This window comes from Amycolatopsis sp. H20-H5 (genome assembly GCF_035828755.1).
Classification (GTDB): Bacteria; Actinomycetota; Actinomycetes; order Mycobacteriales; family Pseudonocardiaceae; genus Amycolatopsis.
The window spans coordinates 1-46,567 of sequence record NZ_JAYMZS010000073.1; the positions used below are offsets into that span (position 1 = coordinate 1).

The following is a 46,567-nucleotide window of genomic DNA, read 5'->3' on the forward strand; positions in this document are numbered from 1 at the left end:
GGTTACGAGCGGGACTTGTACTCGCGCAGCAGGCCTCGGCTGATGATCGTCTTCTGGATCTCGCTGGTGCCCTCGCCGATCAGCAGGAACGGGGCCTCGCGCATCAGGCGCTCGATCTCGTACTCCTTCGAGTAGCCGTAGCCGCCGTGGATCCGGAACGAGTCCTGGGTGACCTCGGCGCAGTATTCGCTGGCGATCAGCTTCGCCATCCCGGCCGCGACGTCGTTGCGCTCGCCGGAGTCCTTGAGCCGGGCGGCGTTGACCATCATCAGGTGGGCGGCCTCGACCTTGGTGGCCATCTCGGCGAGTTTGAACGCGATGGCCTGGTGCTCGGCGATCGCCTTGCCGAACGTCTTGCGCTGCTGGGCGTACTCCACGGCCAGCTCGAACGCGCGGATCGCGATGCCGCAGGCGCGGGCCGCGACGTTGACGCGGCCGACCTCGACGCCGTCCATCATGAACGAGAAGCCCTTGCCGGGCGCCTCGCCCAGTACCATGTCCGCGCCGATCCGGTAGCCGTCGAACACCGCCTCGGTGGTGTCGACGCCCTTGTAGCCCATTTTCTCGATCTTGCCGGGGATGGTCAGGCCGGGCGCGACCTCGCCGAAGCCGGTCGGCTTCTCGACCAGGAACGCGGTCAGGTTCTGATGCGCCTTTTCGGCGCCCTCGTCGGTCTTGACCAGGAGCGCGATCAGGTTGGAACTGCCGCCGTTGGTCAGCCACATCTTGGCGCCGTCGATGACGTAACCGTCGTCCGTCTTCTTCGCCCGGGTCTTGATCGCCGCGACGTCGGAGCCGAGGTCCGGCTCCGACATCGAGAAGGAACCGCGGACCTCGCCCGTCGCCATCCGGGGCAGAAAGTGCTTCTTCTGCGCTTCGGTGCCGTGCCGCGAGATCATGTGCGCGACGATGAAGTGGGTGTTGATCACCCCGGACACGCTCATCCAGCCGCGCGCGATCTCCTCGACCACCAGCGCGTAGGTCAGCAGCGACTCGCCGAGGCCGCCGTACTCCTCCGGGATGGTGAGCCCGAACAGGCCCATCTCCTTCATGCCCTCGACGATCTCGGTGGGGTACTCGTCGGCGTGCTCCAGCTCCTGGGCACGCGGGATGACCTCCTTGTCCACGAACGAGCGAACCGTGGACAGAATCTCGGACTGCACGTCCGTCAAGCCGGCGGTCTGGGCGAGGCGGGCCATCAGTGCTCCCTATCGGCGGCGGCACGCCGGCTCCCGGCGCTGGGTTACCGGTGAGTATGCCCCCGAACCCCGGACCCTGCTATGAGGACAGTCACCTACCGGGGCATTACGGTAGGAGACCGAACGCATCGAGGGGGACAAGTCGTGACCTATCCGGAGCCAGGCCAGCACGATCCATATGGGCAGCAGCCGATGCCGCCACAGCAACCGGTGTCGGGGCCGTATCCCCAGCCGAACCAGCTCCAGCCCTACCAGCAGCCGTACCAGCAGCCGTACCAACTCCAGCCGTACCAGCAGCCGCCACCGTACGGCGGCTATCCGTACGGCCCGCCCGTGCAACGCCCGGAGCAGGGCATGGCGGTCACCTCACTGGTCTGCTCGCTGGTCGGCATCATCTTCTGCTTCCCCGCGATCCTCGGCGTCATCTTCGGCCACATCGGTTACAGCAAGGCCAAACGCGGCGAAGCCGGCGGCCAGGGCATGGCGCTGGCCGGGATGATCATCGGGTACGTGATCACCGCGCTGTGGCTGATCCCGCTCGTGCTGTGGATCATCTTCGGCATCGCGCTCGTCGGCGCCTCGCGTTACTGATCGCGAGCCCGGCGGTGACCGTTAGGGTGAAGCATCGTCCGATCCGAGGGGCACCGCCGCGATGACCTACCCACCCATCCCGAACGAACCGCGGCCCGAGGCCGAACCGCCGGCCTACGAGCCGCAGTCCTACGACCCGCCGAAGGTCGCCGAACTGCCGGGTTCCTACGAGCAGCCGCCGATCGAGCCGGTGGCCGAGCAGCCGTCCCCTTACGGACAGGAGGCCTACGGCCCGGCCCCGGCCGCCCCGCAGCAGCAGCCGCAATACGGTCAGCCGCCCTACACGCAGCAGGCGTACGGACAGCCGTACGGACAGCCGCACAACCCCTACAGCCCGTACGCCCCGCAGCAGCGGAACTCGGAGAACGGGCTCGCCATCGGCGCGCTCGTCTGCTCGATCCTCGGCCTGTGCTCGTGCGTCACGGCGTTGCCCGGCCTGATCATGGGCCACATCGCGCTCGCCAAGGCGAACCGCGGTGAGGCAGGCGGGCGCGGGCTCGCGCTCGCGGCCGTCATCGTCGGCTATGTCGTGGTCGCGCTGACCGTCGGCTTCACCACGACCCTGATCATCCTGGGCGCCAACGGACAGCTGGACTAGGGCGCCAGCCCGGCGTCGTCCGAGGTGCGCGGCAGCGGCGCGAGGCCGTTCACCGGCTCGGCCTCCGGAGTAGCCGCGGGCGCTTGGGGTTGCCGGGGGTTGTGCCCGCTCGCGTTCTCCAGGAAGCGGAGCAGCTCGACCGGGAACGGCAGGACCAGCGTCGAGTTCTTCTCGGCGGCCACCTGGACGACCGTCTCCAGCAGCCGCAGCTGCAACGCCGACGGATGCGCCGACATCGTCTCCGCGGCCTGCGCGAGCTTGTGCGAGGCCTGCAGTTCGCCGTCCGCGGAGATGACCCTGGCCCGGCGTTCCCGCTCGGCCTCGGCCTGCCGCGACATCGACCGCTTCATCGCTTCGGGCAGCGCTACGTCCTTGATCTCGACCCGGTCGATGTGGATGCCCCAGTCCAGCGCCGGGCTGTCGATCATCAGCTCGAGGCCCTCGTTGAGCCGCTCGCGATTGGAGAGCAGGTCGTCGAGTTCGCTCTTGCCGATGATGGACCGCAGCGAGGTCTGCGCGACCTGCCCGACGGCGGACCGGTAGTCCTGCACGTTGACCGCCGCGAGCACCGGGTCGACCACCTTGAAGTAGACGACGGCGTCGACCCGCACGGTGACGTTGTCCCTGGTGATGCCGTCCTGGCCGGGAATCGGCAGGGTGATGATCTGCATGTTGACCTTCTGCAGCTTGTCCGCGAACGGGACGAGGTAGACCAGCCCCGCCTCGCGGATCTGCGGCCGCACCCGGCCGAACCGGAACACCAGCCCGCGCTCGTACTGTTTCACCACGCGCATGCTGGCCGTGAGCCACACTCCGCCCACGACGACGACAGCGCTGAGAATCTCCACCACCATGGCAGCTCCCCGGGGTTGGCCCCCTGAATCTTCGATGGTACGCCTGACCGGGGTGGCGGAAGGTGGAATCCTGGGCCGATGGACACGCTGAAGATCCCCGGGGCCTTCGCCCGGCAAGTGCCGGAGGCGTTCGGGCCGGAGGGCGCCGAGTGGCTCGCTTCGCTGCCGGATCTCGCCGCCGCGTACGCCCGGAGGTGGGAGCTGCGGTTTGAGGGTGAGCCGATGCACGGTTACGTCGCGGTCGTGCAGCCCGCGCGGCGCGCGGACGGGACCCCGGTGGTGCTGAAGCTCAGCTGGCAGGACGACGAGTCGCGGGACGAACCGCTGGCACTGTCCACATGGGCCGGTCGAGGAGCGGTGCTGCTGCTGGACAACGCGCCCGCCGACGGGGTTCTGCTGCTGGAGCGGCTGGACGCCTCGCGGATGCTCGACACCGAGCCGCTGGAGTACGCGATCGAGGTCGCCGGTGGGCTGGCGCGACGCCTGGCCGTCCCGGCGCCGCCGGAGCTGAGCCGCGACCTGCGCACCGAGGCCGCCAGGCTGGTCGAAGAGCTGCCCAGCACGTGGCGTTCGCTCGGGGAACCGTTCCCCCGCCACTTCGTGGACGCGGCGGTGTCGGTGTGCCGGGAGCTGGGCCCGTCGGCGGCGCGGCTGCTGGTGAACGAGGACCTGCACTACGAGAACGTACTGGCCGGCAGCCGGGAGCCGTGGCTGGTGATCGACCCGAAGCCGCTGGCCGGGGACCTGGAGTTCGGGGTGATCCCCTTGCTGTGGAACAGATTTGAGGAGTCCACTGTGGATGACCGGATGGCCGCGGTGGTGGCCGCGGCGGGTCTCGACGCGGGCAAGGCGCGCGCGTGGACGCTCGTCCGCGCCGTCGAGAACTGGCTCTGGCTGCTCGACGACTGGGACGACGACTCCCCCGTCGCCGCGGTCCCCGAAATCGCACGCTGGGCGGCCGCGGGCGCCTGAGCCTGGGCGGGCGAGGGCAGAGGGCACCGGATAGGTTGGGCCCATGGCGTCCGTCAACAGGGTTTTCGCAGCTCAGCTTGCGGGTTTGCCGGTGTTCGGTCCGGATGGCGAGTCGATCGGCAAGGTCCGCGATCTGGTCGCCGGGCTCCGCCTCGACCACCAGCCGCCGCGGATCCTCGGCATCGTCGTCGAGCTCGCCACCCGGCGGCGGGTCTTCGTGCCGATGCTGCGCGTCACCTCGATCGAACCCAACGCCGTCGGGCTGGCCACCGGCTCGGTCAACATGCGCCACTTCCACCAGCGGCCCAACGAGGTGCTGGTCGTCGGGCAGCTGTTCGACGCGCACGCGCGCCTCGTGAGCTCGGAAACCCGGATCACCGTGGTCGACGCCGCGATGGAGCCCACCAGGACCCGGGACTGGGTGCTGGCGAAACTGGCGATCCGCGAGCGGTCGGCCGGGCTCGGGCTGGGCAGGCGCCGCGCGGCGATGCAGGTGCTGCCGTGGGCCGAGGTCTCCGGCCTCGGCCTCACCGACCTGTCCGGCCAGCCGCAGGGCGCGGGCCAGCTGCTGATGCTGTTCGACACCATGCGCGCGGTCGACGTCGCGGCCACCCTGCGCGACCTGCCGCTCAAGCGCCGCCACGAGGTCGCCGACGCGATGGACGACGAACGCCTCGCCGACGTCATCGAGGAGCTGCCCGAGGACGACCAGAAGGAACTGCTGTCCTACCTGCCGGAAGAACGTGCGGCGGACGTCCTGGAGGCGATGAACCCGGACGACGCGGCCGACCTGCTCGCCGAACTGGCCCCGGCCGACCAGAGCCGCCTGCTGGAGCTGATGGAGCCCGAGGAGTCGGCGCCGGTCAAGCGACTGCTGGCGTACTCGTCCGACACCGCGGGCGGGCTGATGACCCCGGAGCCGGTGGTGCTCGCGCCGGACGCCACGGTGGCCGAGGCCCTCGCCCGCATCCGCAACGCCGAGCTGCCCGTGGCGCTGGCGACGATGGTGTTCGTCTGCCGCCCGCCGACCGAGACGCCGACCGGCCGGTTCGTCGGCGTCGTGCACTTCCAGCGGCTCCTGCGCGAGCCGCCCGCCGAGCTCGTGGCGAGCGCGGCCGACACCGGGCTGCCCGCGTTGCGCCCGATGGCGACGCTGTCGGAGGTGACGCGTTACTTCGCCGCGTACAACCTCGCGTGCGGCCCGGTCATCGACGCGGAGGGCCACCTGCTCGGCGCGGTCACCGTCGACGACGTCCTGGACCACCTGCTGCCCGAAGACTGGCGTGAAACCGGCCTGCACGACATCCCCGGCGAAGTCTCGGGTGTCGACCGGGAGGAGGCCGATCGTGCCTGAACCGACTTCACGGCGACGGCTGGACCAGCCGCGCCGTCCGCGCCGCTTCGTGATCAACGTCGACCCCGACTCGTTCGGCAAGTTCTCCGAGCGGCTCGCCCGCGGTCTCGGCACCGGCAGTTACCTGTTCTGGCAGACCGTGCTCGTCATCGTGTGGATCATCATCAACATCTTCGCGGTGGCACTGCGGTGGGATCCGTACCCGTTCATCCTGCTCAACCTGGCCTTTTCCACCCAGGCCGCCTACGCCGCGCCGCTGATCCTGCTCGCGCAGAACCGGCAGGACGACCGCGACCGCGTCTCGCTCGACGAGGACCGCAACCGCGCCGCGCAGACGAAGGCGGACACCGAATACCTGGCGCGGGAGATCGCTTCGCTGCGGATCGCGGTCGGCGAAGTGGCGACGAGGGACTACCTGCGCAGCGAACTCGACAAGCTGCGCGAGGACCTCAACACCAAGCCGAGGAAGGGCAAGCAGAGCCGGGGAGAACAGGCCGCGCCTACCGGTACGTAACATGGGGGGCGTGACGAGTACGCAGCAGCTCCCCAGCGTCGAAGATGTCCGCACCGCGCTGAAGGACGTGTACGACCCCGAAATCAAGAAACCGATCACCGACCTCGGCATGGTCAAGGACGTGGTCGTCGGTGAAGACGGCCTCGTGACCGTCGGCATCTACCTGACCGTGGCCGGTTGCCCGCTGAAGGCGACGCTGACCAAGGACACCACCGACGCCGTCTCGAAGCTCGCGGGCGTGCGTGAGGTGAAGGTCGAGCTCGACGTGATGAACGACGAGCAGCGCACCGAACTGCGCAAGTCGTTGCGCGGGGACTCCAAGGACCCGGTCATCCCGTTCGCCCAGCCGGGCTCGCTGACGCGGGTGTACTGCGTCGCGTCCGGCAAGGGCGGCGTCGGCAAGTCGAGCATCACGGTGAACCTCGCGGCCGCGATGGCCCAGCGCGGCCTGTCCGTCGGCGTGGTCGACGCCGACATCTACGGCCACTCGATCCCCCGCATGCTGGGCACGAACGAGAAGCCGACCAAGGTCGACACGATGATCATGCCGCCGCAGTCGCACGGCGTGAAGGTCATCTCGATCGGCATGTTCACCCCGGGCAACGCCCCGGTCGTGTGGCGCGGCCCGATGCTGCACCGCGCGCTGCAGCAGTTCCTGGCGGACGTGTTCTGGGGCGACCTGGACATCCTGCTGCTGGACCTCCCGCCGGGCACCGGCGACATCGCCATCTCGGTGGCCCAGCTCATCCCGAACGCGGAGATCCTGGTGGTCACCACCCCGCAGCAGGCGGCGGCCGAGGTCGCCGAGCGCGCGGGCGCGATCGCGCTGCAGACGCACCAGCGGATCGCCGGCGTGATCGAGAACATGTCCTGGCTGGAGCAGCCGGACGGCTCACGGCTGGAGATCTTCGGCTCCGGCGGCGGCCAGGCGGTGGCGGATTCGCTGACGAAGTCGGTCGGTTCGAAGGTGCCGCTGCTCGGCCAGGTCCCGCTCGACCCGCGCCTGCGCGAGCAGGGCGACTCCGGCACCCCGATCGTGCTGGCCGACCCCGACGCCCCGGCGTCGAAGGTCCTGCTCGACGCGGCCAACAAGCTTTCGGTCCGCGCTCGCGGGCTGGCCGGGATGATGCTGAACGTGACCCCCGCGGGCCGCTGACCCGGCTCTTCTGTGCCTGCCCCCTGGTGGCGTTTGGTCGCGGTGAACGCGCCGAACGCCCCCTGGGGAAGCAAGGGACCTTTACTGCCGTTTTGGCCCGCACGGCACCGCTGACCTGCGGAAACGTGCCCAGCGGGAGCAAGGGACCTTTGCTGTCGTTTCGGCCCCCTCGGTACCGCTGACCTGCGGAAACATGCCCAAGCGATAGCAAAGGACCCTTGCTGTCGCTCCCGTGTGCGGGGAGTCGCTCAGGTGGCGTCTGGGTCGATGGGGGGGCGCTCGCCGGGCTTGAGCGGCTCGGGCTGGGTCTGCGGTGCGGACGTCGCCGGGTAGCCGTTGGGCTTGGCCGCGCCGTTGGAACCGTTGGTGCCGTTGATGTTGCCGAGACCGAGCGGGTCGGCGTCGCCGTCGAACAGGTGCTGGGTCACCACGCGCTTCGGGTCGAAGTTGCGCAGGCCGCGCAGGTCTTCGAGCGGCTTGCGCAGCTGCTCGAACTCGGGGCCCATCTCCTCGCGGAGCTGTTCCTTCGCGCCGGTCGCGAACTCGCGGACCTTGCGCACGCTCTTCGCGGCCCAGGCCGCGGCCTCGGGCAACCGCTCGGGGCCGAGGATGAAGAGACCGGCCACGATGATCACCAGGATCTCGCCCCAGCCGACACTGTCGAACACCCTGGAACCTCCGACTCGGATCTTCTCCAGCTCAGCGTACTCGGGCGGACACCCGGTCCGTCAGTCCGAGCCCAGCGTCACGTCGACCACGAGCAGCGCGCCGTCGCGGACGAGCTGGACGGGCACCACCTCGCCGACGTCGTGACCGCGGACCGCGACCGTCAGCTCGGCCGAGTCGCGCACCGTGCGGCCCGCGATCTTGGTGATCACGTCGCCTTCCTTGATACCGGCCGACGCCGCCGGGCCCGTCGGGGCGACGTTCTTGACCTGCGCGCCCATCGTCGTCGAGCCCATCACCGTCGACGAGGCGTTGATGCCGATGTCCGGGTGGGACACCTTGCCGTCCTTGATCAGGGACTTGGCGATCTTGACCGCGAAATCGCTCGGGATGGCGAACCCGATGCCGATGCTGCCGCCGTCGGCGCCCGAGGAGCGGATCGACGAGTTGATCCCGACCAGCGCACCGGTCGAGTCGACCAGCGCGCCGCCCGAGTTGCCGTGGTTGATCGGGGCGTCGGTCTGGATGGCCTCGTAGGTGACCGGCGGGCCACCGTTGTCGCCGCCGGCGGTGACCGGCCGGTTGATCGCGCTGACGATCCCCGAGGTGACGGAGTTCTGCAGCGCCAGCGGCGAGCCCAGCGCGATGACGGTGTCGCCGACCTGCAGGTTCGCGGACTTGCCGACCTGCAACACGGTCGGGTTGGTGACGTTGACCTTGACCACGGCCAGGTCGGTCTTCTGGTCGGAGCCGACGATCTTGGCCTCGGTCCGGCTGCCGTCGACGAACACGGCGGTGATCTTGGTCTGCGGATCGGCGACCGCCGAACTCACCACATGCTCGTTGGTCAGCACGTAACCCTGCGGGTCGATCATCACGCCGGAGCCCTGCTCGCCCTGCTCCGCGCCGGGCTTGTAGACCTCGAGCGACACCACGGCGGGGGCGACCCGCTTGGCGATCTCGGCGATGGAACCGGCCGGACGCTCCTTGGCGGCTTCGGCCTCGGAGATGGTGGCCTCCCCCGTCAACGCCGTGCCGGTGTCCGCGGCCCACCAGCCGATGAACCCGCCGACGGCGCCGATGAGCAGCGCGACGACGCCGAGCAGCACCAGCGCCTTGGGCTTGACGCGACGTCCGAACAGGACCTCCGGCAGGCTCAGCTGCGCGCCGCGCGGCCGTGCTCCGGCCTTGGGCTCTTCCTCGGTCTGGACCGCGGGGCCCCCGAGCACGGCACCGGCCGCGGGATCACGCCACGGGTCCGAGGAGGACGTCCACAACGGGGACTCGGGATCGTCCTCGGCCGAACCGGACTCTCCGTGGGGACGCTCAAGCAGGACGCCTTCAGCGCCCGGTGGCCGCCGGAACGCCTCGGCCAGGGATTCCGGCGCGGGGGGCGCGAGGTTAATGCCCGGGCTGTGCCCGTTGGTCAAGCCCGGCGTGTAGAGCTTGTCGAACGCGCCGTCGACGCCCTGCGGCCTGCCGAACGTCGCGGCCTGGACATCGTCCACCGCGGGCCGGTTCAGCGGGCGCGGAGTCAGCCGATCGCCGCCCGCCGGGGCACCAGGCTGCTGATGGTTCTCGTTCGGCTGCTCGGTCATCATTCCCCGGGGCTGAGATCAGGTTGCTGGCGTGACGATACGCCAAGGCTCGACTACCGAGTTTGCCGAGACAGCGGTGAAGTGGGCGTTGTGTCGGACGAGTTCAGTGCATGCCCGCGACGGCCGGAACCGTGCTGCTGAGCGGAGACGGCGGGGTGCTCGCGGGAACGACCTGCGGTCCGACACCGATCGGCGCGGGCACGCCGAGCTGCGCGGGCAGCAAAGCGCCCTGCTGCGGGTTCCCGGCCGGGTCGGGCGCGGTGTCCGTACCGTCCGAACCCGTCGCCACCAGCGCAAGCGCGCTCAGCACGATGCCGGACACGACCACACCGGCGCCCTGCGCGGCACGCCGCCGCGCGAGCCCGAAGAAACGTCCGCCGCCGAGCAGATGCGGCGACTGCCCCAGCGGCACAGAGGTGCCGAGCGGGGCGGTGCCGCCGAGGACCCCGGAATCGCGCAGGCCGGCGACCCGGTCGGGCCGCTGGATCGCGACGAGCTGGCCGTCCGCGGTCATCGCCAGGTTGTCCGGGCTGCCGGGCAGGTCGGTGTTCTCGGGGATCGAGCGCAGGCAGGCCAGGAAACCGGCCGACATCGTCGGCGCTTCCGCGCGGCGCACTTCGGCACCGGCCTGGCGCTGCGAAGCGACCTCGGTGGCGCACAAGACGCAACGAGCGACGTGGGAGGCGGCCCTGTCCTGGGCGCCGAGCGAAAGCTCGCCGTCCACGAAGGCGACTACGGCGTCGGGCAGGAGGTGCGACTCGGGCAGGCCCCACCCGCGGGGTGCGGTCATACCGGCACCTTCGCAGACTGGTGGGCCTCCGCGCGGCGCCGCTCCAGCGAAGCGCGCAGCGCCTGACGGCCGCGGTGGATCCGGCTGCGCACAGTGCCCAGCTTGACCCCGAGGGTCGCGCCGATCTCCTCGTACGAGAGGCCCTCGACGTCACACAGCACGACGGCGGCGCGGAACTCGGGCGGCAGCTCGTCGAGCGCGGCCTGCAGGTCCGGGTCGAGGTGGGTGTCGGTCCAGACCTGCTCCGGGCTCGGGTCGTCGCCGACGATCCGGTCGGTGTCGTCGGGCAGGCCTTCCATCCGCACGCGTGAGCGGCGGCGGGCCATGTCGAGGAAGAGGTTCGTCGTGATGCGGTGCAGCCAGCCCTCGAACGTGCCCGGCTTGTAGGACGCCAGCGAGCGGAAGACCCGGATGAAGGTCTCCTGCGTGAGGTCCTCGGCGTCATGCGAGTTACCGGTCAACCGGTAGGCGAGCCGGTACACGCGATCGGCGTGTTCGCGCACGACCTCGTCCCAGGACGGTGGTGTCCAGGCTTGCTCGGCACTGTCGACCGTCACCGGCTCGACCTGCGTCTCCAGCGTCGTGTTCTGCATCGGCGGAGTAGGCACCTCCATCAGGGTCTCTCCTCAACTACTCCACACAACGCGGGCTGTCCGCACGGTGTTCCCGTCTTCCTTGAGATGAGTCTGGACGACTCACCTATGGTTCTAGTGAGACTGCACTGAGAAGAGCCTGAGAAGTCCGCGGGTGCCGTACCAGGGAGTCTTCGCGGATTTATCGACAAGCAACGCTAACCTCCGTGCGTGAGTTCAGGGACGCATGCGGCCTCGTCGGCCGACCTCGACGCCGAATTCGTCGAGGGTTACCTGCCCGACGACGAGGTGCTGGCCACCGCGCGCCGGCGCGCGGCCGATTTCGGCTGCAGCCCGCTCGGGTCGGCGGCAGGCAGCACGCTGCGTTTTCTCGCCGCGACGCTGCGGGCCAGAGCCGTGGTGGAGATCGGGACCGGGGCCGGGGTCAGCGGGCTGCACCTGCTGCGCGGCATGGCCGACGACGGGGTGCTGACCACGATCGACATCGAGCCCGAGTACCACCGCGCGGCCCGCAAGGCGTTCCTCGAAGCCGGGTACCTCCCCGGCCGGATGCGGCTGATCATGGGCCGCGCGCTGGACGTCCTGCCTCGGCTCACCCACGGGGGTTACGACCTGGTGTTCGTCGACTCCGCGCGCGCCGAGTACCCGAGTTGCTACGAAAAGGGCGTCGCGCTGCTGCGGCCGGGCGGGATCCTGGCGTTCCACAACGTCCTGGGCGGCGGGCGCACGGCCGACCCGTCACGCCGCGATCCGGAGACGCTCGCGCTGCGCGAGGTGGCCAGGGCGATCCGCGAGGACGAGCGCCTGGTGCCCGCGATGCTGCCGGTCGGCGGCGGCCTGCTGGTCGCCGCGCTGGCCTGACGGCGTTCAACTGCCCCTGAAGGCCACCTTCACCGCGTAAAACGCCGTGAAGGTGGCCTTCAGGGGCACTCGAGCTCAGCCCGAGCTCAACCGGGAGCAAAGGTCCCTTGCTCCCGCGCCGGGGTGGGAGCGCGTGAGCGGGTGACGGCCAGCACGACGACCATCGCCAGCAGCAGCCAGGCGGCGACGAGCGCGATCAGCCAGCTCCAGCCCGCGTGCCCGTAGAGGTAGCCGCCGATGCCGCCGCCGATGCTGCTCCCGAGGTAGTACGAAAGCGTGTAAATGCCGCCCACCTGGCCGCGGGCGGTCTCCGGGGCCTCGGCCGCGGCCCAGCCGTTGGCCACCGCGTGCGCGGCGAAGAACCCGCCGGTGAGCACGACGAAACCGACCACGAACAGCGGTAACGAGTCCGGGAGCGTCAGCGCGGCCCCACCGGTGGTCACCAGCAGCGCACCGGTCACCGTGCGGGTCCGGCCGAACCGGGCGACCAGCCGACCGGCGGTCGCCGAGGACACCGACCCCATCGCGTAGGCGAGGAAGACCAGCGACGCGATCGCGGGCGAGAGGTCCAGCGGATGGCCGGTCAGCCGGAAACCCGCGGCGTTGTAGAGCGCGACGAACGACCCCATCGCCAGCAGCGCGACGGCGTACTGGGCCAGCAGCACCGGGCGTCGCACGGCCTGCCCGAGACCGGCGAGGACCGAGCGCAGCTGACCGGGCCCCGGGGCGGCAGCAAAGGTCCCTTGCTCCGATTTGGGCAGGGTGAAGACGGTCACCACCGCGCAGACCAGGGAAATCGCGGCGACGGCCGCGAGCGCGCCGTGCAAGCCCAGCGGCCCCGCGGCGAGCCCGGCGGAGAGCCTGCCGAGCATGCCGCCGACGGTGTTGCCCGCGATCATCGCGCCGACCGCCGCCGCGATCCCGGCCTTGCCCAGCCGCTCCGCCAGGTCGGCGGCCGCCACCCCGGGGACCCCGGCGAGCGCGATGCCCTGCAGCGCGCGCAGCACCCGGAACGTGGGGCGATCGGCAGCACGGCGATCGCCAGTGCGCCCGTCGCGACGCTCACCGCGAGCGAGGCGCCACCAGGATCGAGGTGGTACTGGGTCGCGAGCTGCGGCAACACCGGCTGCGGCGCGTACAGCAAGGCGAACGACGAGATGCCCGCCGCGGCCACCGCGATGGTGATCCGGCGAGCTTCGGAAGTAGGCACGAATCGAAGCTAAGCCGCCCTAAACAATACGTCTAATACGTTCATCTGCCAGTATTGATACTGTGGTGGATGAAAAGACCTCTGCTCGCCTGACCGCCCTGCTGGCGCCCAACCTGGTGCTGCTGGCCACGCTGCGCAGAGTCGGCAACGTCACGCGCACGGCCGAGCTCCTGGGTGTGCCGCAGCCCACGATCAGCCGCCGCATCGCCGCGCTCGGCGAGGCCTTGGGCGCCCCGCTGACCGTCCCGGACGGCCGCGGCATCCGCCTGACGCGAGCCGCCGAGCTGCTCGCCGAGGCGGCCGAGCGGGCGGCGGTGTCCGTCGAGACCGGCGTCCGGCGGGCCCTGGAGGAGATCGAGCCCGCCACCGGCCACGTCGTGCTCGGCTTCCTGCACCTGCTGGGCCGCTCGCTGGTGCCGTCCCTGCTGCGCGACCATCGCGCCCAGCACCCGCACGTGCGGTTCACCCTGGTGCAGGGCTCACGCCAAGACATGGTGGACCGCCTGCTGAGCGGCGAACTCGACCTCGCCCTGCTCGCGCCCGTCCCGGACGAGCCGCTGCTGGACTCGGCGGTGCTGACCCAGCAGGAGATCTTCCTGTCGGTCCCGTCCACACACCGCCTCGCGAACCGCCGCAGCGCCCGGATAGCCGAGCTGACCGACGAGGAGTTCGTCCTGCTCGAACCCGGCTACGGCCTGCGCCGCATCACCGACGAGCTGTGCGCGGCCGCGGGTTTCACGCCCAAGGTCGCCTTCGAGGGCCAGGAGTCCGACACCGTCCGCGGCCTGGTCGCCGCCGGTCTGGGCGTCGCCCTGCTCCCCCGCTTCGAGCCGGGCAGCCCGGCCGGGGTGGTGGAGGTGCCCCTGATCCCGCCGATCGGGCGCACGATCGGCCTCGCCTGGCGCGCGGGCGAGCACCTGCCGCCAGCCGTCGACCGCTTCCGCGGCAACGTCCTCGCCACAACGTCCTGACCTGCGGAGACACTCAAAAACGGGAGCAAAGGTCCTTTGCTCCCGCGCTCAAGCGACAGCAACGGTCCTTTGCTGTCTTCCCGCAGGTCAGAGCAACATTCGGGGTCAGGACCCGGCCACGAAGCTTTCGGCCAGGGCCACGAGGGTCCGCGCGGCGAACCCGGTGGCGCCGGGGACGACGTCCGCGTAGGTCTTGTCGGCGCGGGCCGGGCCCGCGATGTCCAGGTGCGCCCATTTGGCTTCCGCGACGAACTCGCGCAGGAACAACGCCGCCGCGATCCCCCCTGGGCCGCCGGGCGTCTGGCGGACGTCGCCGAGTTCGCCGTGGACGTCGGCGGCCATGTCCTCGAGCAGCGGCATCCGCCACCACGCCTCGCCGACCCGCTCGCCCGCCTTGCGGACCCGCTCGGCCAGCGCGTCGTCGGTCGCGAAGAAGCCGCCCGTGCGCACGCCCAGTGAGATCTTCATCGCACCCGTCAGGGTCGCCACGTCGACCACGGCGTCCGGTTTGAAGCGTTTGAGGCCGTAGACCAGCGCGTCGGCGAGGACCATGCGGCCCTCGGCGTCGGTGTTGCTGACCTCGCTGGTCTTGCCGCCGTAGTGCCGGACGATGTCGCCGGGCCGGTAGGCCGAGCCGGACACGTGGTTCTCCGCGGCCGGGACCAGGCCGGTGACGCGCACGGGCAGCTTCAGCGCGGCGATCGCACGGACGGCCGCGATCACGGCACCGCCGCCCGCCATGTCGGTGCGCATCAGGTGCATGCCGTCGGCGGGCTTGATGGACAGGCCGCCGGTGTCGAAGGTGATGCCCTTGCCGACGAACAGCAGGTGCGCGGACGCGCCGCGCGGGCTGTACTCGAGCTCGATCAGCCGGGGCGGGCTCGCCGAGCCGCCACCGACCGCCAGCACTCCGCCGAAGCCCTGCTCGGCGAGCCAGTTCTCGTCCCGGATCGTCACGCTCAGCCCGGCGACGGCACCGGCGACCTTGGCCGCGGTGTTCGCGAGCCAGGCCGGGTCCTTCACGTTGGAGGGGGTGTTCGCGAGGTCGCGCGCGAAGGCGGCGGCCGCGGCAAGCTCACCCACGCGGGTGACCACGTCGGTGTAAGCGGGGACGGCCCGCTCGTGTGGAGTCACCAACCTGACCGAGCGCAGTTCGGGCTTGGCGTCTTCGGCGGTGACGGTGTAGCTGTAGCCGCCGAGCAGCAGGCCGAACGTGAGCTCCTCGATCTGCTCCGCGGTGGCTTCGGCGGGGAGCTCGACCTGGATCGAGCGGGACGGCTTCGCCCCGGACTCGGTCTCCGCGACCAGCGCGGATCCGGCGGCGCGGATCAGCGCCGCGCCGGCCGCGCGGTAGCGAGCGGGCTCGCCGTCGCCGACTCCGACGATCCACTGTGGCTTCCCGCCGGGGACGGTCTGGACGTCGCTCGCCTTGCCGGTGGCACGGACGCCGCCGAATTCGGGCAGCTCGGTGTCGTCCTCGGGTGCCGCGACCAGCACAGCTGTGGGGGCGCCGCGCCGGAACTCCGTCGAGACGTCGACGTCGAGGAGCTTGCTCGGAACGGGGGGTAGCGGATTACGCACGGTGAGCAACCTCCAGGCGCAGATGGCCGCGACCCCGGTTTCCGAGTGGAAACCGGGGTGCGGGTTAAGTGATCTCAGGGGTAGGACCGGCTCAGCCGGTTACCTCCTGCAGTGCGACTCCGAGGTCCTTCGCTTCCTCCGCCGAGAGCTCGACGACGAGGCGCCCACCACCCTCGAGTGGTACGCGCATCACGAGGCCCCGCCCCTCCTTAGTCACTTCGAGGGGACCATCTCCGGTCCGGGGCTTCATGGCCGCCATAGCGTGCTCCCTCCATCTCGACCGGCGCGCCCGGGTCGCGCTCACCAAAGCCAGCCGGGTCTGGTGTCCATTGTCCCTCATCAGCGCGGGAGCGCGAACGCGGACCGATCTTTTGCCGTCGTATCGGTGCTGGTATGCGGCCCGCGAGGCTGAAAGACTCCATGCAGACCCATGTTTTTCCCAGAGGAGATCCTGTGACTTCATCCGACGTCCTGCTGACCGCCGACGCCGACGGGGTGCGCACCCTGACCCTGAACCGGCCGCAGGCGTACAACTCGCTGACCGTCGAGCTCAAGGAGCTGCTGCTGGCGGCCCTGCGTGAGGCGGCGGCCGACGACAACGTCCGCGCGGTGGTGCTGACCGGTTCCGGCAAGGCGTTCTGCGCCGGCCAGGACTTGAAGGAGCACGTCGGGCTCCTTCAGGCGAACGACCCGGCCCCGTTGCACACGGTGAAGGAGCACTACAACCCGATCGTCCACACGATCGTCGAGATGCCGAAGCCGGTGATCGCCGCCATCAACGGCCCGGCGGCGGGTGCGGGCGCGGCGTTCGCCTACGCGAGTGACCTCCGCATAGCCTCGACCTCGGCGAACTTCCTGATGGCCTTCGCCAACGTGGGCCTCGGCCCGGACTCCGGAGCCTCCTGGACCCTCCAGCGGCTGATCGGCCTTGGCCGAGCAGCCGAGCTGATGCTCCTGGCCCGCACGGTGGAACCCACCGAAGCCCTGACCCTCGGCCTGGTGAGCGAGGTAGTGGCCCCAGAAGACCTAGCGGCCCGCACCCAGGCGATAGCGGCCAAACTGGCAGCAGGCCCCACGGTGGCCTACGCGAAAATCAAGAGCGTCCTGGCAACAGCCGCACAGTCCACACTGGAAAAAGCCCTCCAGGCAGAGGACGAAGCCCAGTCCGCCCTAGGCGCGACGGCCGACCACGCGGAAGCGGTAGCAGCGTTCGTAGAGAAGCGCCGCCCCACCTTCCAGGGCAAGTAGCAACCAAAACCGGTGAGATGAACGGACCCTTCAAAGCAAAAAACGCCATAAAAGATCCGTTCATCTCACCCGCACCAAAACCCAGCCACGCCCGCCACCTCCAGACCCCAAGACTTCACGGCGCGCGGAACCACCAAGACTCATCCACACCCGCCACCGCCCACCAAGTATTACCCAGCCCGAACCCCAAGACTTCACAGTGTGCGGAACCACCAAGACTCAGCCGCGCCAGCCACGGTTAATCCAGACTCGCCCCCAACACGCACCACTAAAACCCAGCCACAGCTGTTTGCCAGGACCACAAGGTCTCCGCGAGCTCTGCGAGTGGAGACTTCACCGCCGCGTGCCCTCTTTCAGGGCCGCCAGGCCCTCCCAACTCGCGACGGCAGGTCGCCCCCCTTAAAGACAAAGCCGCACTTACGTACGGTGCCAGGGGCGACCTGGCGGCGCGAGTTTGTGAGCGCGCTGGCCAAAAAACACAGGCTTCTAGCCGCACCTCAGGACTAAACCAAAAAAGCCCGGAAACACCCGCGCACATGGTCATCAACCATCCCGGTGGCCTGCATGAGCGCATAACAGGTGGTGGGCCCCAGAAACCGAAATCCAAGCTTTTTCAACCGCTTGGCCATCGCCGCCGACTCATCGGTAATGGCCGGAACATCCGCCATCCCCCGAGGCCGCCGATGCTTGACCGGCGCAAACCCCCAAAGCAGCTCGTCCAGCGACTCCTCCAGCCCCAGGATCACCCGGGCATTCCCCACGGCGGCATCGATCTTCATCCGGTTCCGAACAATCCCGGCGTCACCCATGAGCCGCAGGACGTCATCCTCCCCGAACCCGGCGACCTCCTCGACGACAAACCCCGCGAAGGCGGCCCGAAAACTCTCCCGCTTCCGCAAAATGGTGATCCAAGAAAGCCCGGCCTGAAAAGCTTCAAGGCAAAGTCGCTCGTAAAGCGCGTCCCGCCCATGCAACGGCACGCCCCACTCGGTGTCATGATATTCCGCGTAATCAGGCGTCGAGTTCCCCCAGGAACACCGTGCGACGCCGTCGGCACCGACCAGGCTCACGAATAAGCCTCCGCATACCGCGCGAACCGCTTCAACGACTGCCGTACTCCAGCGCTGAAGAACGGCCTGGCCACCGGCCAGCCCAGCCTTCCGAAGACTCCGAACGGGAGCTTCAAATGCTCCGCCCACACAAAGGTGGACCGATCGGCCCCCTGCTCGATCACCTGGAACACCCCGGTCCCCTGCACGAACTTGCCGAGGTGCCGCACGACGCAGCGCAGCGGCGGTTCCCAGGTGGTGATCTCCATGGTGTCGGTGAACCCGATCCCGGCGACGCCGGTGAACGCGGCGAGCTTGGAGCCGACGCTGCGGCCGTTGCCCTCGACGACTTCGACCCGGGTGCCGAGCATCCACTCACCTTGGCGGGCCCAGTCGGTCAGCGCGAGCCAGGTGGTGCCCGCCGGTGCCGCGACCTCGACGGAGAGGATGACGTCGGTCACCTGGCGGCCTCGCGCTCGGCCTCCAGCTCGCCGACGCGGGCCTTGAGCTCGTCGATCTCGACGCCCAGCCTGCGCATCACCCAGTCCACTTCGGACATCTTGTAGCCGCGCAGCGCCAGCTGGAAGCGCACGCCGTGCACGTCATCGGCGGTGATGTCCTCGGCGGGCAGCCGGGTGGGCGAGCTGCCGGGCGGCAGTGGGGCCAGCTCTTCGCCGCGGCCGAAGACCACGGCGGCGAGCAGGAACACCACGGCGGCCACCAGCAGCATGACTACGAGGTAGATCAGCGCGGTCGTCACGCGACGATCGTGGCACACGAACCCCAGGATCGTCTCGCGAGCACGGTCGGCCGCACCGTGACGACCACCAAGGCCAGGTCGAGGCCGACGGCCACTAAGCAGCTCCGGGGGAGCCACAAGTCGTCGAACCGAGACCTAAACGCGGGCGGCGAGGACCTCGCGCATGGGCGGGCGGTCGGCGACGAGGACTTCGGTCACGTCCGGTAGCCACTCCCCCGCGACTTGCACGAACTGGGTCAGCCGGGCGGGCTCGGCGGCGGCGACGCCGCAGCGGTCGAGCGCGGTGCCGAGGATCTGGCTGGCCATCACGCCAAGCTGCGGCAGCGAGCGGTTGCGGTGTTTGCGGACACCGAGGTTGACCTGCGCGAGCGCGTCGAGGCCGTGGCGCTCCTCGGCGTCGAGCAGGAGCCCGATCTCGACGCCGTAGCCGGCGGCGAACGGGACCGACTCCAGGAACTCCCTGGTCGCGGCGTACTCCCCGCCGAGGGGCTGCACCAGCACGGACAGTGCGGGACGCAGCGCCGAGAGGACCGGCCGGGCGAGCAGCTCGGTCACCCGGCCGCCGCCGGAGCTCTCCAGGCGCAGCGGCCGCCGGTAGAAGCCCTTGACCAGGTGGACGCCGGTTTCACAGAGCAGCGGCCCGAGCAGCGTGGGCACGAACGCGGGGTCCGGCTCGACCAGGTCGGAGTCGAGGAACACGACCAGATCGCCGCTCGTGGCCGCGAGCGAGCGCCACAGCACCTCGCCCTTTCCGGGCACCGGCGCCAGCTCGGGCAGCACGTCCTCGCGATGCACCACCCGCGCGCCCGCCCGCTCGGCGAGCTCTACCGTGGCGTCGGAAGAGCCGGAGTCGACGACCACCAGTTCGTCGACGACGGAGCCCAGCAGCGGCCGCACGGACGCGACGACGGCACCGACGGTCTCTTCCTCGTCGAGTGCGGGTAGCACGACCGAAACCGTCCGGTCACCCTTGGCGGCGAGGATCTCCTCGAGTGTCCAGGCGGGGTTCTGCCACGTGCGCCGCTCTAGCCAACTCATGAGTAGTGATCGTGCCATGCTGGGATCAGACACCCGTGTTCTGGAGGAACCTTGATACCGCTGTTCGTCCGTTTCGTGCTGGGGCCGCTGGCCCGTGCGCTGTACCGGCCCGAGGTGCTCGGGCTCGGGAACGTGCCCCGTGACGGCGCCCTCATCCTCGCGCCCAACCACCGCGCGGCGCTGGACACCGGCGTGATCACGTTCGTGACGCCGCGGCAGGTCAAGTTCCTCGGCAAGGCGGAGTACTTCGTCGGCAAGGGCGTCAAGGGCCGGTTCATGGCCGGGTTCCTCGGCGGCCTCGGCTACGTCCCGGTCGAGCGCGGCAACGCCCAGGCCGGGCTGGCCGCGCTGGAGGCCGCCCGCAAGGTCCTCGACGCGGAGGGCGCGTTCGCGATCTACCCCGAGGGCACCCGCTCGCTCGACGGCCGCCTGCACCGCGGCCACACCGGCGTCGCGGCCCTCGCGCTGGCGACCGGCGCGAAGGTGGTTCCCGTGGCTTTGACCGGCACCGAGGGCCTGCAGCCCGAGGGCAAGCGGATCCCGCGCCGCGTGAAGATCACCGTCACATTCGGCGAGCCGCTCGACTTCTCCCGCTACGAGGGCCAGGACTCGTCCCCGGCGATCCGCCGCTCGGTCACCGACGAGATCATGTACGCCCTGCTGGAGCTCTCCGGCCAGGAGTACGTCGACCGCTATCACAAGCGACCCGACCAGGACGCCGCCTAAGCCTCACGAGTGTCATGAAAGGGTCTTTCAGGACAAAAATTGCCTGGAAAGACCCTTTCATGACACTTCAGGTGACCCACTTCGGCGTCACCGGCGACACGTACATCGCGAACCCGTCCAGCAGCGCCGCCGGGTCCGCGTCGATGGTCACCAGGTCGCGGTGCTCGGGTTTCAGGAAGCCCTCGCCCACCATGTGGTCGGCGAACTTCAGCAGCGGCCCGTAGTACCCGCCGACGTCGACCAGCCCGATCGGCTTCGAGTGCAGGCCGAGCTGGGCCCAGGTCCAGACCTCGAACAGCTCCTCCAGCGTCCCGGCGCCGCCGGGCAGCGCGAGGAAACCGTCGGAAAGCGCCGCCATCTTGGCCTTGCGCTCGTGCATGTCGGCCGTGACGTGCAGTTCCGTCAGCCCGGCGTGGGAGATCTCCACGCGGCTCAGTGCCTGGGGGATGACGCCGATCACCTCACCGCCCGCGGCCAGCGCGCCGTCCGCCACCGCGCCCATCGTGCCGACGCTCGCGCCGCCGTAGACCAGGCCGATCCCCCTTGAGGCGAGCAGCCCGCCCAGCGCCCGCGCTTGCTCCGCGTAGGCCGGATCGAAGCCCATCGACGAGCCGCAGAACACGCATACCCGCTTGATCAATGCGTGTCCTCCCATGCCTGGTAGGAGTCCTGCACCACGCGGACGGCGTCGTCGATGTCGTCGGTGACGTGCAGGAGCTCGAGGTCCTTCTCGCCGATTTTGCCCTCGGCCAGCAGGGTGCTGGCGATCCAGTCGTACAGCCCGCCCCAGTAGTCACTGCCGAACAGCACCACCGGGAATTTCGTGACCTTCTTGGTCTGCACCAGCGTCAGTGCCTCGAACAGTTCGTCGAGCGTGCCGAAGCCGCCGGGCAGGCAGATGAAGGCCTGCGAGTACTTGATGAACATCGTCTTGCGCGCGAAGAAGTAGCGGAAGTTGACGCCGAGGTCGACCCACGGGTTCAGGCCCTGCTCGAACGGCAGCTCGATGCCGAGGCCCACGGAGAACCCGCCCGCCTCGTTCGCGCCGCGGTTCACCGCCTCCATCGCGCCCGGCCCGCCGCCGGTGATCACCGCGAACCCGGCCTTCGCCAGCGCGCCGCCGATGTCACGGCCCAGCTGGTACTCGGGATGGTCGCGCTTGGTCCGCGCGGACCCGAACACGGTCACCGCGCGCGGCACCTCGGCGAGCGCGCCGAAGCCTTCGACGAACTCGGCCTGGATGCGCAGGACGCGCCAGGGGTCGGTGTGCACCCAGTCGCTCGGCCCGCGCGCGTCCAGCAGCCGCTGGTCGGTGGTGCTGTCGTCCTGGTCACGCTGGTCGCGCCGGAGCACGACAGGGCCCTTGTGCCGCTCCGCCGGTCGCTCGGGGTACTGGCCGTTAGGAAACTCTGCATGATCGCTCACCCGCGCCAGCCTACGACCTCGTGTCCGCCACGTTCGACGTCGCCGCGCACCCTGCTTTACCTTGGGTTCATGACGCCGGGCCCGCCGAAGGCCGAAACCCTGGGCACGCGGATCCGCCGGTTGCGGACCGAGCGCGGCTGGACCCAGCGTGAGCTCGCCGAGCCGCGCTATGACCGCGGATTCCTGGCCAAGGTCGAGACCGGGCAGCGGCCGCCGTCGGACGAGGTGCTCGGGTACCTGGCCGAACGCCTCGGGCGGACGGTCGGCGAGCTCCGGTTCGGCAGGCCGCCGGGAGCCGCCGAAGCGCTGTGGGCCGAGCTCGACCAGGGCTACCGCGCGCTCGGACAAGGCCGGGTGGCGGACGCCGAAGTGGTCTTCGCCGACGCCGGTAAGCGCGCCGCGGACTACCACCTCGCCGACGTCGAGTGTTACGCGAGATTTTGCCTCGCCGAGGTCCGGTGGCAGCGGTTCGACGTCGCCGCCGCGATGTCCGCCTTCGAGCACGCCGGGCTGCTCGCCGCCGCCGCTCCCCCGTGGCTGCGGGCGATGATCGTGCACCGCTGGTCGGGCTGTCAGTTCCTGTCCGGCTTCGCGGGGACGGCGATCGCGAGCGTCGAGACGGCGCTGGCCGAGGTGCGCGCGGCGGAGCCGGTCGACGCCGACGCCGAGCTGTGCCTGCTGACCGCGCTCATCCACCCGCTGGTCGAGATGGGCGGCCTGCGCCGCGCCCGCCGCGCCGCCGAGGAGGGCAGGCTCGCCGCGGCGCTGGCCACCAGACCTGACTTCGTCGCGCGCTACCACCGGCAGGCGTCACAGGTGTGGCAGACGGACGGGCTCGTCGAACGCGCCGAGGCCGATCTCACCGAAGCCGTCCGCCTGTTCGCGTCACTCGGTCACGACCGCGACGCCGCGCGCTGCCGCTGGGCCCGCGGGTACCTGTTCCGGCACACCGGGCGCCTGGACGAGGCGCGCGCGGAGCTCACCATCGCCCGTGACGCGCTCACCGACGTGGGCTCCGAGGAAGGCGTGTTCGGCACGACGATCGAGCTCGCCGAGGTCCGCCGCCGCCAGGGCGCGCCGGACGAGGCCGAGGCGCTGATCGCCGGGATCCGGCCGCTGCTGGACAGCGCCCGTGACGTCGAATCGCTCGGCGAGGTCCATCGGATGCTGGGGCTCATCGCCCAGGAGAGGGGCGACCTTCCCGGCGCGACCCGCCTGCTGCGCGAAGCCGCGGACGACCAGGAGCGCGGCTCACTGCGCGGTGCGCTGGTCACGACCTCGCTGTATCTCGGCGACGTCCTGCGTGCGCGCGGGCTGCTCGGCGAAGCGGTCAGTGCGTACCAGCGGGGCGTGCGGGCTGCCGTCGACACCGATTCCGGCCCACTTGGCTGAAAACCATACGAAAGTCGCTATAGGACGCCTTCGGGGTCGAAAGTCCTTTCGTACCAGCGTCTATATGGTCTAGACCATGATCGGCTCCGGCCACCACTAGTCCATCCGGCCCATTGACGCTGCGAGGACCGGCTCCTTTACTCGAGTGTGTCCCAGGTCATAACTGGAGTTATCGCCTCGGACACATCCCATCACCGTGCGTCTTCGCCCGGCTGCGATGTCCTTTCCGCGCCCTTCGCAGCCGGGCGCACGGTCCTGCCCCAGGGAAGGAACCACCCATGACTGCCCAGCGAGGGCTTCGAACAGGCTTGGCGGCCATCGCCGGCCTTGCCCTGACCATGGCACTGCCGGCGATCCCGGCCAGTGCCACGAACACCGCGGCCCCGGCGAGCCCGGAAGCGCTTGCCGCACTGGCGTCCGACCAGGCCGCGCTCAGCGGCGTCGACCAGTTGGGCAAGGGCGAGAACGAGGCCTTCGTCCGCACCGGCGTCACCCCCGGTGGCGGGGGCCTCTTCTACTCGTCCTACCAGCGCACCTACCGCGGCCTGCCGGTCGTCGGCGGGGACGCCGTCGTCGTCGCCGACGGCGCCGGGCACGTCCTCGGCACCGACGCGGCGAAGACCGCGCCGATCACCGTGGGCACCAAAGCCACCCTCACCCCGGACCGGGCGGCCGCCGTCGCGCGCGGCCGGGTATCCACAGTGGACAGTGTCGCCGCACCCCAGCTCGTCGTGCTGGCCGGGGACTCGCCGAAACTGGCGTACGAGGTCGTCGTCAGCGGGCACAACGCGAAGCTGCCGAGCCACCTGCACGTGTTCGTCGACAGCGTGACCGGCGCCGTCCTCGACACCCGCGAGGACGTCAGAACCCTTGCCGGACCGGCAAAGCAAGGTGCGACGCAGAGCTCACCCGCCGTCGCGGGCACCGGGAACAGCTACTACGCGGGCAACGTCAGCATCGACACCTCCGGCTCCGGCAGCTCGTACTCGATGACCGACCCCGGCCGCAGCGGCATCGCCTGCGGCACCGAGGGCGGCTCGATCTTCACCGGCCCCGACAACGCGTGGGGCAACGGCTCGGGCACCAGCCTGGAGACCGGCTGCGTCGACACCCTGTACTCGGTCCAGACCGAGTGGAAGATGCTCGGCGACTGGCTGGGCCGCAACGGCATCAACGGTTCGGGCGGCGGCTACCGCGCGTCGGTCGGGCTCAACGACGTCAACGCGTACTGGGACGGCTCGTCGACGCACTTCGGGCACTCGCAGGACAACCAGCGCCAGGCGACCCCGATGGACGTCGTCGGCCACGAGTTCGGCCACGCGATCTTCCAGACCACCCCGGGCGGCGCGGGTTCGGGCAACGAGAACGGCGGCCTGAACGAGTCCACCGGCGACATCTTCGGCGCGCTCACCGAGCACTATGCGAACAACCCCAAGGACACCCCGGACTACAGCGTCGGCGAGGGCGTCAACCTCGTCGGCCAGGGCCCGATCCGCTACATGAACAACCCCTCACAGGTCGGCGACCCGAACTGCTACTCCTCCTCGATCCCGAGCACCGAGGTGCACGCGGCGGCCGGCCCGCAGAACCACTGGTTCTACCTGGTCGCCGAAGGCAGCGGCTCGCAGAGCCCGACCTGCGACAACAGCACGGTCACCGGGATCGGCATCCAGAAGGCGGGCAAGATCTTCTACAACGCCCTGCTGAAGAAGACGTCTTCCTGGAATCACAAGGCGGCCCGCAAGGCGTCGCTGGAAGCCGCGATCGCCCTCTACCCTGGCAGCTGCACCGAATACAACACCGTCAAGGCGGCCTGGGACGCGGTCAGCGTCACGGCGGCGTCCGGCGAGCCCGCCACCTGCACCGGCACCCCGCCGGCGGGCAACGACTACTCGCTGACGCTGAACCCGACCTCGGCCTCTGTCCAAGCGGGACAGTCGGCGACCACCACGGTGACCACGAAGATCACGGCGGGCAACGCACAGGCGGTCAACCTGACCGCGACCGGCCTGCCCGCGGGCGCCACCGCCACGTTCAGCCCGGCGACCGTCCAGTCCGGCGCGAACGCGACGCTGACCATCGCCACCACGGCGGCCACCCCGAACGGCACCAGTCAGGTCACCATCACCGGGGACGGGCCGGACGCCGACCACACCGCGCAGTTCACCCTCTCGGTCGGCACCGTCACGCCGCCGACCGGCTGCACCGGGGTCCCCGCCTGGGACTCCGCCAAGGCGTACGTCCCCGGTGACGTCGCCTCGTACAACAGCCACAAGTGGAACTCCATCTGGTATTCCACCGGCGCGCAGCCCGGAGCCCCCGGCTCCTGGGCGGTCTGGACCGACGCCGGAGCCTGCTGATCCACCGTGCACACGAGAAAGAGATTCGCCGCCGGACTGGCCGCAGCGGTCGCCCTGAGCCTCGGCGTGGTGGTCCCGGCCGGGTCGGCCACGGTGTCCACGGTGGCCGCGGCACCGGACATCTCGCTGGCCAACGTGCGGGCCCATCTGAGTCAGCTCACCACGATCGCGCAGCAGAACGGCGGCACCAGGGCGCCCGGCAGCGGTTACAACGCTTCCGTGTCCTATGTGGAGGGCAAGCTTCGTGCCGCCGGGTACACCGTGTCGAAGCAGACCTGCACGAACTGTCTCGGACAGAGCCAGAACCTCATCGCGGAGTGGCCACAGGGCGACGCGAGCCAGGTCATCATGCTCGGGTCCCATTTGGACAGTGTCTCCGCCGGACCAGGCATCAACGACAACGGCTCCGGCAGCGCCGCGATCCTCGAAGTAGCACTCACACTCGCCCAGACCAACCCGGCCATGGCCAAACGCGTCCGGTTCGGCTGGTGGGCCGACGAGGAATCCGGACTGAAAGGCTCCAAGTTCTACGTCAACAGCCTTTCCTCCGCCGAGCGCACGAAAATCAAGACCTACCTCAACTTCGACATGATCGCCTCGAGCAACTGGGGCAACTTCGTCTACGACGACGTCGCCTCGATCAAGGCCGTGTTCGACGAGTACTTCCAGTCCATCGGTGTGCCCACCGAGGGCGACTCGGAGGGCGACGGCCGGTCCGACCACGCCTCGTTCAAGAGCGCGGGCATCCCCGTCGGCGGCCTCGCCACCGGCGCCGGGGACGTCAAGTCCGCCGCACAGGCACAGAAATGGGGCGGCACCGCGGGCTCGGCCTTCGACAACTGCTACCACCGCGCCTGTGACACCCTGGCCAACCTCAAGGACGTGCCCCTCGACCGCGACAGCGACGCCATCGCGTACGCGGTCTGGAAGCTCGCCGTCGGCGCCACCCCGCCGACGGGCAACGACTACTCGCTCAGCTTGAACCCGACCTCAGCCACTGTCCAACCAGGACAGTCCACTCAGGTCACCGTCGGCACCGCCGTCACCCAGGGCTCGGCCCAGTCGGTCACCCTCGGCGCGTCCGGCCTGCCGACGGGCGCGACGGCGACGTTCAGCCCGGCGACCGTCCAAGCGGGCGCTTCCTCGACACTCACCATCGCCACGTCGGCGGGCACGCCCACCGGAACGAGCCAGCTCACCATCACCGGCGACGGCGTGAACACCGACCACACCGCCCAGTTCGCGCTGACCGTCGGCACCGTCACGCCGCCCACCGGCTGCACCGGCGTCCCCGCCTGGGACACCGCCAAGGCCTACGCCCCGGGCGACGCCGCTTCCTACAACAGCCACAAATGGAACTCCACCTGGTATTCCACCGGCGCGCAGCCCGGAGCCCCGGGCTCCTGGGCCGTCTGGAGCGACGCCGGAGCCTGCTGAACCCGCCTCCCCTTCCGGCCCGGCCCCACCGTTTACGCTGGGGGTCCGGGCCGGAAAGGCGGTGCACACCGATGGCGAAGTCCGCACGGGAAACCGTCGGCGCCCGGCTCCGCCGGTTGCGCCAGGCACGCGGGTTGACCCAAAGCGAGCTCGCGAAGCCGCGGTACACCGCCGCTTTCGTGTCCTCCGTGGAGACCGGCACGCGCACCCCTTCGGGTGACGCCCTGCGGTACTTCGCCGACCGCCTCGGCGCCGGCGCCGACGAACTGCTCGGTGGCAGCTCACCTCGCGAGTTCGTCCAGCTGGACCTCGAACTCGTCGAGATCGCGGAGGAGTTCCTGGCCGGAAACACCCCGAGCGCCGCCCCGGCGATGCTGAAACTCGCCCGGCGGGCCGAACGGCTGGACCGCCAGCGCCAGGCCGGGATCGCCTGGCTGTGGCTGGCCGGGTACGCCGAAGGCGACGCCAGGACGAAGTACGTCGCGGCCGCCGAAAACGCGCTGGCCGGGGACGCTCCGCCGTACCGCGCGATGGTCGTCCCGCTGCGCACGAGCGTGCTGATCGCCTGGGGCGAGACCCAGTACGCGCTGCACCTGCTCGAAACCTGCCACGACGAACTGCTGCGCGAGGGCTACCCCCAGCCGTCGATCCTGCTGACGCTGCGTGCCTGCCTGGCCGAGGGCCACCTCCGGCAGGGTGACCTCGCCCGCGCCGGCGGCTACGCGGACGAAGCACTCCGGCTCTCGCGTGGCGACGGCGAACTCCTCGCGGAGCTCACCCGCGGCCACGTCCAGGTGTGCCGCACGTATCTGGCGGCCGAACGGTTCGCCGACGCGGCGGCCTCGATCTCGGCCGCGCAGGACCTCATGCAGGAACGGGCGCTGCACCCGGCCATCGCCCAATGCCTGCTGGCGCGGGCCAGGCTCCGCGGCCACGCGGACGACCGCGAGGGCGCGCTGGCCGACCTGGTGGCGGCCAGGGACGCCACCGCTCCGGGTGACACCCGGGCTCTCACGATCGAGCTGGCCGGGGCGTTCCGCGCACTCGGGAAGCTGGTCGAAGCGGAGGAACTGCTCGCGGAAGTCGGCCCCGAGATCCCGGGCGACGACCCCCTCTCCGCCGCGGTCCGCTTCGAACTCGGCTGCTTGGCACTGGCCCGCGGAGAGCGGGAAACCGCGGTCGGGCAGTTGACGGCGGCGGCGGAACTCGCCACCGGCCTCGGCGCGCGAAGCGTCCTGGCCCGCTCACTGGAACAGGTGAGCGTCCTGCTCGGGGCTTCGGGCCGCCAGGAGGAAGCCGCAGACCTGCTGCGGGCCGGTCTCCGCACGCTCGGCGCCGAAACCGGCTGACCGGCGTCGTTCGGCCGATCTTCGCCGAAATCCATACGAAAGTCGCTATATGTCCCCGCCGCGGACGAATCGCCTGCTGGTAAAGGGTTTTGCCGATTTTGGTAAGTAGCAGGTAAGGCACCACTAGTCCATTCAGCGCATTGACGCTCCGGGGGCCAGATCCTTTACTCAGTCGTGTCCGGGGCCACACCCACTGTTACCCCCTCGGGCACATCTGGTCCCCGCACACCGTGAATCCCCGTCCGGTCCCGTTGGCCTCCACCTGAATTCGTCGTGCCGGGCGCACGGTCCTGCCATCATGGAAGGAAACCGCATGACTCCCCAGCGAGGGCTCAAAACGGGCCTGGCGGCTATCGCCGGTCTGGCCCTGACCATGGCGCTCCCGGCGATCCCGGCCGCCGCGGCCGTCACCGCCCGGCCCGCCGCACCCGAGGCGATCGCCGCGAGCGCGGCCGACCAGGCCGCGGCCGGCGGTGTCGGCCAGCTCAGCAAGGGCGCGAACGAGGCGTTCGTGCGCACCGGCGTCACCCCCGGTGGCGGCGGCCTGTTCTACGCCTCCTACGAGCGGACCTACCGCGGCCTGCCGGTCGTCGGCGGGGACGCCGTCGTCGTGGCGGACGGCGCCGGACAGGTCCGTGGCACGAGTGCCGCGGCCACCGCGCCGATCAGCGTGGACACCCAGGCGAAGCTCAGCCCGGACAAGGCGGCGCAGGTGGCCCGCACCCGTATGTCCACAGTGGACAGCGTGACGGCGCCGAAGCTCGTGGTGCTGGGTGGAGACTCCCCGAAGCTCGCCTACGAGGTGATCGTCAGCGGCCACAACGCGAAGCTGCCGAGCAACCTGCACGTGTTCGTCGACAGCGTCACCGGCGCGGTCCTCGACCAGCGCGACGACGTCAAGGCCGACGCCCCCGCCGCTTCCGGCCAAGGCACGCGGCAGGGCACCAGCACCCTCGCGGGCGCCGGGAACAGCTTCTACGTCGGCAACGTCACGATCGACACCACCAACGCCAGCGGCACCTACTCGATGAAGGACCCGACCCGCACCGGGCTCAGCTGTGGCCGTGAAGGCGGCGCGGTGTTCTCCGGCCCCGACGACAACTGGGGCAGCGGCTCGGGCACCGACCTCGAGACCGCCTGCGTCGACACGCTCTACTCCGTGCAGCAGGAGTGGGACATGCTGCGCGTGTGGCTCGGCCGCAACGGCATCAACGGCAACGGCGGCGGCTTCCCCGCGTCCGTCGGCCTCAGCGACGTCAACGCGTACTGGGACGGCTCGTCCACCCACTTCGGGCACTCGCAGGACAACAAGCGCCAGGCCACCTCGATGGACGTCGTCGGCCACGAGTTCGGCCACGGCATCTTCCAGAACACCCCGGGCGGCTCGGGTTCGGGCAACGAGACCGGCGGCCTGAACGAGTCGACCGGTGACATCTTCGGCGCGCTGACCGAGGCCTACGTCAACAACCCGAAGGACACCCCGGACTACGAGGTCGGCGAGGGCGTCAACCTGGTCGGCCAGGGCCCGATCCGCTACATGTACGACCCGTCGAAGGTCGGCGACCCGAACTGCTACTCGTCGTCCATCCCGAACACCGAGGTGCACGCCGCCGCCGGCCCGCAGAACCACTGGTTCTACCTGCTCGCCGAGGGCACCGCGCCCAGCGGCAAGCCGGCCAGCCCGACCTGCAACAACACCTCGATCACCGGCATCGGCATCCAGAAGGCTGGCCAGATCTTCTACAACGGCCTGCTGAAGAAGACCTCTTCCTGGAAGCACAGCACCGCCCGCAAGGCGACGCTGGAAGCCTCCATCGCGCTCTTCCCGAACAGCTGTGTCGAGTACAACGCGGTCAAGGCCGCGTGGAACGGCGTCAGCGTCCCAGCCGTCAGCGGCGAGCCGACCTGCACCGGCCAGCCCGGCACGAACGACTTCTCGGTCTCGGCCAGCCCAGCCTCGGGCACGGTGACCGCGGGTCAGTCCGCCACGACGACGATCGGCACCACCACCACGCAGGGTTCGGCCCAGGCCATCACCCTCAGCGCGTCCGGCCTGCCGACGGGCGCGACCGCGTCGTTCAGCCCGGCCTCCATCCAGTCGGGCGGCTCGTCGACCCTCACCATCGCGACGTCGGCCTCCACCCCGAACGGGACCAGCCAGGTCACGGTCACCGCTGACGGCGCCGGCGTCGACCACACCACGACGTACGCCCTGACCGTCGGCACGTCCGGCGGCCGGACCTACACCAACGCGACCGACTTCGCGATCAACGACTTCGGCACCGTCCGCAGCCCGATCTCCTCGACCGCCTCGGGCAACGCGGTCTCCCCGGTGAAGGTCGCCATCACCGCCGCACACACCTGCGCCGAAGACCTGCGGATCTCCTTGCTGGCGCCGGACGGCACCAGCTACTCCGTCAAGGCCACCGGCTCGACCGCCTGCACCTCGTTCGGCACCCGCAACTACTCGGTGCCGGTCACGAACGAGGCCGCCAGCGGCACCTGGACGCTCGTGATCTACGACGCGTACTCGCAGGACACCGGCAAGCTCGACAGCTGGACCATCACCGTCTAGTCCCCGCTCCACGGCAGGGGAAGGCCGCGTCGAAGGACACCTTCGGCGCGGCCTTCTCTCGCTGCGAACCCAGGAAGGAACACGGAAGATGAAGTGGGCCAACAAGTTCAAGGCGGCGAGCGTCGCCGGGCTGGTGCTGGCGCTGGGCATCGCCACCGCGCCGGTGACGGCCGCGACGACGGCAACCGCGACAGCGGCCGCGCCGGACATCTCGCTGGCGAACGTGCGCGCGCACCTGACCCAGCTGGAGAACATCGCCAAACAGAACGGCGGCAACCGCGCGGCGTCGGGTGGCGGCTACGCGGCCTCGGTGTCCTATGTGGAGGGTAAGTTGCGCGACGCGGGCTACACCGTGTCGAAGCAGACCTGCACGAGCTGCGCCGGGCAGAGCCAGAACCTCATCGCGGAGTGGCCACAGGGCGACGCGAGCCAGGTCATCATGCTCGGGTCCCATTTGGACAGTGTCTCCGCCGGACCAGGCATCAACGACAACGGCTCCGGCAGCGCCGCGATCCTCGAAGTAGCACTCACACTCGCCCAGACCAACCCGGCCATGGCCAAACGCGTCCGGTTCGGCTGGTGGGCCGACGAGGAATCCGGACTGAAAGGCTCCAAGTTCTACGTCAACAGCCTTTCCTCCGCCGAGCGCACGAAAATCAAGACCTACCTCAACTTCGACATGATCGCCTCGAGCAACTGGGGCAACTTCGTCTACGACGACGTCGCCTCGATCAAGGCCGTGTTCGACGAGTACTTCCAGTCCATCGGTGTGCCCACCGAGGGCGACTCGGAGGGCGACGGCCGGTCCGACCACGCCTCGTTCAAGAGCGCGGGCATCCCCGTCGGCGGCCTCGCCACCGGCGCCGGGGACGTCAAGTCCGCCGCACAGGCACAGAAATGGGGCGGCACCGCGGGCTCGGCCTTCGACAACTGCTACCACCGCGCGTGCGACACGCTGTCGAACCTCAAGGACGTCCCGATGGACCGCAACAGCGACGCCATCGCGTACGCGCTGTGGAAGCTCGCCGTGACGACGACCACGGGCAACGACTACTCACTCAGCCTGAGCCCGACCTCCTCCACCGTCCAATCAGGACAGTCCACTCAGGTCACCGTCGGCACCACCGTCACCCAGGGCTCGGCCCAGTCCGTCACCCTCAGCGCGTCCGGCCTGCCAGCGGGCGCGACGGCGACGTTCAGCCCGGCGACCGTCCAAGCGGGCGCGTCCTCGACGTTGACCGTCGCGACGTCCGCGTCCACCCCGAACGGCACCAGCCAGCTCACGATCGCGGCTGACGCCGCCAACACCGACCACACGGCTCAGTTCGCCCTGACCGTCGGAGCCTCCGGCGGCCGGACGTACACGAACGACACCGACTTCGCGATCAACGACTTCGGCACCGTCCGCAGCCCGGTCTCCTCGACCGCCTCGGGCAACGCCGTCTCGCCAGTGAAGGTCACCATCACCGCCGCGCACACCTGCGCCGAGGACCTACGCATCTCGCTGCTAGCACCGGACGGCACCAGCTACCCGGTCAAGGCCACCGGCTCGACCGCCTGCACCTCGTTCGGCACCCGCAACTACTCCGTACCCGTCACCAACGAAGCCGCCAGCGGCACCTGGACCCTCGTGCTCTACGACGCGTACTCGCAGGACACGGGCACCCTCTCCAGCTGGACGCTCACGGTCTGACCCCACTTGCCCCTGAAGGCCACCTTCACGGCGTTTTACGCCGTGAAGGTGGCCTTCAGGGGCATTCCCGCGGAGTGCGCGACTCCGTTCATGGCGTCCGGGTCAAGGGGTCAGGAAGGTTCGCAGGATCCGCGCCACCTGGCGGATCTCACCCGCGCGGACGTGCTCCTGGCGGGTGTGCGCCAGTGTCGGGTCGCCGGGGCCGAAGTTGACGGCGGGCATCCCGAGCGCGGCGAAGCGGGCGACGTCGGTCCAGCCGAGCTTGGCCGCCGCCTGGCCACCGGCCGCCGCGACGAGCTCGGCCGCCGCGGGTACGGAGAGGCCGGGCAGGGCGCCGCCGGAAAGGTCGACGACGGACACGTCGTAACCGTCGAAGACCTCGCGAAGATGCTTCTCGGCTTCCTCGGCACTGCGGTCCGGCGCGAAGCGGTGGTTGATCGTCAGCACGGCCTCGTCCGGCACGACGTTCCCGGCGACGCCGCCGCCGACCTTCGTGGCCTGCAGACCCTCGCGGTAGATCAGCCCGTCGATGTCGACCACCCGCGCCTCGTATCCGGCCAGGCGCCGCAGGGGCTCGGCCAGCGCGTGGATGGCGTTCTCCCCCATCCACGCGCGCGCGGTGTGCGCCCGCTTGCCCGCGCACCGCAGCTCGATCCGCATGGTGCCCTGGCAGCCCGCCTCGATCACGGCGTTGGACGGCTCGCCCACGACCGCCAGGTCGCCCCGCAGCCACTCGGGCAGCTCGCGCTCGATCCGGCCGAGCCCGTTGCGGACGGCCTCGACCTCTTCGTTGTCGTAGAAGATGAAGGTGAGGTCGTGCTTGGGCTCGACCACCGTCGCGGCCAGGTGGAGGAAGACGGCGTCGCCGCCCTTCATGTCCACCGTGCCGAGACCGTGCAGGATCTCGTCGTCACCGGTCCCCTCGCGCCGCGACGGCAGGTTCTCGTTGACCGGCACGGTGTCCAGGTGCCCGGCGAGGATCACCCGCGACGGACGGCCGAGGTTGGTCCTGGCCAGCACGGCGTCGGCGTTGCGCACGACCTCGAGGTGGGTGGCCTGCGATTCCAGCGCGGCCTGCACCACCTCGGCGATGGCGCCCTCCTCGCCGGAGACACTGAAGATGTCCACCAGCGCGGCGGTGAGGTCGACGGGGTCGGCGTGCAGATCCAGCGCGGTCATTCCCCGCACGGTACCCGGGCCTGCGTGCCGAGAGCGCGGGACTACCGTGGGGTCGTGCGCACGCGAAGGAGTCTGGTCGCCCTCGGCGGCGCCCTCATACTGGTGTTGAGCGGCTGCGGCGGGAACGAGGCCGGTCCGAAGCCCAAGCAGGGCGGCGAACCCGGCCCGGACGCGCTGCCGATCAAGCTCACCGCGCTGACGGCGGACGAGTGCTACCTCAGCCCCGCCCAGCAGCTGCCCAAGGGCTGCGAGAAGTACGTCACCGAGCTGAGCAACACCGCGGGCCAGGTGCGCAAGCGAGCCGGTGACACCGATCCGCGGCTGAGCGCCCAGGCCGACGCGCTGACGCGGGGCGTCTCGGCGTTCCGCTCGGCGTCCTGCACCACCCAGGCGGCGCCCGGCGGTGCCTGCACCCAGGCGCTGACGGACCTCTCCTCGACGCTGACGGCGATCCAGAATCTGGTGAAGAAGCAGGCCACGACGGGTTGAGCCGCGCCACTCGGCTACCGTTCGAAGCGTGAGTGAGCAGACGACGAACCCCGAAACCACCGGCGCCAGCGGCGTCGGGCTGGCCACCGTGACCACCGGCGGAACGGTGCTGGACACCTGGTTCCCGCAGCCCAAGCTGATCGAGGGCGGCGTCGCCGGGACAGAGCGGCTCTCCCGCGAGCAGGCCGTCGAGGCGCTCGGTGAAGCCGCCGCCGCGCTGCTCGGCCCGGACGTCGAACGCGGGGTCGAGGTCGTCGCCGTGCGCACGTCCATCGCGCGCCTTGCCGACACCCCCGCCGACACCCACGACGTCTACCTGCGCCTGCACCTGCTTTCGCACCGGCTGGTCCAGCCGCACGGCCAGAACCTGGACGGTCTGTTCGGCCTGCTGGCCAACGTCGTGTGGACCAACCACGGCCCCTGCCCGGTCGAGGGCTTCGAGGCCACCCGCCTGCGCCTGCGCGGCCGCGGGCACGTCACCGTGTACTCGGTCGACAAGTTCCCCCGGATGGTCGACTACGTCACGCCCACCGGCGTCCGCATCGCCGACGCCGACCGCGCCCGCCTCGGCGCGCACCTGGCCAGCGGCACCACCGTCATGCACGAGGGCTTCGTCAACTTCAACGCCGGCACGCTCGGCGCGTCCATGGTCGAGGGCCGGATCTCAGCCGGGGTCGTGGTCGGCGACGGCAGCGACGTCGGCGGCGGCGCGTCGATCATGGGCACCCTGTCCGGCGGCGGCAAGGAGACGATCTCGATCGGCGAGCGCTGCTTGATCGGCGCCAACGGCGGCGTCGGCATCTCGCTGGGCGACGACTCCGTGGTCGAGGCCGGGCTCTACCTCACCGCGGGCACGAAGGTGGTCGTCGACGGCAAGACCGTCAAGGCCAGAGAGCTCTCCGGCATCTCGGGCGCGGTGTTCCGGCGCAACTCGGGCACCGGCGCGGTCGAGGTCGTCGCGCGCACCGGCGTCGGCATCGAGCTGAACGCCGCCCTGCACGCCAACGACTGACCCTCCCCTCCTCGAAAAGCAGCAGCGGGGGACCTTTGCTATCGCCCGGCGACAGCAAAGGTCCCCCGCTGCTTTTCGGCCTGATCCGGCTCCTGCTGGCCTCGCAAAAGTGGGAGCAAAGGTCCCTTGCTCCCACTTCGGACGCTGGTACCTGTTCCGCATTCACCTAGTATTCATCTGGTGACCGCCGAAACGTTGTCCCGGAAGCCTGCCCGTCATGCCCCCTCGACGACCCCCGCCCAGCTCGGCCTTGGTGAGGAACCGGCGAAGGCGGGCTCCGGCGATCCGGCCGCGACCCACGTCCGGGCCAAACTTGACCGGGAGATCCGCGCCCTGCTCGCGCACGAAGCCGGGACACGTTCGGGCGTCGACCCCGAAGACCTGCACCAGCTGCGCGTCGCGCTGCGCCGCATGCGCAGTGTGCTGAAACTGTCCGGCGGCTTGCTCGGCCCCGGCGCCGAACCGGTGCGCGCGGAGCTCGGCTGGTTCGGGCAGTCGCTCGGCGAGGTTCGCGACTACGACGTGCTGATCGGGCACGTGCGTGAGGTCGTCGCCGAGTTCGAGGTCCGCGACCAGCCCGCGTGCCGGGCGCTCGTGGCCAAGTTCGTCGCCGAACGCGGGGTCGCGAAGCGGCGGCTCACCCGCGCCATGGCGAGCCCGCGCTACGCGGCCATGCTGGTCAACCTCGGCCAGCTCGCCCGGCAGCCCGACCAGGAGACGGCCGCCCCTGACGAGTCCACTGTGGACGTCCAGACTGCCGCGGACCTCGTCGCCGGGCTGGCCAAACCGCACCGCAAGCTCGCCAAGGCCGTGCGGGCGCTGCCCGCCGACCCGCCCGACGACCAGCTGCACGAGCTGCGCATCCACGGCAAGAAGCTGCGGTACGCCGCCGAAATGGCCAAGCCCGCGGCGAAGAAGAAGCAGGCGGCGAAGATCAAACTGCTGATCAAGGCCACGCAGGACCTGCAGACCGTGCTCGGCGAGCATCAGGACGCGGTCGTCGCCGCGGACCGGATGCGCGGGGTGCTGGCGAGCGTCGACGGGCCGGTCGGGTTCGTCGCGGGCCGGATCGCCGAGCGCGAGCTGCTCCGCCGGGCTCAGGCGCGGGCCGACTGGCCGGGGATCTGGGCGGACATCGACCAGGCCGCGGCCGCCGTCCACGAGTTCAAGCAGGACTGATCGCGCGGAGGTAGCCGTCCGGCCGCACCAGGACCCGAGTCCCCTCGGCCGCCTCGTACGCGGCGTAGGCGTGGCCCCCCGCGTCGACGAAATCCTCGCCGGTCGCTTCGGCACCGGCGGGCAGGATGCGATGCACGTGCGTCCCCTCGGACGGCTCGACTACAGCGTCAGCGTCTTCGGCAATGTCATCGTCAATGTCACCGAAGATCAGCAACGTCGCGTGCGGGCCGCTGAACAGCTCGAACAGCCGGACCTGCTTGCCGTTGGCGTCGACGAGCGGGCTGTCCGGCGCGCGGTCGCCGGGACGCACGCCGCCGTCCGCCGCGGGCGCGAGCGGGCCGCCGCGATAGCCGACGTCGAGCTGCTGGGTCTCTTCGCCGCGCTCGTGCGCGGTCTCGTCGCCCTCGACGTACTTGCGCATCAGCTCGGTGCTCACCTCGATCACCCGGACCGCGACCGCGCGCCGCTCGGCCTCGTAGCTGTCGAGCAGCTCGGGCGAGCCGTCGGCCAGTTTCCAGCCGAGGTTGTACCCGTCCTGGATGCCGGTGTTCAGGCCCTGCCCGCCGGTCGGCGGGTGGGCGTGGGCGGCGTCCCCTGCGAGGAAGACCCGGCCCTGCCGGAACCGCTCGGCCAGACGGACATTCGGGCGCCACACTGTCGACCAGGCCAGGTCGTGCAGGCGGACGTCGGCGCCCCCGAAGCCGTCGAGCTTGGCTTGCAAGGTGGGCAACGACGCTTCGGCATCCCCGTCGCCGAGCGGTGCGCCGAACTGGAAGTGCGGGGTCCCGGCCAGCGGCACGAGCACGATGCCGGCCGCCGGATCGCTCGGCTCCCCGAACCAGTGCGAGTAGGCGTGGTCGAGTCCGTCGGCCCGCACATCGCCGAGCAGCACCCGGATCGACTCGTCGGTGGTCCCCTCGAAAGCGATCCCGAGGGACTTGCGGACGAAGCTGCGGCCACCGTCGGCGCCGACCAGGTAGGCCACGCGCACGGTCTCACGCTCCTCGCCGCGCGCCAGTGTCGCGGTCACGGAGTCGGCGTCCTGGTCGAGGCCGACGAGCTCGGTGCCGAGTTCGACGCGCACGCCGAGGTCCGCGAGCCGGTCACGGAGGATCCCCTCGGTGCGTGACTGGCCCAGGAACCAGGCGTTCGGGTACGGCACGGCGGGCGTCGGCTCGACGTGTTCCCGCATCCGCCGCTCGCCCACGATCCGGCCGCCGACGTGGATCTTGGTCACGTACTCGGGCGAGCCCGCCGCGAGCACGGCGTCCAGCACGCCCAGATCCTCGAAGACCTCCAGCGTGCGCGGCTGCAAGCCGTCGCCGCGCGAACCGGCGAAGTAGGTCTCCGCCTTGTCGACGACCCGGACGCCGACGCCCCGCCGGGCGAGTTCGATGGCCAGCGTCAGCCCGGTCGGGCCCGCTCCCGCTACCAGCACCGGGGTATCCATGACTCCTCCTAGTGAATATTAATTCAGTGAATGTAAATTCATCATGACCGCTGCTAGCGTTCCGTGTCAAGGAGGTGCCTCATGACGGCGACGAGCCGCAAGGAAAAGGCCGCGGAGACCGAGACGGCGCTCAAGGAAGCGGCGAAGCGCGTTTTCGCCGCGCGGGGGTACCTGAACACGAAGATCACCGACATCACCACCGAGGCAGGCCGCGCCGCGGGGTCGTTCTACAACCACTTCGCGAGCAAGGAAGAGCTACTCGAGGGCCTGCTGGCCGACCTCTCGGCGACCGGCGACGAAACCGCGGAGGAGCAAGGCCACCTCTCGGACTTCACCGACCCCGAAGCGGTCCGGTGGCACGTCCGCGCGTACTGGTCGTTCTACCGCGAGAACGCGGCGACCATGCTCGCGATCCGGCAGGCCGCGATGGTCAACGACGAGTTCGCCCGCAAACTGGCGCGCTTCGGCGCCGCCGAGCAGGCGGACCTGGGCGGCCACCTGGAACACATCACCCGCGCGGGCCTGCGGCTGCCCGCCACGCCCCCGCTCTCGATAGTGATGATGTATGAGCTCGTCGACAGCTTCGCGCGGATGTGGCTGGTGGGCGACCGGCCCGAGGGCTGGACCCCGCCGACGGACGACGAGGCCATCGAAGCCCTGACCAGGTTCGTCTACCGCGGCTTCACCGGCCTCGACTACTAACCGGACCGACTGTCCCTGAAGGCCACCATGACGGCGTATTACGCCGTCATGGTGGCCTTCAGGGCACACTGCAATCGGGCAAGCACCTGGGTGACCCTTCGCTTGAGTCAGGGCTTGCGGCCGACCCCGCCGAGCAGCAGCTCGTTCAACGGGCCGGCCGATTCGGCGGCCGGGCCGTCGGGCCACCAGTCCACGATCGGCACCAGGCCGGGCGGCCCCAGCTCGAGACCCGCGAAGAACGGCTCGATCTGCTCACGGGTGCGCGCGTACCCGGACCCGGTGGCCCCACCGGCGAACAGCGCGTGCACCCGCTTGGCCAGCGCGCTCGCCTCTTCGTTCGCCTCGCTCGGGTCGTGCAGGTGGGTCACCGCGACATAGGAGCCGGACGGCAGCGCGTCGACGTAGCGGTCCATGATCTCGTACGGCTTCTGCTCGTCGGAAACATGGTGCAGCGCGAGGCAGAAGATCAGCGCCACTGGCCGGGAGAAGTCCAGGTGCGCGGTGACCAGCGGATCGTGCAGGACCGAGTCCGGGTCGGTGAAGTCCGCCGCCAGGAACCGGGACACCACGTCGTCCTCGAGCAGCGCGCGGCCGTACGCCGCGACCACCGGGTCCTTGTCGACGTAGACCACCTGGACGTCGAAGTTCGCGCGCCGCGCGATCTCGTGGGTGTTGTCCGCCGCCGGCATGCCCGAGCCGAGGTCGAGGAACTGGTCGATCCCGGCGTTCCCGGCCAGGAAACGCACCACGCGGCCGAGCCAGGCCCGGTTCGCGCGTGCCATCACCGGGGCCTGCGGCGAGATCGCGTAAAGCTTCTCGACCTCCGCGCGGTCGACCGCGAAATTGTCCTTGCCGCCGAGAATGGCGTCGTACATCCGCGCGACGCTCGGCCTGGTGGAATCGATCGCCGACGAGGGCACTTCCCCCCGCGCGGACAGTGCACGTTCGGTCACCCAGCGAGCTTAGCGCCGACGCCGATCAGCCTGCCAAGCGCTCCGCGGCGGCCTCGATGCGCTCGTCCGTCCCGGTGAGCGCGACCCGCACGTGGTGACTGCCGGTGGGGCCGTAGAACGTGCCGGGCGCGACAAGGATGCCGCGTTCGGCGAGCCATTCGACAGTCGTGAAGGCCTCTTCGCCACGGGTGGCCCACAGATACAGGCCAGCCTCGGAATGCGAGATTTCGAACCCGTTGTCCTGCAACGCCTTCCGCAGGATCAGCCGGCGCCTGAGGTACCGCTCGCGCTGGGCGGTGAGCGCCTCGTCGTCGGTGAGCGCGGCGACCATGGCCTCCTGGACCGGCCGCGGCACGATCATGCCCGCCTGCTTGCGCACCTCGAGCAGCTCGGCCACCAGCTTGGGGTCACCGGTCACGAAACCCGCGCGGTAGCTGGCGAGGTTCGCCGACTTCGACAGCGAGTGCACCGCGAGCAGGCCGTCCGTCCGTCCACCGTGGACGGACGGATGCAGGATCGACAGCGGCTCGCTCTCCCAGCCGAGCGCGAGGTAGCACTCGTCCGAGACGACGACCACGTCGCGTTCCCGCGCCCACTCGACCACCTTGCGCAGGTGCTCGACCCCGAGCACCCGGCCCGTCGGGTTGGACGGCGAGTTGATCCAGATCATCGCCGGGCGCTGCGGCCCGAGTGCGGTGAGCCCGTCGGCACGCAGGATCGACGCGCCCGCGAGCAGCGCGCCGACCTCGTACGTCGGGTAAGCCAGCTCGGGGATGACGACCAGGTCGCCGGGGCCGAAGCCGAGCAGCCGCGGCAGCCACGCGACCAGCTCTTTGGAGCCGATCGTCGGCAGGACGGCGTCCGGCTCGATGCCCTCGATCCCGTGACGGCGGCCCAGTGCCGCTATCGCGGCGGCGCGCAACGCGGGAATACCGTGCGTGGTCGGGTAACCGGGGATGTCCGACACCGACGCGAGCGCGTCACGGATGCTCGCCGGCACCGGATCGACCGGGGTGCCGATGGACAGGTCGACGACGCCGCCCGGATGCTCCCGCGCCCGCGCCTTGACCGCGGCGAGCGAGTCCCACGGGAAGTCGGGAAGGACTATCCGGCTCATTCGCCCTGCGGGGCGAGCGCCTTGATGAACCCAGGGTCGTGGCTGGTCTTGCCGACCTTGGAGGCGCCACCGGGCGAGCCGAGCTCGTCGAAGAAGTCGACGTTGGCCTTGGTGTACGCGGTCCACTGGTCGGGGACGTCGTCCTCGTAGTAGATCGCCTCGACCGGGCAGACCGGCTCGCAGGCGCCGCAGTCGACGCACTCATCCGGGTGGATGTACAGCATGCGGTCGCCCTCGTAGATGCAGTCCACGGGGCACTCGTCGATACACGCCTTGTCGAGCACGTCGACGCAGGGCTCGGCGATCACGTAGGTCACTGCGCACTCCTGCTGCTATTCGTCATTTCACCAGTCATACCGCGTCGCGGACATTACGCGGTCCTGAGCCGCCCGGGATGGTGAGGCCACCCTTATTCATACCGCCGGTATGTCGCTCACCGGTCCCGCCTGCGCGGCTTCGGAGCGGCCCTGCTGTCCCCGGTGACGATGAACCGGGGCGCGGGCTTCGCGTCCGGCTCTTCCTCGGCCTTCTTGTTCGAGATGGCCCGGTTGAAGCTGTCCGAGATCTCGCTGACCAGGTCCTCGTTGTGCCTGTCGTCCTTGCGCGCGATGCTCATCGGCTGTCCTCCGTCCTCATTCGTCGGTCCTTGACACAATCTAACCGTGAACCCCGACGAAAAGCTCGAATTCGCCTGCAGCCTCGCCTGGCCGCCGCTGACCGAGGAAACCCTCGGCGAATGGCGTCTGCGCTGGGCGGACGGGTTCACCGGGCGCGCCAACAGCGCGCTGGCGATCGGTGATCCGGGCGTCAGTCCCGCGCAGGCGCTGAAAAGCGTGTGTGACTTCGCCCACGGGCACGGCGTCCCGCCCGTCGTGCAGGTCGTCCAGGACAGTCCGAACGAGCGCGCCGTCGAGGCCGAAGGCTGGATCCCGAACCGGGCCCACGCGGCGGGATACGAGGTCTCCGTGATGACCGGGCCGCTGGGCCAGGGTTCCCCCGGCGCCACGGTCCTCGACGAGCCGACGCCGGGCTGGTGGGACCTGACGGCGGCGGGGAGCGAGCCGACGGCGGCCGAGCGCCACGTGCTGACCAGCGGAAAGATCGGCTACGTCGTTGCAGGCGGTGCTGTTGCAGACGGTGCTGGTGAAGACGGTGCTGGTGAGGACGGTGTGACGGCCGGAGCGGTACGCGGGGCGATCGTCGGCGACTGGCTGCACGTGTCCCGGCTCGCCGTGCGCCCCGGATTCCGGCGGCGCGGGCTGGCCGTCAAGCTGATGGCGGCGCTCGGGACTTGGGGCGCCACACAAGGCGCGAAGCAGTACGTGCTGCAGGTGGCCGAGACCAACCCCGGGGCGATCGCGCTGTACCGCGGGCTCGGCTGTACCGAGCACCACAGGTACCGGTACTGGGTGCCGGGCGAGTGCGGGTGAAAGGATTCCCAACCGTGAAGATCGTCGTAGTAGTCGGTGGAGTGGGCGGGGCCCGTTTCCTGCTGGGGGTCAAGGCCGCGCTGGGGATGCCCGCGATCGGCGCCGCCGAGGAGTCACCCCATGAGGTGACAGCGCTGGTGAACACCGGGGACGACGTGTGGATGCACGGCCTGCGCATCTGCCCGGACCTGGATACCTGCATGTACACCCTCGGTGGCGGAATCGACACGGAACGTGGCTGGGGCCACTCCGGGGAGACCTGGTCGGTGAAGGAGGAACTCGCCGCCTACGAGGCAGAGCCCACCTGGTTCGGCCTCGGCGACAAGGACATCGCCACCCATCTGATCCGTAGTCGCATGCTGCGCGCGGGTTATCCGCTCTCCGAGGTGACCGAAGCGCTGTGCGCCCGCTGGCGGCCCGGCGTCCGGCTGCTGCCGATGTCGGACGACCGGGTCGAGACACACGTCGTGATCGACGATCCGGACGAGGCGGGCCAGCGCAAGGCCATCCACTTCCAGGAGTGGTGGGTGCGCTACCGCGCCGAGCCGGTCGCTCACTCGATCGTGGCGGTCGGCGCCGAGGAGGCCAAGCCCGCTCCCGGCGTGCTCGACGCGCTCGCCGGGGCGGACGCGGTGCTGTTCGCGCCGTCCAACCCGGTGGTTTCGGTGGGCACCGTGGTGGGGGTGCCGGGGATGCGCGAGGCACTGCGCGCGACCACCGCGGGCGTCGTCGGGATCTCGCCGATCATCGGGGACAAACCGTTGCGCGGCATGGCCGACGCCTGTCTCGCCGCGATCGGTGTGGAGACCTCGGCAGAGGCCGTCGGGCGGCACTACGGCTCGCGCAAGGAGTCCGGGGACGGACTGCTGGACGGCTGGCTGATCGCCGAGGGCGAAACCGCCGACGTGCCGGGGGTGACCGTCCACGACGTCCCGCTGCTGATGTCCGATGTGGACGCCACCGCGGCGATGGCCCGCGCCGCGCTCGAACTCGCCGGAGTGACGCTGTGACCTTCAACGACGGGACCTTCAACGACGGGACCTTCAACGACGGGACCTTCAACGACGGGACCGTCAATGACGGGACCTCAAACGACGCGAACCCGGACTACGGGCACGCCACGGCGAAGCTGGAGATCCTGGCCGTCGAGGGCCTGCCGGAGTTCCGGCCGGGCGACGACCTGACCGGCGCGATCGCGAACGCGGCCCGCTGGCTGCGCTCGGGCGACGTGCTCGTGGTGACCAGCAAGATCGTGTCCAAGATCGAAGGCCGCCTGGTCCGTGTTCCGGCCGACCCCGAGGCGCGCGACGCGGCCCGGCGCGAGCTGATCGACCAGGAGACCGTGCGGGTGGTCGCCAGGATCGCGCGCACGGTGATCACCGAGAACCCGCTGGGGATCGTGCAGGCCGCCTCCGGGATCGACGCCTCGAACGTGCGGACCGACGAGGTCGCGCTGCTCCCGGCGGATCCCGACGCGTCGGCGCTGGCACTGCGCAACGGGTTGCGCGAGCGCCTCGGCGTCGAGATCGCGGTCGTCATCACCGACACCATGGGCCGCGCGTGGCGCAACGGCCAGACCGACGCCGCGATCGGCGCGTCCGGCCTGCGTGTGCTGCACGACTACGCCGGCGCGATCGACCGGCAGGGCAACGAACTCGCGGTCACCGAGGTGGCCGTCGCCGACGAGATCGCCGCCGCCGCGGACCTGGTCAAGGGCAAGCTGGGCGGCACCCCGGTGGCGGTCGTGCGCGGCCTGACGCTCACCGACAACGGCTCCGGCGCGCGGGACCTGATCCGCCCGATCGAGATGGACCTGTTCCGCCTTGGCACCAACGAAGCGATCGCGCAGGGCAAGCGGGAAGCCGTGTCCGGGCGGCGATCCGTCCGCGAGTTCACCGGGGACGCGGTGGATCCCGAGGCGCTGCGCCGCTCGATCGGCGCCGCGCTGACCGCGCCCGCGCCGCACCACACGCACCCGGTGCGGTTCGTCTGGCTGCGCGAAGAAGCAACCCGCCGGAAACTGCTCGACACGATGCGGGATTCGTGGCGGGCCGACCTGGCCGCCGACGGGTTCACCGAGGACCAGATCACCAAGCGACTGGGCCGCGGCGACATCCTGTATCGCGCTCCGGCGGTGGTGATCCCGTTCCTGGTCGCCGAGGGCGCGCACACCTACCCCGACGCCCGGCGGAACGCCTGCGAGCACACGATGTTCACTGTCGCCGCCGGCGCCGCGGTGCAAGGACTGCTGGTGGCGCTCGCGGCCGAGGAGCTCGGCTCGTGCTGGATCGGCTCGACGATCTTCGCCGCCGACCTGGTCCGGGAGACGCTGGGCCTCGGCCAGGAGTGGGAGCCGCTGGGCGCGGTGGCGATCGGGCACCCGGCCGGGCCGCCAGCCAAGCCGCGCGCCGCCCGTGAACTCGGCGAAGACCTGCTGGAACTGTGAAACTGATGAAGCTGTGAAACTGGTGAAGCTGTGACCCTGCACGCGAATACTGTGTCCACATTGGACCGATGGCGTCCTTCGGCGCCCGGCCAGGAATCGCTTCGCCAGGCCTTTCTCGGCTTTCTCGCCGCCCGCGACGACGTCTGCCGCCGCGAGTGCGCGGCGGGGCACATCACGGCGTCCGCCGTCCTGCTCGACGCCGACGGCACGCGGGTGCTGCTCACCCTGCATCCCCGGGTCGGCCGCTGGCTGCAGCTCGGCGGGCATTGCGAGCCCGAGGACGCGACGCTCGCCGACGCGGTGCTGCGCGAGGCCCGCGAGGAGTCCGGCATCGCCGACCTGCGCATCGACCCCGAGCCGGTCCATCTCGACGTGCACCCGATCACCTGCTCGCTGGGCGTGCCGACCCGGCATTTCGACGTGCGGTTCGCCGTGCACGCCCCGCGCGGGGCCGAGCCGGTGCGCAGCGACGAGTCCGACGACCTCCGCTGGTGGCCGGTGCGAGCACTGCCCGCCGGTTCGGAAGATCTGGGCGAGCTGCTGGAAGCGGCCATGCCGGGACGCCCCGCGCTCTAGAGTGTCGGCTGGACGAAGGGGAGAAAATGCCGACGTTATTCCTGGACAGGGTGCATTATCACGGCGGCGGCGGGAGCGGCGGCAGCACCGGCTGGGTCATCCTCGGCCTTTTCGTGATCGCCATCGTCGTGTTCGTCATCGTCGTCGCGGTGCGGGTCGCCAAGACGCGCCGCGAGCAGTCAGGGCAAGGTTTCCCGCCCCCGAACCAGCAGCCCGGCCAGTATCCGCCCGGCTTCCCCGCCCCGCCGATCCCGCCGCAGGGCTGGCAACAACCCGGCCCGCAGCAGTACCCCCAGCAAGGCGCTTTCGGGCAGCAGCCCGCGCCGGAACCCGGCCCGCAGCAGGGTTTCGTGCCGCCAGCGCCCTTCCGCGGGCAGCAGCCGTCCCAGCCCTTGCCGCAGAACCCGCCGCCAGGGCCCGATTCCGAGGCCACCCAGCTGGTCTCCGGCGCGACGGTGGACCCCGGCGCCGAACGCACCCAGGTGGTCCGGCCCGACCGGCTGCCCGATCCCGGCGCGGACCGGACCCAGGTCATCCCCGGCCGGACTCCCCAGCCTTCCGGGCAGGAGTTCCCCCCTGGCCCCGGCGCCGGACCGCGGAGCTGGTGAACAGTTGACTTTGTAGCAGCACTTGTGTCATGATCTCAATACAAGCACTGCTACTTTCCGTACTGTCCAGCCGCCGAACCGTTCCAGGGGTATCCGTGATCCTCAGCGTCGACAGCACCTCCCCGGTCCCACCCTTCGAGCAGGTGCGATCCGCACTGGCCACCCAGATCAACGACCGGACCCTGCCGGTCGGGACCAAACTGCCGACCGTGCGCAAGCTGGCCGCCGACCTCGGCATAGCCCCCAACACGATCGCCAGGGCCTACCGCGAACTGGAGGAGGCGGGCCTGATCGAGACCAGGGGCCGAGCGGGCAGTTTCGTCGGCGCGTCCGGGGACCAGAACCGGGTGCGGGCACAGCAAGCTGCCGCCGAGTACGCGAGCACCACCCGCAAACTCGGCCTCAGCCGGGGCGAGGCCCTGGCCATCGTGAACGCCGCGCTGACGGACAACGTCACCGCGTACCGGACACTTCCGGCACTGCGCGAGCGCCCGGCGCACTGACCCCGGCGGCGACACAGCGGTCCCCTACGATGAAAGTTCGTCGGCGAACGGGGAGACTCGCGTGGACGGGATCAACCTTGGCACGTCCTGCCGCTGCCGTTGCTGTCAGGCGTGGCGGGGGCGGTCATCCTGATCGTCAAGAAGTATCCGCAGCAGCCAGGAACCCCGCCTCCTGGCCCGCCCCCACAGGGATGGTGAGCAGAAACCGTGAGCAACTTGCTGATTTTGGTCGTCCCCTCAGCTTGTTGTTTAACCTGTTTGGTTCGTTGCGTTTGTGGCTCTTGTGTCCGTTTTGGGGTTCTTTCCGACGTGGCATACGACAGCGCGGTGGGTGTTTCGTGAGCCTGGTGGGCGGCCTGGGCC

46 protein-coding genes and 1 pseudogene are annotated in these 46,567 nt (G+C 70.2%); 26 read left to right on the forward strand and 21 right to left on the reverse strand.

From position 1 onward, the window contains the following. Window positions 1-2: 2 nt before the first annotated feature. Entirely contained in the window at window positions 3-1,199 is a 1,197-nt protein-coding gene (locus QMK34_RS31115; RefSeq protein WP_326418112.1) for an acyl-CoA dehydrogenase family protein, read from the reverse strand. A gap of 144 nt (window positions 1,200-1,343) precedes the next feature. Between QMK34_RS31115 and QMK34_RS31120 the strand changes: the two genes are divergently transcribed. Continuing rightward, on the forward strand, window positions 1,344-1,790 hold the full coding sequence (locus QMK34_RS31120) for a DUF4190 domain-containing protein (protein ID WP_326418113.1): 447 nt from the start codon (window positions 1,344-1,346) through the stop codon (window positions 1,788-1,790). 61 nt (window positions 1,791-1,851) lie between these two features. Then, the gene (locus tag QMK34_RS31125; RefSeq protein ID WP_326418114.1) at window positions 1,852-2,388 is read left to right on the forward strand and encodes a DUF4190 domain-containing protein; all 537 of its coding nucleotides are present in this window, start codon (window positions 1,852-1,854) and stop codon (window positions 2,386-2,388) included. Here QMK34_RS31125 and QMK34_RS31130 read toward each other — a convergent pair. Further along, complete coding sequence (locus tag QMK34_RS31130; RefSeq protein WP_326418116.1) at window positions 2,385-3,242, reverse strand: slipin family protein; 858 nt, start codon at window positions 3,240-3,242, stop codon at window positions 2,385-2,387. The two genes, QMK34_RS31125 and QMK34_RS31130, sit on opposite strands and share 4 nt — an antisense overlap. Window positions 3,243-3,320: 78 nt before the next feature. On the opposite strand from QMK34_RS31130, the gene QMK34_RS31135 reads away from it, so the two are divergent. The 4 genes from QMK34_RS31135 to QMK34_RS31150 are packed head-to-tail and all read left to right on the forward strand — an operon-like array spanning window position 3,321 to window position 7,238. After that, the gene (locus tag QMK34_RS31135; protein ID WP_326418117.1) at window positions 3,321-4,214 is read left to right on the forward strand and encodes an aminoglycoside phosphotransferase family protein; all 894 of its coding nucleotides are present in this window, start codon (window positions 3,321-3,323) and stop codon (window positions 4,212-4,214) included. A gap of 43 nt (window positions 4,215-4,257) precedes the next feature. Continuing rightward, a complete protein-coding gene (locus QMK34_RS31140; protein ID WP_326418119.1) occupies window positions 4,258-5,568 on the forward strand; it encodes a magnesium transporter MgtE N-terminal domain-containing protein in 1,311 nt (436 codons plus the stop codon). Next, a complete protein-coding gene (locus QMK34_RS31145; RefSeq protein ID WP_326418121.1) occupies window positions 5,561-6,082 on the forward strand; it encodes a DUF1003 domain-containing protein in 522 nt (173 codons plus the stop codon). Before QMK34_RS31140 ends, QMK34_RS31145 begins: the two co-directional genes overlap by 8 nt. A gap of 10 nt (window positions 6,083-6,092) precedes the next feature. Next, window positions 6,093-7,238, forward strand: a complete 1,146-nt coding sequence (locus QMK34_RS31150; RefSeq protein ID WP_326418123.1) for an Mrp/NBP35 family ATP-binding protein — start codon at window positions 6,093-6,095, stop codon at window positions 7,236-7,238. Window positions 7,239-7,486: 248 nt separating this feature from the next. On the opposite strand, the gene tatB is transcribed toward QMK34_RS31150, so the two are convergent. The 4 genes from tatB to sigE form a co-directional block, all read right to left on the reverse strand. After that, complete coding sequence (tatB, locus tag QMK34_RS31155) at window positions 7,487-7,906, reverse strand: Sec-independent protein translocase protein TatB (protein ID WP_326418125.1); 420 nt, start codon at window positions 7,904-7,906, stop codon at window positions 7,487-7,489. Between the two features lie 60 nt (window positions 7,907-7,966). Further along, entirely contained in the window at window positions 7,967-9,502 is a 1,536-nt protein-coding gene (locus QMK34_RS31160) for a S1C family serine protease (protein ID WP_326418127.1), read from the reverse strand. Between the two features lie 103 nt (window positions 9,503-9,605). After that, window positions 9,606-10,292 carry a hypothetical protein gene (locus QMK34_RS31165; RefSeq protein ID WP_326418129.1) on the reverse strand — a complete coding sequence of 229 codons (687 nt, stop codon included), beginning with the start codon at window positions 10,290-10,292 and terminating at the stop codon, window positions 9,606-9,608. Next, window positions 10,289-10,906 carry an RNA polymerase sigma factor SigE gene (gene sigE / locus QMK34_RS31170; protein ID WP_326418130.1) on the reverse strand — a complete coding sequence of 206 codons (618 nt, stop codon included), beginning with the start codon at window positions 10,904-10,906 and terminating at the stop codon, window positions 10,289-10,291. Before sigE ends, QMK34_RS31165 begins: the two co-directional genes overlap by 4 nt. A gap of 189 nt (window positions 10,907-11,095) precedes the next feature. Between sigE and QMK34_RS31175 the strand changes: the two genes are divergently transcribed. Continuing rightward, window positions 11,096-11,746 (forward strand): O-methyltransferase, encoded by a 651-nt coding sequence (locus tag QMK34_RS31175; protein WP_326418131.1) that lies wholly within the window; start codon window positions 11,096-11,098, stop codon window positions 11,744-11,746. 86 nt (window positions 11,747-11,832) lie between these two features. On the opposite strand, the pseudogene QMK34_RS31180 reads toward QMK34_RS31175, so the two are convergent. Continuing rightward, window positions 11,833-12,932 (reverse strand): annotated as a pseudogene (locus tag QMK34_RS31180) (MFS transporter). Window positions 12,933-13,045: 113 nt separating this feature from the next. Here QMK34_RS31180 and QMK34_RS31185 point away from each other — a divergent pair. Then, a complete protein-coding gene (locus tag QMK34_RS31185; protein ID WP_326418190.1) occupies window positions 13,046-13,927 on the forward strand; it encodes a LysR family transcriptional regulator in 882 nt (293 codons plus the stop codon). Window positions 13,928-14,032: 105 nt separating this feature from the next. Here the strand turns inward: QMK34_RS31185 and QMK34_RS31190 are convergent, their stop codons facing one another. Next, window positions 14,033-15,508 (reverse strand): leucyl aminopeptidase family protein, encoded by a 1,476-nt coding sequence (locus QMK34_RS31190; protein WP_326418132.1) that lies wholly within the window; start codon window positions 15,506-15,508, stop codon window positions 14,033-14,035. A 91-nt stretch (window positions 15,509-15,599) separates the two neighbouring features. Further along, complete coding sequence (locus tag QMK34_RS31195) at window positions 15,600-15,767, reverse strand: DUF3117 domain-containing protein (protein ID WP_091294302.1); 168 nt, start codon at window positions 15,765-15,767, stop codon at window positions 15,600-15,602. Window positions 15,768-15,961: 194 nt separating this feature from the next. Between QMK34_RS31195 and QMK34_RS31200 the strand changes: the two genes are divergently transcribed. Beyond that, the gene (locus QMK34_RS31200; protein ID WP_326418135.1) at window positions 15,962-16,756 is read left to right on the forward strand and encodes an enoyl-CoA hydratase-related protein; all 795 of its coding nucleotides are present in this window, start codon (window positions 15,962-15,964) and stop codon (window positions 16,754-16,756) included. A 503-nt stretch (window positions 16,757-17,259) separates the two neighbouring features. On the opposite strand, the gene QMK34_RS31205 is transcribed toward QMK34_RS31200, so the two are convergent. The 4 genes from QMK34_RS31205 to QMK34_RS31220 form a co-directional block, all read right to left on the reverse strand. Further along, window positions 17,260-17,826: a DNA-3-methyladenine glycosylase I gene (locus QMK34_RS31205; RefSeq protein WP_326418137.1), complete on the reverse strand. Its 567-nt coding sequence runs from the start codon at window positions 17,824-17,826 to the stop codon at window positions 17,260-17,262. Next, window positions 17,823-18,266 carry an SRPBCC family protein gene (locus tag QMK34_RS31210; RefSeq protein ID WP_326418139.1) on the reverse strand — a complete coding sequence of 148 codons (444 nt, stop codon included), beginning with the start codon at window positions 18,264-18,266 and terminating at the stop codon, window positions 17,823-17,825. The genes QMK34_RS31205 and QMK34_RS31210 overlap by 4 nt, the downstream gene beginning before the upstream one ends. Next, window positions 18,263-18,565 (reverse strand): DivIVA domain-containing protein, encoded by a 303-nt coding sequence (locus tag QMK34_RS31215; RefSeq protein WP_326418141.1) that lies wholly within the window; start codon window positions 18,563-18,565, stop codon window positions 18,263-18,265. Before QMK34_RS31215 ends, QMK34_RS31210 begins: the two co-directional genes overlap by 4 nt. A 135-nt stretch (window positions 18,566-18,700) precedes the next feature. After that, window positions 18,701-19,603 carry a glucosyl-3-phosphoglycerate synthase gene (locus tag QMK34_RS31220; protein WP_326418143.1) on the reverse strand — a complete coding sequence of 301 codons (903 nt, stop codon included), beginning with the start codon at window positions 19,601-19,603 and terminating at the stop codon, window positions 18,701-18,703. Between the two features lie 51 nt (window positions 19,604-19,654). Here QMK34_RS31220 and QMK34_RS31225 point away from each other — a divergent pair, with 51 nt between their 5' ends. Further along, window positions 19,655-20,329 carry a lysophospholipid acyltransferase family protein gene (locus QMK34_RS31225; protein ID WP_326418145.1) on the forward strand — a complete coding sequence of 225 codons (675 nt, stop codon included), beginning with the start codon at window positions 19,655-19,657 and terminating at the stop codon, window positions 20,327-20,329. Between the two features lie 67 nt (window positions 20,330-20,396). Here the strand turns inward: QMK34_RS31225 and QMK34_RS31230 are convergent, their stop codons facing one another. Next, a complete protein-coding gene (locus tag QMK34_RS31230) occupies window positions 20,397-20,984 on the reverse strand; it encodes a TIGR00730 family Rossman fold protein (RefSeq protein WP_326418147.1) in 588 nt (195 codons plus the stop codon). Next, window positions 20,966-21,754: a TIGR00730 family Rossman fold protein gene (locus QMK34_RS31235; RefSeq protein WP_326418149.1), complete on the reverse strand. Its 789-nt coding sequence runs from the start codon at window positions 21,752-21,754 to the stop codon at window positions 20,966-20,968. The genes QMK34_RS31230 and QMK34_RS31235 overlap by 19 nt, the downstream gene beginning before the upstream one ends. Before the next feature lie 69 nt (window positions 21,755-21,823). Between QMK34_RS31235 and QMK34_RS31240 the strand changes: the two genes are divergently transcribed. The 6 genes from QMK34_RS31240 to QMK34_RS31265 all read left to right on the forward strand — a co-directional run bounded on the left by QMK34_RS31240 (window position 21,824) and on the right by QMK34_RS31265 (window position 32,560). Next, on the forward strand, window positions 21,824-23,146 hold the full coding sequence (locus tag QMK34_RS31240) for a helix-turn-helix domain-containing protein (protein ID WP_326418151.1): 1,323 nt from the start codon (window positions 21,824-21,826) through the stop codon (window positions 23,144-23,146). A gap of 278 nt (window positions 23,147-23,424) precedes the next feature. Next, window positions 23,425-25,506 (forward strand): M4 family metallopeptidase, encoded by a 2,082-nt coding sequence (locus QMK34_RS31245; protein ID WP_326418153.1) that lies wholly within the window; start codon window positions 23,425-23,427, stop codon window positions 25,504-25,506. 6 nt (window positions 25,507-25,512) lie between these two features. Beyond that, window positions 25,513-26,943, forward strand: a complete 1,431-nt coding sequence (locus QMK34_RS31250) for a M28 family peptidase (RefSeq protein WP_442785251.1) — start codon at window positions 25,513-25,515, stop codon at window positions 26,941-26,943. A 71-nt stretch (window positions 26,944-27,014) separates the two neighbouring features. Further along, window positions 27,015-28,292 (forward strand): helix-turn-helix domain-containing protein, encoded by a 1,278-nt coding sequence (locus QMK34_RS31255; RefSeq protein ID WP_326418155.1) that lies wholly within the window; start codon window positions 27,015-27,017, stop codon window positions 28,290-28,292. Between the two features lie 313 nt (window positions 28,293-28,605). Next, on the forward strand, window positions 28,606-30,867 hold the full coding sequence (locus tag QMK34_RS31260; protein ID WP_326418157.1) for a M4 family metallopeptidase: 2,262 nt from the start codon (window positions 28,606-28,608) through the stop codon (window positions 30,865-30,867). Window positions 30,868-30,955: 88 nt separating this feature from the next. Beyond that, window positions 30,956-32,560, forward strand: coding sequence for a M20/M25/M40 family metallo-hydrolase (locus QMK34_RS31265; RefSeq protein ID WP_326418159.1), 1,605 nt, complete (start codon window positions 30,956-30,958; stop codon window positions 32,558-32,560). A 102-nt stretch (window positions 32,561-32,662) separates the two neighbouring features. On the opposite strand, the gene dapE is transcribed toward QMK34_RS31265, so the two are convergent. Continuing rightward, a complete protein-coding gene (gene dapE, locus QMK34_RS31270; RefSeq protein ID WP_326418161.1) occupies window positions 32,663-33,739 on the reverse strand; it encodes a succinyl-diaminopimelate desuccinylase in 1,077 nt (358 codons plus the stop codon). 54 nt (window positions 33,740-33,793) lie between these two features. On the opposite strand from dapE, the gene QMK34_RS31275 reads away from it, so the two are divergent. The 3 genes from QMK34_RS31275 (at window position 33,794) to QMK34_RS31285 (ending at window position 36,419) form a co-directional block, all read left to right on the forward strand. Then, complete coding sequence (locus QMK34_RS31275) at window positions 33,794-34,228, forward strand: hypothetical protein (RefSeq protein ID WP_326418163.1); 435 nt, start codon at window positions 33,794-33,796, stop codon at window positions 34,226-34,228. 28 nt (window positions 34,229-34,256) lie between these two features. After that, window positions 34,257-35,240, forward strand: a complete 984-nt coding sequence (gene dapD, locus QMK34_RS31280) for a 2,3,4,5-tetrahydropyridine-2,6-dicarboxylate N-succinyltransferase (protein ID WP_326418165.1) — start codon at window positions 34,257-34,259, stop codon at window positions 35,238-35,240. Window positions 35,241-35,420: 180 nt separating this feature from the next. Further along, a complete protein-coding gene (locus QMK34_RS31285; protein ID WP_326418167.1) occupies window positions 35,421-36,419 on the forward strand; it encodes a CHAD domain-containing protein in 999 nt (332 codons plus the stop codon). Here QMK34_RS31285 and QMK34_RS31290 read toward each other — a convergent pair. After that, a complete protein-coding gene (locus QMK34_RS31290; RefSeq protein WP_326418168.1) occupies window positions 36,406-37,869 on the reverse strand; it encodes an FAD-dependent monooxygenase in 1,464 nt (487 codons plus the stop codon). The two genes, QMK34_RS31285 and QMK34_RS31290, sit on opposite strands and share 14 nt — an antisense overlap. An 81-nt stretch (window positions 37,870-37,950) precedes the next feature. Here QMK34_RS31290 and QMK34_RS31295 point away from each other — a divergent pair, with 81 nt between their 5' ends. Beyond that, window positions 37,951-38,571: a TetR/AcrR family transcriptional regulator gene (locus QMK34_RS31295; RefSeq protein WP_326418169.1), complete on the forward strand. Its 621-nt coding sequence runs from the start codon at window positions 37,951-37,953 to the stop codon at window positions 38,569-38,571. Between the two features lie 107 nt (window positions 38,572-38,678). On the opposite strand, the gene QMK34_RS31300 is transcribed toward QMK34_RS31295, so the two are convergent. The 4 genes from QMK34_RS31300 to QMK34_RS31315 form a co-directional block, all read right to left on the reverse strand. Further along, window positions 38,679-39,524, reverse strand: a complete 846-nt coding sequence (locus tag QMK34_RS31300; RefSeq protein ID WP_326418170.1) for an SAM-dependent methyltransferase — start codon at window positions 39,522-39,524, stop codon at window positions 38,679-38,681. 25 nt (window positions 39,525-39,549) lie between these two features. Beyond that, the gene (dapC, locus tag QMK34_RS31305; RefSeq protein ID WP_326418172.1) at window positions 39,550-40,641 is read right to left on the reverse strand and encodes a succinyldiaminopimelate transaminase; all 1,092 of its coding nucleotides are present in this window, start codon (window positions 40,639-40,641) and stop codon (window positions 39,550-39,552) included. After that, window positions 40,638-40,958, reverse strand: a complete 321-nt coding sequence (gene fdxA, locus QMK34_RS31310) for a ferredoxin (protein WP_326418174.1) — start codon at window positions 40,956-40,958, stop codon at window positions 40,638-40,640. The genes dapC and fdxA overlap by 4 nt, the downstream gene beginning before the upstream one ends. Window positions 40,959-41,074: 116 nt before the next feature. Next, the gene (locus QMK34_RS31315; protein WP_326418176.1) at window positions 41,075-41,257 is read right to left on the reverse strand and encodes a hypothetical protein; all 183 of its coding nucleotides are present in this window, start codon (window positions 41,255-41,257) and stop codon (window positions 41,075-41,077) included. 46 nt (window positions 41,258-41,303) lie between these two features. On the opposite strand from QMK34_RS31315, the gene QMK34_RS31320 reads away from it, so the two are divergent. The 6 genes from QMK34_RS31320 (at window position 41,304) to QMK34_RS31345 (ending at window position 46,204) form a co-directional block, all read left to right on the forward strand. After that, window positions 41,304-42,071 (forward strand): GNAT family N-acetyltransferase, encoded by a 768-nt coding sequence (locus tag QMK34_RS31320; protein WP_326418178.1) that lies wholly within the window; start codon window positions 41,304-41,306, stop codon window positions 42,069-42,071. Window positions 42,072-42,085: 14 nt separating this feature from the next. Then, complete coding sequence (cofD, locus tag QMK34_RS31325) at window positions 42,086-43,081, forward strand: 2-phospho-L-lactate transferase (protein WP_326418180.1); 996 nt, start codon at window positions 42,086-42,088, stop codon at window positions 43,079-43,081. Beyond that, the gene (locus tag QMK34_RS31330; RefSeq protein ID WP_326418182.1) at window positions 43,078-44,517 is read left to right on the forward strand and encodes a coenzyme F420-0:L-glutamate ligase; all 1,440 of its coding nucleotides are present in this window, start codon (window positions 43,078-43,080) and stop codon (window positions 44,515-44,517) included. The genes cofD and QMK34_RS31330 overlap by 4 nt, the downstream gene beginning before the upstream one ends. Window positions 44,518-44,547: 30 nt before the next feature. Then, window positions 44,548-45,093, forward strand: a complete 546-nt coding sequence (locus tag QMK34_RS31335) for an NUDIX hydrolase (RefSeq protein ID WP_326418184.1) — start codon at window positions 44,548-44,550, stop codon at window positions 45,091-45,093. A gap of 26 nt (window positions 45,094-45,119) precedes the next feature. Next, window positions 45,120-45,701 (forward strand): hypothetical protein, encoded by a 582-nt coding sequence (locus QMK34_RS31340; RefSeq protein WP_326418186.1) that lies wholly within the window; start codon window positions 45,120-45,122, stop codon window positions 45,699-45,701. Between the two features lie 95 nt (window positions 45,702-45,796). After that, window positions 45,797-46,204 carry a GntR family transcriptional regulator gene (locus tag QMK34_RS31345; RefSeq protein ID WP_326418188.1) on the forward strand — a complete coding sequence of 136 codons (408 nt, stop codon included), beginning with the start codon at window positions 45,797-45,799 and terminating at the stop codon, window positions 46,202-46,204. Window positions 46,205-46,567: the final 363 nt, after the last annotated feature.

Coding starts and splice junctions, on each gene's coding strand:
- QMK34_RS31115 (WP_326418112.1), bottom strand. CDS start 1,199: ATGGCCCGCCTCGCCCAGACCGCCGGCTTGACGGACGTGCAGTCCGAG.
- QMK34_RS31125 (WP_326418114.1), top strand. CDS start 1,852: ATGACCTACCCACCCATCCCGAACGAACCGCGGCCCGAGGCCGAACCG.
- QMK34_RS31130 (WP_326418116.1), bottom strand. CDS start 3,242: ATGGTGGTGGAGATTCTCAGCGCTGTCGTCGTCGTGGGCGGAGTGTGG.
- QMK34_RS31135 (WP_326418117.1), top strand. CDS start 3,321: ATGGACACGCTGAAGATCCCCGGGGCCTTCGCCCGGCAAGTGCCGGAG.
- QMK34_RS31140 (WP_326418119.1), top strand. CDS start 4,258: ATGGCGTCCGTCAACAGGGTTTTCGCAGCTCAGCTTGCGGGTTTGCCG.
- QMK34_RS31160 (WP_326418127.1), bottom strand. CDS start 9,502: ATGACCGAGCAGCCGAACGAGAACCATCAGCAGCCTGGTGCCCCGGCG.
- QMK34_RS31165 (WP_326418129.1), bottom strand. CDS start 10,292: ATGACCGCACCCCGCGGGTGGGGCCTGCCCGAGTCGCACCTCCTGCCC.
- sigE (WP_326418130.1), bottom strand. CDS start 10,906: ATGGAGGTGCCTACTCCGCCGATGCAGAACACGACGCTGGAGACGCAG.
- QMK34_RS31195 (WP_091294302.1), bottom strand. CDS start 15,767: ATGGCGGCCATGAAGCCCCGGACCGGAGATGGTCCCCTCGAAGTGACT.
- QMK34_RS31220 (WP_326418143.1), bottom strand. CDS start 19,603: ATGAGTTGGCTAGAGCGGCGCACGTGGCAGAACCCCGCCTGGACACTC.
- QMK34_RS31230 (WP_326418147.1), bottom strand. CDS start 20,984: ATGGGAGGACACGCATTGATCAAGCGGGTATGCGTGTTCTGCGGCTCG.
- QMK34_RS31240 (WP_326418151.1), top strand. CDS start 21,824: ATGACGCCGGGCCCGCCGAAGGCCGAAACCCTGGGCACGCGGATCCGC.
- QMK34_RS31245 (WP_326418153.1), top strand. CDS start 23,425: ATGACTGCCCAGCGAGGGCTTCGAACAGGCTTGGCGGCCATCGCCGGC.
- QMK34_RS31255 (WP_326418155.1), top strand. CDS start 27,015: ATGGCGAAGTCCGCACGGGAAACCGTCGGCGCCCGGCTCCGCCGGTTG.
- QMK34_RS31260 (WP_326418157.1), top strand. CDS start 28,606: ATGACTCCCCAGCGAGGGCTCAAAACGGGCCTGGCGGCTATCGCCGGT.
- QMK34_RS31265 (WP_326418159.1), top strand. CDS start 30,956: ATGAAGTGGGCCAACAAGTTCAAGGCGGCGAGCGTCGCCGGGCTGGTG.
- dapE (WP_326418161.1), bottom strand. CDS start 33,739: ATGACCGCGCTGGATCTGCACGCCGACCCCGTCGACCTCACCGCCGCG.
- QMK34_RS31290 (WP_326418168.1), bottom strand. CDS start 37,869: ATGGATACCCCGGTGCTGGTAGCGGGAGCGGGCCCGACCGGGCTGACG.
- QMK34_RS31295 (WP_326418169.1), top strand. CDS start 37,951: ATGACGGCGACGAGCCGCAAGGAAAAGGCCGCGGAGACCGAGACGGCG.
- dapC (WP_326418172.1), bottom strand. CDS start 40,641: ATGAGCCGGATAGTCCTTCCCGACTTCCCGTGGGACTCGCTCGCCGCG.
- QMK34_RS31315 (WP_326418176.1), bottom strand. CDS start 41,257: ATGAGCATCGCGCGCAAGGACGACAGGCACAACGAGGACCTGGTCAGC.
- QMK34_RS31340 (WP_326418186.1), top strand. CDS start 45,120: ATGCCGACGTTATTCCTGGACAGGGTGCATTATCACGGCGGCGGCGGG.